This is a genomic window from Flavobacterium pygoscelis, assembly GCF_023162025.1.
GTDB classification, from domain to species: Bacteria; Bacteroidota; Bacteroidia; order Flavobacteriales; family Flavobacteriaceae; genus Flavobacterium; species Flavobacterium pygoscelis.
In genome coordinates, this window is the sequence record NZ_JALNUB010000008.1 from 115,343 (window position 1) to 163,492 (window position 48,150).

At 33.4% G+C, this 48,150-nt stretch carries 40 protein-coding genes and 2 riboswitches (1 of these 42 running past the window's edge); of the genes, 29 read left to right on the forward strand and 11 right to left on the reverse strand.

Going from position 1 to position 48,150, the window contains the following annotated elements:
* The 6 genes from MW871_RS13245 to MW871_RS13270 form a co-directional block, all read right to left on the reverse strand.
* A protein-coding gene (locus tag MW871_RS13245; protein WP_248428971.1) for a dihydrofolate reductase crosses the window boundary here: on the reverse strand, positions 1-33 show its 5' end (the start). Its footprint begins 450 nt before the window's first position; the window shows 33 of its 483 coding nt (coding positions 1-33); the start codon lies at positions 31-33; its stop codon lies off the left edge, out of view.
* 2 nt (positions 34-35) lie between these two features.
* Positions 36-377 (reverse strand): 2TM domain-containing protein, encoded by a 342-nt coding sequence (locus MW871_RS13250; protein ID WP_188051347.1) that lies wholly within the window; start codon positions 375-377, stop codon positions 36-38.
* Positions 378-645: 268 nt separating this feature from the next.
* Entirely contained in the window at positions 646-1,470 is an 825-nt protein-coding gene (locus MW871_RS13255; protein ID WP_248428972.1) for a thymidylate synthase, read from the reverse strand.
* An 88-nt stretch (positions 1,471-1,558) separates the two neighbouring features.
* Positions 1,559-2,188: a bifunctional nuclease family protein gene (locus MW871_RS13260; protein ID WP_248428973.1), complete on the reverse strand. Its 630-nt coding sequence runs from the start codon at positions 2,186-2,188 to the stop codon at positions 1,559-1,561.
* A 121-nt stretch (positions 2,189-2,309) separates the two neighbouring features.
* Positions 2,310-3,275, reverse strand: coding sequence for an electron transfer flavoprotein subunit alpha/FixB family protein (locus MW871_RS13265; protein WP_210646665.1), 966 nt, complete (start codon positions 3,273-3,275; stop codon positions 2,310-2,312).
* Between the two features lie 123 nt (positions 3,276-3,398).
* Entirely contained in the window at positions 3,399-4,145 is a 747-nt protein-coding gene (locus MW871_RS13270) for an electron transfer flavoprotein subunit beta/FixA family protein (RefSeq protein ID WP_210646664.1), read from the reverse strand.
* Positions 4,146-4,485: 340 nt separating this feature from the next.
* On the opposite strand from MW871_RS13270, the gene MW871_RS13275 reads away from it, so the two are divergent.
* From MW871_RS13275 to MW871_RS13295, 5 genes are all read left to right on the forward strand, one after another.
* Positions 4,486-5,466, forward strand: a complete 981-nt coding sequence (locus MW871_RS13275) for a pyruvate dehydrogenase complex E1 component subunit beta (RefSeq protein ID WP_188051342.1) — start codon at positions 4,486-4,488, stop codon at positions 5,464-5,466.
* A gap of 135 nt (positions 5,467-5,601) precedes the next feature.
* Positions 5,602-8,085 carry a DUF5686 family protein gene (locus tag MW871_RS13280; protein WP_248428974.1) on the forward strand — a complete coding sequence of 828 codons (2,484 nt, stop codon included), beginning with the start codon at positions 5,602-5,604 and terminating at the stop codon, positions 8,083-8,085.
* Positions 8,086-8,172: 87 nt separating this feature from the next.
* Positions 8,173-8,775 (forward strand): DNA-3-methyladenine glycosylase family protein, encoded by a 603-nt coding sequence (locus MW871_RS13285; RefSeq protein ID WP_248428975.1) that lies wholly within the window; start codon positions 8,173-8,175, stop codon positions 8,773-8,775.
* A 108-nt stretch (positions 8,776-8,883) separates the two neighbouring features.
* On the forward strand, positions 8,884-9,414 hold the full coding sequence (locus tag MW871_RS13290; protein ID WP_188051339.1) for an inorganic diphosphatase: 531 nt from the start codon (positions 8,884-8,886) through the stop codon (positions 9,412-9,414).
* A gap of 108 nt (positions 9,415-9,522) precedes the next feature.
* Positions 9,523-11,991, forward strand: a complete 2,469-nt coding sequence (locus MW871_RS13295) for a sodium-translocating pyrophosphatase (RefSeq protein WP_248428976.1) — start codon at positions 9,523-9,525, stop codon at positions 11,989-11,991.
* A 152-nt stretch (positions 11,992-12,143) separates the two neighbouring features.
* On the opposite strand, the gene MW871_RS13300 is transcribed toward MW871_RS13295, so the two are convergent.
* Positions 12,144-12,758, reverse strand: coding sequence for a deoxynucleoside kinase (locus MW871_RS13300; RefSeq protein ID WP_248428977.1), 615 nt, complete (start codon positions 12,756-12,758; stop codon positions 12,144-12,146).
* Positions 12,758-13,549 carry a hypothetical protein gene (locus MW871_RS13305; protein ID WP_248428978.1) on the reverse strand — a complete coding sequence of 264 codons (792 nt, stop codon included), beginning with the start codon at positions 13,547-13,549 and terminating at the stop codon, positions 12,758-12,760. The genes MW871_RS13300 and MW871_RS13305 overlap by 1 nt, the downstream gene beginning before the upstream one ends.
* A 359-nt stretch (positions 13,550-13,908) precedes the next feature.
* Between MW871_RS13305 and MW871_RS13310 the strand changes: the two genes are divergently transcribed.
* Positions 13,909-14,424: an outer membrane beta-barrel protein gene (locus tag MW871_RS13310; protein WP_248428979.1), complete on the forward strand. Its 516-nt coding sequence runs from the start codon at positions 13,909-13,911 to the stop codon at positions 14,422-14,424.
* A gap of 230 nt (positions 14,425-14,654) precedes the next feature.
* Here the strand turns inward: MW871_RS13310 and metK are convergent, their stop codons facing one another.
* Positions 14,655-15,905: a methionine adenosyltransferase gene (gene metK, locus MW871_RS13315; RefSeq protein WP_248428980.1), complete on the reverse strand. Its 1,251-nt coding sequence runs from the start codon at positions 15,903-15,905 to the stop codon at positions 14,655-14,657.
* Between the two features lie 566 nt (positions 15,906-16,471).
* Here metK and MW871_RS13320 point away from each other — a divergent pair.
* From MW871_RS13320 to MW871_RS13350, 7 genes are all read left to right on the forward strand, one after another.
* The gene (locus tag MW871_RS13320; protein ID WP_248428981.1) at positions 16,472-17,764 is read left to right on the forward strand and encodes an O-acetylhomoserine aminocarboxypropyltransferase/cysteine synthase family protein; all 1,293 of its coding nucleotides are present in this window, start codon (positions 16,472-16,474) and stop codon (positions 17,762-17,764) included.
* Between the two features lie 374 nt (positions 17,765-18,138).
* The gene (locus tag MW871_RS13325) at positions 18,139-18,432 is read left to right on the forward strand and encodes a hypothetical protein (RefSeq protein WP_188051332.1); all 294 of its coding nucleotides are present in this window, start codon (positions 18,139-18,141) and stop codon (positions 18,430-18,432) included.
* Between the two features lie 492 nt (positions 18,433-18,924).
* Entirely contained in the window at positions 18,925-19,134 is a 210-nt protein-coding gene (locus MW871_RS13330; protein WP_188051456.1) for a hypothetical protein, read from the forward strand.
* Between the two features lie 198 nt (positions 19,135-19,332).
* Positions 19,333-19,455, forward strand: a riboswitch (SAM riboswitch).
* 83 nt (positions 19,456-19,538) lie between these two features.
* The gene (thrA, locus tag MW871_RS13335) at positions 19,539-22,925 is read left to right on the forward strand and encodes a bifunctional aspartate kinase/homoserine dehydrogenase I (protein ID WP_248428982.1); all 3,387 of its coding nucleotides are present in this window, start codon (positions 19,539-19,541) and stop codon (positions 22,923-22,925) included.
* A 109-nt stretch (positions 22,926-23,034) separates the two neighbouring features.
* Positions 23,035-23,487: an OsmC family protein gene (locus MW871_RS13340; protein ID WP_248428983.1), complete on the forward strand. Its 453-nt coding sequence runs from the start codon at positions 23,035-23,037 to the stop codon at positions 23,485-23,487.
* A 90-nt stretch (positions 23,488-23,577) separates the two neighbouring features.
* Positions 23,578-24,750 carry a trans-sulfuration enzyme family protein gene (locus tag MW871_RS13345; protein WP_248428984.1) on the forward strand — a complete coding sequence of 391 codons (1,173 nt, stop codon included), beginning with the start codon at positions 23,578-23,580 and terminating at the stop codon, positions 24,748-24,750.
* A 144-nt stretch (positions 24,751-24,894) separates the two neighbouring features.
* Positions 24,895-25,305 carry an RrF2 family transcriptional regulator gene (locus MW871_RS13350; protein WP_248428985.1) on the forward strand — a complete coding sequence of 137 codons (411 nt, stop codon included), beginning with the start codon at positions 24,895-24,897 and terminating at the stop codon, positions 25,303-25,305.
* Positions 25,306-25,773: 468 nt separating this feature from the next.
* On the opposite strand, the gene MW871_RS13355 is transcribed toward MW871_RS13350, so the two are convergent.
* Entirely contained in the window at positions 25,774-26,556 is a 783-nt protein-coding gene (locus MW871_RS13355; protein WP_210646654.1) for a sulfite exporter TauE/SafE family protein, read from the reverse strand.
* 320 nt (positions 26,557-26,876) lie between these two features.
* Here MW871_RS13355 and MW871_RS13360 point away from each other — a divergent pair, with 320 nt between their 5' ends.
* The 12 genes from MW871_RS13360 to MW871_RS13415 all read left to right on the forward strand — a co-directional run bounded on the left by MW871_RS13360 (position 26,877) and on the right by MW871_RS13415 (position 42,643).
* Positions 26,877-27,578 carry a phosphoadenylyl-sulfate reductase gene (locus MW871_RS13360; protein ID WP_248428986.1) on the forward strand — a complete coding sequence of 234 codons (702 nt, stop codon included), beginning with the start codon at positions 26,877-26,879 and terminating at the stop codon, positions 27,576-27,578.
* Positions 27,579-27,659: 81 nt separating this feature from the next.
* A complete protein-coding gene (gene cysD, locus MW871_RS13365; protein WP_248428987.1) occupies positions 27,660-28,559 on the forward strand; it encodes a sulfate adenylyltransferase subunit CysD in 900 nt (299 codons plus the stop codon).
* 107 nt (positions 28,560-28,666) lie between these two features.
* Complete coding sequence (locus MW871_RS13370) at positions 28,667-29,911, forward strand: sulfate adenylyltransferase subunit 1 (RefSeq protein WP_248428988.1); 1,245 nt, start codon at positions 28,667-28,669, stop codon at positions 29,909-29,911.
* Positions 29,912-30,017: 106 nt separating this feature from the next.
* Positions 30,018-32,111 carry a nitrite reductase gene (locus MW871_RS13375; protein WP_248428989.1) on the forward strand — a complete coding sequence of 698 codons (2,094 nt, stop codon included), beginning with the start codon at positions 30,018-30,020 and terminating at the stop codon, positions 32,109-32,111.
* Positions 32,101-32,877 carry a uroporphyrinogen-III C-methyltransferase gene (gene cobA / locus MW871_RS13380; protein WP_248428990.1) on the forward strand — a complete coding sequence of 259 codons (777 nt, stop codon included), beginning with the start codon at positions 32,101-32,103 and terminating at the stop codon, positions 32,875-32,877. Before MW871_RS13375 ends, cobA begins: the two co-directional genes overlap by 11 nt.
* A 62-nt stretch (positions 32,878-32,939) precedes the next feature.
* Positions 32,940-33,521, forward strand: a complete 582-nt coding sequence (locus MW871_RS13385; protein WP_248429000.1) for a precorrin-2 dehydrogenase/sirohydrochlorin ferrochelatase family protein — start codon at positions 32,940-32,942, stop codon at positions 33,519-33,521.
* A gap of 100 nt (positions 33,522-33,621) precedes the next feature.
* Entirely contained in the window at positions 33,622-34,674 is a 1,053-nt protein-coding gene (locus tag MW871_RS13390) for an NAD(P)/FAD-dependent oxidoreductase (protein WP_210646647.1), read from the forward strand.
* Between the two features lie 92 nt (positions 34,675-34,766).
* Positions 34,767-34,872: riboswitch (SAM riboswitch) on the forward strand.
* A gap of 244 nt (positions 34,873-35,116) precedes the next feature.
* Complete coding sequence (locus MW871_RS13395; protein ID WP_248428991.1) at positions 35,117-36,118, forward strand: homocysteine S-methyltransferase family protein; 1,002 nt, start codon at positions 35,117-35,119, stop codon at positions 36,116-36,118.
* A 450-nt stretch (positions 36,119-36,568) separates the two neighbouring features.
* The gene (metH, locus tag MW871_RS13400; RefSeq protein WP_248428992.1) at positions 36,569-39,250 is read left to right on the forward strand and encodes a methionine synthase; all 2,682 of its coding nucleotides are present in this window, start codon (positions 36,569-36,571) and stop codon (positions 39,248-39,250) included.
* Positions 39,251-39,316: 66 nt separating this feature from the next.
* Positions 39,317-40,273 (forward strand): methylenetetrahydrofolate reductase [NAD(P)H], encoded by a 957-nt coding sequence (metF, locus tag MW871_RS13405; protein WP_188051318.1) that lies wholly within the window; start codon positions 39,317-39,319, stop codon positions 40,271-40,273.
* Positions 40,274-40,486: 213 nt separating this feature from the next.
* The gene (locus MW871_RS13410; RefSeq protein WP_248428993.1) at positions 40,487-41,272 is read left to right on the forward strand and encodes a polysaccharide deacetylase family protein; all 786 of its coding nucleotides are present in this window, start codon (positions 40,487-40,489) and stop codon (positions 41,270-41,272) included.
* A gap of 63 nt (positions 41,273-41,335) precedes the next feature.
* Positions 41,336-42,643, forward strand: a complete 1,308-nt coding sequence (locus MW871_RS13415) for a TIGR00341 family protein (protein WP_248428994.1) — start codon at positions 41,336-41,338, stop codon at positions 42,641-42,643.
* Between the two features lie 4 nt (positions 42,644-42,647).
* On the opposite strand, the gene gldA is transcribed toward MW871_RS13415, so the two are convergent.
* The gene (gene gldA, locus MW871_RS13420; RefSeq protein ID WP_248428995.1) at positions 42,648-43,547 is read right to left on the reverse strand and encodes a gliding motility-associated ABC transporter ATP-binding subunit GldA; all 900 of its coding nucleotides are present in this window, start codon (positions 43,545-43,547) and stop codon (positions 42,648-42,650) included.
* Between the two features lie 180 nt (positions 43,548-43,727).
* On the opposite strand from gldA, the gene MW871_RS13425 reads away from it, so the two are divergent.
* From MW871_RS13425 to MW871_RS13440, 4 genes are all read left to right on the forward strand, one after another.
* The gene (locus MW871_RS13425) at positions 43,728-44,651 is read left to right on the forward strand and encodes a M20/M25/M40 family metallo-hydrolase (RefSeq protein ID WP_248428996.1); all 924 of its coding nucleotides are present in this window, start codon (positions 43,728-43,730) and stop codon (positions 44,649-44,651) included.
* A gap of 363 nt (positions 44,652-45,014) precedes the next feature.
* On the forward strand, positions 45,015-45,842 hold the full coding sequence (locus tag MW871_RS13430) for a prephenate dehydratase (RefSeq protein WP_188051313.1): 828 nt from the start codon (positions 45,015-45,017) through the stop codon (positions 45,840-45,842).
* Positions 45,843-45,887: 45 nt separating this feature from the next.
* Complete coding sequence (locus tag MW871_RS13435) at positions 45,888-47,039, forward strand: aminotransferase class I/II-fold pyridoxal phosphate-dependent enzyme (protein WP_248428997.1); 1,152 nt, start codon at positions 45,888-45,890, stop codon at positions 47,037-47,039.
* A gap of 169 nt (positions 47,040-47,208) precedes the next feature.
* Positions 47,209-48,060 carry a prephenate dehydrogenase gene (locus MW871_RS13440; protein ID WP_248428998.1) on the forward strand — a complete coding sequence of 284 codons (852 nt, stop codon included), beginning with the start codon at positions 47,209-47,211 and terminating at the stop codon, positions 48,058-48,060.
* Positions 48,061-48,150 lie beyond the last annotated feature (90 nt).

A 48,150-nucleotide genomic window follows, 5' to 3' on the forward strand; every position in this document is an offset into this window, starting at 1 on the left:
ATTTTCGCCCGCCGCCGCAATCATTGTAATCATAATTAGATGCTATTATTAGGTTCGTCACTCTCTATTTTTAACTTTAATTGCTCTATTTTCTTTTGTTGTAAAGCTACTAATCTATCAATTTGATCTCTTTCCCAGTTTTTATTCATGAATCGATCAGTTATAAATATTTTTATAAAATGAAGAAGGAATAAAAACAGCCATACAGCAATTATCCATTGGTACCAGTCAGAGACTACATTACTATTTAAGAATTGATGTCCAAGAAATAATAATAAACTTCCTAAAACGAAAACGACAAAATGGAAATATAATCTCTTTTTTTGCTTTATCCTTCTTCGGGCATATTCATATTGTTCATGTACTTCTTTTTCCATCGATTTGATTTTAGTTTATAAAGATAAAATTTATTTTGGGAAGTTGCAGAAATGATTTAAGATTATTTAATTTGGATTGATAAGCCTATAATTGGTTTTAATAGAACTAAGGATTTTATATTTATCAACCAAAAAACTGAATTTTTACTTTATTGCATTACATCATTCTATTTATTTAATAAATAATAGAAACTCATTTTCAAAAATGGATTAAAAATGTTTTGAAAATTCTAAATAATGAAAAGTAAATTTTTGTACAAAAAATACTTTATACGGCTACATTTCCTTTTATAACTGGGTGAGGATCATAACCTTCTAGAGTGAAGTCTTCGAAATCAAAATCGAAAATATTTTTTATCTCTGGGTTCAAAATCATTTTAGGCAATGGTTTTGGCTCACGAGACAATTGCAATTCTAGCTGTTCAAAATGATTGTTGTAAATGTGTGCATCGCCAAAAGTATGAATAAATTCTCCGGGTTGTAAGTCGCAAACCTGAGCGATCATCATAGTTAATAACGCATAAGATGCAATGTTGAAAGGAACTCCTAAAAAAATGTCAGCACTTCGTTGGTATAATTGGCAGGATAATTTTCCTTCAGAAACATAAAATTGAAAAAACGCATGACAAGGAGGTAAAGCTGCTTTGTTATTGGCTACATTTTCTTCAAAAGACTTAGTAGTGTCTGGTAAAACAGAGGGATTCCAAGCTGAAACTAACATTCTACGACTGTTAGGATTGTTTTTTAACTCAGTAATTAAGTCAGAGATTTGATCAATTTCTTCGCTATTCCAATTGCGCCATTGATGACCATAAACTGGACCTAAATCTCCATTGGCATCAGCCCAAGCATCCCAAATTTTCACTCCATTTTCTTGAAGATATTTAATATTGGTATCTCCTTTAAGGAACCAAAGCAATTCATAAATAATAGATTTTAGATGTAATTTTTTAGTGGTAACCATCGGAAAACCTTCGCTCAAGTCAAAACGCATTTGGTAACCAAAAACACTTTTTGTTCCCGTGCCCGTTCGGTCTCCTTTTTGACAACCATTGTCCATTACATGCTGTACTAAATCTAAATATTGTTTCATATTATTGGTAGGTACGTAGTAGTATTTAATTTGATATCTATTGAAAAATCGCTTTATATATTGCTTTTTTTAAACTAAAAAAAAGCCATTAAAGTTCTCTTTTAGAAATTTCGTCTCTAATTTTGGCGGCCTTTTCATAATCCTCATGTGAAACAGCTTGATCCAATAATTCATTCAATTCCTGCAGCGTATGTTTAGAATACGTACGTCCGGATTGATTGCTTTCTTCTTCACGACCAAAAGTGTCTGGATTAGAAAGAACATCATCTAATTCTTGAGTGTCTTTGTTTGGGTCTAAAGGATTAGTTTTTAAGTAAATCCCAGCTTTGTCAAGAATGTTTTTGTAGGTAAAAATAGGAGCGTTAAAGCGTAATGCTAAAGCTATCGCATCGGATGTACGAGCATCAATGATCTCTTCTATTTTATCTCTTTCGCAAATGATACTCGAGTAAAAAACTCCATCAACTAATTTATGAATGATCACTTGTTTTACTACAATATCAAACCGCTCTGCAAAATTTTTAAAAAGATCATGCGTCAGTGGGCGTGGTGGCTTTATCTCTTTTTCTAAGGCAATTGCAATAGATTGTGCTTCAAAAGCGCCGATAACGATTGGTAACTTACGTTCGCCGTCAACTTCATTCAATATCAAAGCATAGGCTCCGTTTTGAGTCTGACTGTAAGAAATTCCTTTTATAGATAATTTAACTAAGCTCATAGATGTTGTAATGGTAATTACCGAATACTTTAAAAAAATAGATTGCAAAAAAAATGCTATCTAAACGCAAAGATACAAATATCTTGTTTTAGATAGCATTAAAACTGTTTTATTGTAACGACTAGTTATGCGCTTTGAAAGCCTTTAATTTTTCAATTAATTGCGGTACGATTTCAAATGCATCTCCTACAATTCCGTAGTCTGCAACTTTAAAGAAAGGCGCTTCTGGGTCGCTATTGATAACAACTTTTACTTTAGAAGAGTTGATTCCTGCAATGTGTTGAATAGCTCCTGAAATACCAATTGCTATATATAAGTTTGCTGCAACAGGCTTTCCTGTTTGTCCTACGTGTTCTCCGTGAGGCCTCCAACCCAAATCAGATACTGGTTTAGAACAGGCTGTTGCTGCTCCAAGAACAGTAGCTAATTCTTCTATCATTCCCCAGTTCTCAGGACCTTTTAATCCACGTCCTGCTGAAACTACAACTTCTGCATCTGCGATAGATACTTTTCCAGTAACTTTTTCAACAGATTCTACTTTTACACCAAAATCATTTTCTCCAATTGTTGGGTTGAAATCTTCTTCTGTCAAAGTAGATGCATTTTCAAAAATCCCATAAGAATTTTTAGCTAATCCAAGAACTTTAACATCAGTTGTGATGTCAGTAATCATAAACGCTTTATTAGAAAAAGCATTTCTTTTTACTTGAAATGGTGAAGTTGATACAGGTAATCCAACAACGTTTGAAGCGTAACCTGCTTCTAGCGCTACGGAAACAAGAGAAGATAAATAAACACTATCAGTTGTTGAAGATAGTAATACTAGCTTTACATTTTCTTTTTGTGCGGCTTGTTTAATTACATCAGCATATGCTTTTGCAGTAAATCCAGATAATTTATCATTGTTTACTTTTAAAACTTTATCCACACCGTATTTTGATAATTCCGAAACATCTCCAGCATTAACAGTTACTGCTGTAACAGTTGTTCCTAATGTTTCAGCTACTTTTTTTGCATATGAGGCCAATTCGAAAGCTACTTTCTTGAATTTTCCTTCTGCATATTCTGCATATATTAATATAGACATGATGATTTTAGATTTTAGATTTTTGAATTGTAATTTTAGATTTCAGGAATTTGAATAAGGAATTTACATTTTTTTTGCCATTAGCAATCAAAAATCGTTTGTCCTAATTCTGTAATCCAATATCTAGATCACTTTTGCTTCGTTGTGTAATAGATTGATTAATTCGTCTAAATTATCAGCAGCAATTAATTTTACCGCAGATTTTGGAGCTGGTTTTTCAAATTTCACCGCTTTAGTATTTACAGTAGCCTCTACTGGCTCAAGTATTGTTAAGGCTTTAGTTCTTGCTGTCATAATTCCTCTCATGTTCGGAATACGCAAGTCTTTTTCCTCTACTAATCCTTTTTGACCACCAATAATTAATGGCAAAGTTGTAGCTACAGTTTCTTTACCACCATCAATTTCACGAACTGCTTTTACGTTAGTTCCGTCAACTGTTAAGTTTGTACATGAATTTAGGAAGTTATATCCAAGAATTCCTGCTATCATACCTGGAACCATTCCTCCATTGTAATCTAAAGATTCTTTTCCTGCAATTACGATGTCATATCCTCCGTTTTTAATTACTTCGGCTAACTGTTTAGCCACAAAAAAACCATCCGTAGGAGTAGCGTTTATACGAATTGCTTCGTTTGCGCCAATTGCTAAAGCTTTTCTTAAAGTTGGTTCAGTGTCTGGTCCTCCTACATTTACAACTGTTACCGTTGCTCCTTGTTGTTCTTGAAACCAAATGGCACGTGTTAATCCAAATTCATCATTAGGATTAATTACATATTGAACTCCATTAGTGTCAAATTCAGAATCACCATTGACAAAGTTAATTTTTGAAGTAGTATCAGGAACGTGACTGATGCAAACTAATATTTTCATAAGTATATATTTAGTTATTCTTTAATTTCTTTTACAAATTTAAAATATTAATTTGAATAATATACTATGCGTGCATAATATTTTTTGTTAACTATTACGTTTTCGGAGCATTAATATTGAAAGAGTCTTTGTAGGCTTATTATTGTATGTTAGACAGTTGGTTATAAAGAGCTAAATGTGCCTCTTAATTTAAGTAGTTTATAGGCTTTATGAGTTTTGAATTGGATCTCAAAAGGAGAACTAATGTTCTAAAATTAATTTAGGATTTTTTATGCATTAAAGTGATATAAAATATTTATTTTTGCTGTTCGAAAAATTTAGACACATACAACATAATAATATGAGAACGATACAATTTAGAGAGGCTATTTGCGAAGCGATGAGTGAGGAAATGCGTCACGATGAGTCCATATACTTAATGGGTGAAGAAGTTGCAGAATATAATGGTGCTTACAAAGCTTCTAAAGGAATGCTTGCTGAATTTGGTGCAAAAAGAGTTATTGATACTCCAATTGCTGAGCTAGGTTTTACCGGTATTGCAGTTGGATCTGCTATGAATGGATGTCGTCCTATCGTAGAATACATGACTTTTAACTTTTGTTTGGTTGGTATTGATCAAATTATTAATAATGCTGCCAAAATGCGTCAAATGACGGGTGGTCAATTTAATGTTCCTATTGTTTTTCGTGGCCCAACTGCTTCTGCAGGACAATTGGGAGCAACACACTCTCAAGCTTTAGAAAATTGGTTTGCCAATACTCCTGGGCTTAAAGTTGTAGTTCCATCTACTGTTTATGATGCTAAAGGATTATTAAAAGCTGCTATTCGCGATAACGATCCAGTAATTTTCATGGAATCGGAACAAATGTATGGTGACAAAGGGGAAGTTCCTGATGGCGAATATACAATTCCTCTAGGAGTTGCTGATATTAAGCGTGAAGGAACAGATGTAACAATCGTTTCTTTTGGAAAAATTATAAAAGAAGCTCATATTGCTGCTGATGAATTGGCTAAAGAAGGAATTTCATGTGAAATAATTGATTTAAGAACGGTTCGTCCTATGGATTATGAAACGATTTTAACATCAGTTAGAAAAACAAATAGATTGGTAGTTCTTGAAGAAGCGTGGCCTTTTGCAAGTGTCGCTTCAGAGATTACTTATATTGTTCAAGAGCGTGCTTTCGACTTTCTTGACGCACCAATACAACGTATCACAACTGCAGATACTCCAGCGCCATATTCTCCAGTATTATTGAAAGAATGGTTGCCTAATTCAGAAGATGTTATAAAAGCAGTTAAGAAAGTAATGTATAAAAAATAACAGCTACTGAAAGATTTGAATTTGATTGAAATTTAATAATTGAAACATTAAATTCTGATTATTTAAGTGCTGTAATTCACTATATTTGAAACTTCATCAATTATTTATTTGATGAAGTTTTTTTTTGGAACGATTATGAAAAAAAATATTGTAATACTGTTGTTTTTATTTGTTTCGGTAAGTGCTGTTTTTGCACAGACCAAAGCTGGTGGCGTTGTTCTAGACAAGATGAATCAGCCCATACCCTTTGCTAATGTAGTATTTAAGAATTCTAGTGAAGGAATTGTTGCTAATGAAGATGGGTTGTTTTATTTAGAATCTCCAAAAACGTATACGGCTTTAATGATTTCCTCTGTAGGTTTTTCTGAAAAGGAAATTGTGTTGCCTAAAGCGGTTAATTATAATATGAGAATTCAGCTCAATGAAGCGGAGAGTTTAAATGAAGTAGTTGTTTTTACTGGTAAAACTTCTAAAAAGAATAATCCTGCTCTTGATATACTGCGAAAAATTTGGGAAAAGAAACGCCAAAACGGATTGTATATGTTCAATCAGTATCAAATGGAGAAGTACGAAAAAATAGAATTTGATATGAATTCTATAGACAGTGCTTTTATGAAAAATAAGCTTTTCAAAGGAATGGAGTTTATTTTTAATCAAATGGATACTTCAAAAGTTACAGGAAAAACCTATTTACCCATTTTTGTAAACGAGGCCTTGTCTGATGTGTATGGAGATTTAAAATTAAAAAAAATAAAAGAAAAACTGAAAGCCAGCAAGACATCAGGTTTTAATGGAAATCAGCAAATTTTAAATTTTGTAAAAGATTTGTATTCTGATTATAATATCTACAATAACTATTTAACTTTTTTTGACAAAAGTTTTACCAGCCCGCTTTCTAAAACAGGTATCGATGTTTATAATTATATCCTAAAAGACAGTACTTATATTGATAACAAATGGTGTTATAATATTATATTTTATCCAAGACGTAAAAATGAATTAACTTTTAAAGGTGATTTTTGGGTAAACGATTCCACTTTTGCGATCAAGAAAATCAATATGGCTGTTACTAAAAGTGCCAATATCAACTGGGTGAAAGATATTTATCTTGAGCAGGAATTTGAGGTTGTTAGTGATTCGGTTTTCTTGTTGACCAAAGATTATTTAATGTCCGACTTTGCTTTAAACAAAAAAGAAAAGTCTAAAGGGATTTACGGAAAAAGAACAACCTATTTCAGAGATCATAAATTCAATAATGTCAAACCAATTGCTTTTTATAAAGAGGAGGTAAATTATAAGGATCCTGAAGTGTATAATAAGTCGGATGAATACTGGGAGGAAAATCGTTTCGAAAATTTAAATAAAGATGAATTAGGGGTCTATAAAATGCTTGATACTTTGCAGACCGTTAAAAAATTCAAACAAATTTACAGTTCTGTTCAAGTACTTGCTAGCGGATTTGTACAATTTGGTAATTTCGATTACGGTCCTATTTTTTCCACATTTGGCTACAATGAAGTAGAAGGAGCAAGATTGCGTGCAGGAGGAAGAACCTATTTTGGAACTAATGACACTTGGCGTATACAAGGATATACGGCTTATGGTTTTAAAGATGATAAATTTAAATACGGATTTTCTGGGAAATGGATGGTCGATAAGAAAAATAGATTTATTTTATCAGGAGGAAATAGACGTGACATCGAGCAAATCGGTGCGAGTTTGACTGCGACTTATGATATTTTGGGTAGGAGCGGTGCTTCTTCCTCTGTATTCTCATCAGGAAATAATGGAAAACTAACCAATATTAATTTAAGTAATATAGCAGTAGAAATGGAGCCTGTGAAAAACTTAACTTTTCAAACAGGTTTTTCATATCGTACCTTGGAGTCTGCTTCTCCTACATTTAGTTTAGATTATTATACCGATAGAGTTAATGGTGTTGTTAAAAGTGATGTAAAACAGTCAGAAGTTAGTTTTCAAATTGAATATACTCCCAAAAGGAGAACCATTGGATACGCGGTAGAACGTGAAATTGTAGATAGTCCTTATAGTCGCTTTTTTGTAAATTACAGTCATGGTTTTAAAGGCTTGCTAGATAGTGACTTTCAATATGATAAATTGCAATTGTATTTTAAACAACCAATTATTATTGGTCCATTAGGACGCTCTAATATTATTATGGAATTGGGTAAAACTTTTGGAACTGTTCCTTTAGGATTAATGAGTGTTATTCCAGGAAATCAAACTTTTTTCAGTATCGAAAATACGTTCAGTAATCTAAATTATTATGAATTTATTTCAGATCAATATGCTACTGTACAATGGAACCACAATTTTGGAGGACGGATTTTTTCTAGAATTCCGTTTATGCGCAAATTGAACTGGAGAGAAATAATTTCGGTAAAAGGAGTATATGGTAGTATTTCTGATGATAATAGAGCCATAAACGCTTCTGGACTATCCTATAATGCACCAGAAAAGGGATATTGGGAATATAGTGCTGGAGTTGGGAATATTTTTAAATTATTCCGAGTTGATTTTTCTTGGCGAGGTAATTATCTCAACACTCCCGATACCAATCGATTTACAGTTAAAGCCTCATTTGGATTTAATTTTTAATAGAGATATTTTTAGCCTTACATCCAAACCTAAAAGAATTGGATGTAAGGCTATTTAAATTTAAGATGATTAAAAAAAAATCAGATTATGCAAGAAGCATTTGATTATCTCGCAGAAAAAGATCGGATTTTCAGGATAATTATTGATCAATTTGGATTGCCTTTAATTCCACAAAGACCGCAAGGATTTGAAACTTTAGTGTTGCTAATTTTAGAGCAACAAGTTTCTATTGATTCGGCCAAAGCTACATTTCTAAAAATAAAAGACAGTCAAAAAACAATAATTCCAGAAGTTTTATCGGTTGTTTCGGATGAAGTTTTTAGGAATTTTGGAGTAAGTCGTCAAAAAACGAGTTATATAAAAGCTTTAGCGTTATCCATTTTAAATAAAGAAATTGATTTAGAAAGTTTGCCAAAAAAAACTGCGCAAGAAGTTCGGCAGGAACTTATAAAAATTAAAGGAATAGGCAATTGGACTATTGATATTTACCTGATGTTTTGTTTGCAAGTGCCTGATTTATTACCATTAGGAGATATTGCGGTTGTAAATACTATAAAAGAATTACTGGATATTCACGATAAAGAGGCTATGGAAAAGTATGCTGAAAAGTGGAGTCCTTATCGCTCCTTTGCGACGTATCTTTTGTGGCATCATTATTTAAAAAAGCGAAATCGAAGAGTTGTTTATTAACGTGCTCACTTTTAAAACACAATCAATTGAAAGTGTATTTATTTTTATTGTAAAAAAGAGTTAGATTCCTTACTTTTGCACCCATAATTATAGATAAGAAAAATTAAAATGACTGCAGACAAATTAACAACTTTCGATGTATTAATCGAAATACCAAGAGGAAGTAGAAATAAATACGAATATGATTTCGAAATAAAAAGAATGCGTTTTGACAGAATGTTATTTTCTTCAATGATGTATCCTGCTGATTACGGATTTATTCCTGAAACTTTAGCTTTAGACGGAGATCCATTAGATGTTTTGGTATTAGTAAATGAGCCAACTTTTCCTGGATGTGTTATGGAAGTAAAACCAATCGGTGTTTTCCATATGGCAGACGATAAAGGACCAGATGAAAAAGTAATTTGCGTTCCTGTTTCAGATCCAATTTGGAATTCATTGAATGATTTATCAGATATGAATCCACACTTATTAAAAGAAATCGAGCACTTTTTTCAAGTATATAAAGATCTTGAAAACAAAAGTGTTGACGTAGGTGGTTGGGGAGATGTTAAGGAAGCTTATTCTATCATCAAACAATGTACAGACCGTTTCAATCAGATTGAAAACAAACCAAAAGGATTATTTAGCATTAAATAATTAATTTGTGATTTTTATAAAAAAAGCAATACTCCGTTAAGAGTATTGCTTTTTTGTTTATTTTCGTTAAGTTACATTGTTAATTTAACCAAAAACCAAACAAAAATTATGGATTCAATAATGATTTATGTGCCAATAATTATGGCAATAGTTGGCCTTCTTTTTATGATGTATAAAAGAGCCTGGGTTTTAAAACAAGATCCAGGAGATGGAAAAATGAAAGAAATTTCAGATTACATCTACGAAGGAGCTTTAGCTTTTTTAAAAGCAGAATATAGGTTGTTGACTTTCTTTGTTATTGGAGCAAGCATTGTTTTAGCCGGAATTACTTTTATTCCAGGTGTAAAAACACATTTGCTAATAGTAGTTGCTTTTATTTTTGGAGCTATATTTTCAGCTTGGGCAGGAAATATGGGAATGAAAATCGCTACTAAAACCAATGTTCGAACCACCCAAGCTGCACGTACGAGTTTGCCACAAGCACTAAAAGTTTCTTTTGGTGGTGGTACTGTTATGGGTTTGGGAGTTGCAGGTCTAGCAGTTTTAGGATTAACAACTTTCTTTATAATTTTATTTCAAATACTTTCTGGAGGGGTTTGGAAAGACACAGAGACAATGACAATTGTACTAGAAACATTGGCTGGTTTCTCGTTAGGAGCTGAATCTATTGCATTATTTGCTCGAGTTGGAGGTGGTATCTATACCAAAGCCGCTGATGTAGGAGCTGATTTAGTTGGTAAGGTTGAAGCGGGTATTCCAGAGGATGATCCACGTAATCCAGCGACTATTGCTGATAATGTTGGGGACAATGTTGGTGATGTTGCGGGCATGGGTGCGGATTTGTTTGGTTCTTATGTTGCTACCGTTTTAGCAGCAATGGTATTAGGAAACTATGTAATCAAAGACATGGGAGGGAATATCGTAGAAAATGGTTTTGGCGGAATTGGTCCAATACTATTACCCATGGCAATTGCTGGTTTCGGAATCTTATTTTCTATCGTTGGAACTCTATTAGTCAAAATTACAGACGATAATGCTAAAGAACCACAAGTTCAAAAAGCACTAAACATTGGAAACTGGGTTTCTATTGTACTTACAGCTATCGCTTGTTTCTTTTTAATTCAGTGGATGTTACCTCAAACTATGAAAATGAATTTCTTTGGCGAAGGCTTACAAGATATTTCTTCAATGAGAGTTTTCTATGCATCACTAATTGGCTTATTTGTTGGTGGTGCTATTTCATCAGTTACAGAATATTATACCGGATTAGGTACAAAACCAGTTATGGCCATTGTACAAAAATCATCAACGGGTGCAGGAACTAATGTAATTGCAGGATTGGCAACTGGAATGATTTCTACTTTTCCGACTGTTTTATTATTTGCAGCAGCTATATGGTCAACCTATGCTTTGGCAGGCTTTTATGGAGTAGCTTTAGCCGCTTCAGCGATGATGGCAACTACGGCAATGCAATTGGCTATTGATGCTTTTGGACCAATATCAGACAATGCAGGTGGAATTGCTGAAATGAGCGAGTTGCCTAAAGAAGTACGCACGAGAACTGATATCTTAGATTCTGTTGGAAATACAACAGCAGCAACTGGAAAGGGATTTGCAATTGCTTCTGCAGCATTAACTTCATTGGCTTTATTTGCAGCCTATGTTACTTTTACAGGAATTGACGGAATTAATATTTTTAAAGCCCCTGTTTTAGCTATGCTATTTGTGGGCGGAATGATTCCTGTAGTTTTCTCTGCTTTGGCAATGAACTCTGTTGGAAAAGCAGCGATGGATATGGTGTACGAAGTACGTCGTCAGTTTAGAGAAATTCCTGGAATTATGGAAGGAACTGGGAAACCAGAATACGCAAAATGTGTTGATATTTCTACGAAAGCAGCACTACGTGAAATGATGTTGCCAGGAATTCTTACTATTGGTTTCCCTATTGCAATTGTACTTTTAGGTAAGTTAGTTTATAGTAGTAATAACCAATTAGTAGCCGAAATGCTCGGTGGTTATATGGCTGGAGTTACTGTTTCGGGTGTGCTTTGGGCAGTTTTTCAAAATAATGCTGGTGGAGCTTGGGATAATGCTAAAAAATCTTTTGAAGCCGGAGTTTTGATAAATGGTGAGATGACTTATAAAGGTTCTGATGCTCATAAAGCAGCGGTAACTGGTGATACTGTTGGAGATCCGTTTAAAGATACATCTGGACCATCGATGAATATTTTAATTAAATTGACTTGTTTGATTGGTTTAGTAATCGCTCCAATTTTAGGCAACGGTAGTCATACTGTTCTGGATAAACCAGCATGTTGCGCTACTTCAGAAATGTGTACTTCAATGTCTAAAGAAGAGTGTTTAGCTAAGGGTTGTACAAGTTCAAGTTGTAAATTTATGAATGAGAAATCAGTCGCTACGCATTTCTCTTCTTCAAAAGAAGTGTCTATCGAAAAGTCAAACATTGATGGAAAAGTAACTGCGACTATAAAAACAACGATAGACGGAAAAGAAGAAATTCAAAAATTTGAAGGAACCGACGCCGAAGTTCAAGCTAAAATAGACGCTTTAAAATAATGATTAAATCATCTTTGTGAAAGTTTAAAAATTTGACAAAGTTTTACAAAAAATGCCTCACTCTAAAAATTAGGAGTGAGGCATTTTTGTATTTAGTTTTTATTAATTTTATTGTTTCTCCCTTTCTTATTGTGAGAATATGGGAGCGTATTTTAGAATAATCCGTTTAGTTCGGCATCGATTCTATTGATAATATTTCCTAAATCTTCCTGACTGTCAACAAAATTAATATTATCAACATCTATGATCATTAATTTTCCTTTATCATAGGTTTGTATCCAACCCTCATAACGTTCATTTAATCGGCTTAAATAATCAATCGAAATAGAATTCTCATACTCTCTTCCTCTTTTGTGAATTTGTCCTACTAGATTCGGAATCGAACTTCTCAAATAGATTAACAAATCTGGTGGTTTCACAGTTGATTCCATTAATTCAAAAAGAGAGGAGTAATTCTGAAAATCACGACTTGTCATTAATCCCATTGCGTAAAGATTGGGAGCAAAAATATGTGCATCTTCATAAATAGTTCGGTCTTGTATGATCTTTTTGCCACTTTCTCTAATTTGCATCACTTGTCGAAAACGGCTGTTGAGAAAATAAATTTGTAAATTAAAAGACCAACGTTCCATTTGATGGTAAAAATCATCTAAGTATGGATTGTCAACTACATCCTCAAAATGGGGTTCCCATTTAAAGTGTTTGGCTAATAAACGCGTTAGAGTAGTTTTTCCTGAACCTATATTTCCTGCTATTGCTATGTGCATTACGGTATTATGATTTTATAATTTGTAATTCCTTCTGATGTAAAAATAGATAAAATTTGGTCCTTGTAATAGAATTTATTAAAGGTTTTTTCGGGAATTTTTATTTCATATTTTTTCTGTTTCTCGGCATCTTCAAGAGTTATAATTCCAGACTTAGCGTACATAATTTGATTTTTATTTATAATCAATGTGTAATCTGAATTTGTCAATATTCCTCTCAAAACTATTTTTCCAAAAATATCGCAACTGTACCAATTGTTTTTTTGATCTATCCAGGAAAAGGAATTAAAGTCGGAATGGTAGTATTTTATAGTGTCAATAAATGGAACTGCGATCGCTCGGTATTCTTTTTTTAAATAATCGTAAAGCCCTATTTGTTGATTCATAGTGTTGTAAATCCAGAACTGATTCTGAGATGCCAGACCAACAGCTGTGACGATAATAGGGGTCTTGCTTTCTGAAAAATTAATGCTTTGAATTTCATTCAATTGATTGTCTAGCAGAATTATTGTATTGAAGTTTTCATAAAACACAATTATTTTAAAAGGGTTTTGTATGTCGATTTTCGTAATTTTTCCAAGACTAATGTTTTTATACTCGAGATTATTTTGATTGTTCTGTTTATGAAAAACATTATTTTTTATAAAATAATAAAAACCCAAATTGTCATATCCCAAAAATTCATCTCCATCAAAAAGAAGCGTATTCGTTTTAGAGCCTATTATTTCAATGTTTTGACTTGAAACAACTGTATAAAAGGGGATAATAAATAAAAATATAATTTTTTTCATGAAGACGAATTTACGATTTAACCATTACAAAAAACGATCGCTTTTTTATTAATTTAAATAACTTGATGAAAAAAATTTTTTACCTAATTAGATTTTCTCAGGAACTTTAATGGTATTGAATAAAACTATATTTTTTTCAAAATTAAAAAGGATCAAGAAATAGAATCTATTAAAAATACCTGAATATGATTTTAATTTTATTCCTACAATAGATTCTAGACCCTTAAGAAATAGAATAATCGTTTGTTTTTTGTAATAAAATCACCAACGAAATTCGGATTTTTTGTTTATTCAATAGAAAAATACTACTTTTACAGATGTTATTTACACAATAATCAAATTAATTTAAAAATTTAAACATGAAAAAAATCGCTCTTTTATTAGCTGTATTCGCTTTTAGTTTTGCAAATGCTCAGGCTCCTTTAGAAGAAGGAGGAGTTCAATTAAATGCTGGAGTTGGAACTTCTGGATGGGGAACACCTGTTTATGTAGGTCTTGATTACGGTATTGCAACAAACTGGACTCTTGGAGCAGAACTTTCTTACCAATCTTACAATGAAAACTATGGTTTTGGAAATGGTAAAGTAAAAAGTTCTATCTTAGGGATTCAAGGAAACGGAAACTATCATTTTAATGAATTGTTGAGTATTCCTAGTGAATGGGATTTTTATGCTGGAGCTAACTTAAATTACTATAGTTGGACTACAAAATATGACGGAGAAAAACTTACTGGTTATAATGGTGCTGAAAATTTTGGTATCGGTCTACAAGTTGGTGGTCGTTATTTCTTCAGTGATAACTTTGGAGTAAATCTTCAGTTAGGTGGTGGTAATGTAGTAAGTGGTGCTAAACTTGGAATTACATACAAATTCTAATTTTACATTACTGAAAATAAAAAAAACCGTCGTTTCTATGAAGCGACGGTTTTTTTATGATTAATTTCTTTTTGATGTACTGTAAATAATATTGTTTGAAAGAATTATTTACAATTTTGCTAAAAGAATTATAATAAAAAAAAACCGCAATTCTTTTTAATTGCGGTTTTTTTGTATGGAAGACCGTTTTTATTCTGTGTCTAATTATAATAATAGATTAATAAAAAGATTTATAGTCCAAATGCTGTTTTAACTTGGTCAACAAAATCTAATTTTTCCCAAGTGAATAATTCTACTTCTACGGTTTTTGTTAAACCTCCGGGAGCTGTAAAAGTCTTTGTAACAGTTTCAGGTGTACGACCCATGTGTCCGTATGCAGCCGTTTCGCTATAAATAGGATTTCTCAATTTTAAACGTTGCTCAATAAAGTAAGGACGCATGTCAAAAATAGCTTCTACTTTCTTGGCAATTTCACCATTGGTCAAGTTTACTTTTGACGTTCCGTAAGTATCAATAAAAATTCCCATTGGCTTTGCAACACCAATTGCGTAAGAAACCTGAACTAAAATTTCATCAGCAATTCCCGCAGCAACTAAGTTTTTAGCGATATGACGCGTTGCATAAGCAGCACTTCTATCTACTTTACTTGGATCTTTTCCAGAAAATGCTCCACCACCGTGAGCCCCTTTTCCACCGTAAGTATCTACAATAATTTTTCTTCCAGTAAGTCCAGTATCTCCGTGTGGTCCTCCAATTACGAATTTCCCTGTTGGATTGATGTGGTATTGGATTGTATCATTAAATAAATGTGCGTGCGTTGGGTTTTTTGCAATAATTCTTGGAATTAATATCTCCACAATATCTTTTTTGATTTTAGCAAGCATAGTAGCTTCTTCATCAAAATCATCGTGTTGTGTAGAGATTACAATTGCATCAATACGAGTTGGTTTATTGTCTTCGCTATATTCTAATGTTACCTGAGATTTTGCATCAGGGCGCAAGTAGGTAATTTCTTTATTCTCTCTTCTTAAAATTGCTAATTCTTGCAATAATTTATGAGATAAGTCAAGCGCCAATGGCATGTAATTTTCTGTTTCGTTAGTTGCGTAACCAAACATCATTCCTTGGTCACCAGCACCTTGCTCTTCAGGATTTGCTCTATCAACACCTTGATTAATATCAGCAGATTGTTCGTGTATAGCAGAAAGAATACCGCAAGAATTAGCTTCGAACATGTATTCGCTTTTCGTATAACCAATTTTTCTGATTACATCACGAGCAATTTGTTGAACGTCTAAATAAGTGTTTGATTTTACTTCACCAGCAAGTATTACTTGACCGGTAGTTACTAAAGTTTCACAAGCTACTTTTGAATCAGCATCAAATGCTAAAAAATTATCGATTAATGCATCTGAAATTTGATCTGCAACTTTGTCTGGGTGTCCCTCGCTTACAGATTCTGACGTAAATAAATAGGCCATAATAATTATTATTTTTAAAATTAAATGAGAAAAAATAATTGCTGAAAAGGACTAAAGGAGCGTTTCTGCTTTAGCATTTTTTCTACTGAAAAATTTTCAGTATTCACAATGAATTTGTTTCATTATGAAGAGGTTGCAATCAGTTCAAATTTTTCCTCTTGTATTAGGGTGCAAATGTATGAAACCATTTTGAATTGTAAATTAATCTTTTGTTTTTTTAATATAATTTAAGACAATTTAATAAAACCTATTAAATCTATAGGATTTGTAAATAATTTATTTTTTATTTGTTTTATTCAAATATAGTTTGCAGATTTGTAAAATAAAATAAAGAAAAATGACAATTAAAACTTTCAATATGTGTGTTATGATGCCGGAGCCTTCCGCAGAGCACGCTATTGTATAGTTTTAAAAATTTAAAATATATAATTAAGACCTCTGCGAAAAGCAGGGGTTTTTTTTTGGAATTAAATTAATAAATCCAGTATATGAGTATTATTTTTTAAGATCAGAAATAAAAAAAAGAAGCAATTAATAACAAACCAACTAATTTAAATTTGAAGATTATGAGTACACAAAAATTTGAGACAAATGCATTACATGCAGGACATGATGTTACTAAAACAGCAGGAACAAGAGCGGTTCCAATTTATCAAACAAGTTCGTATGTTTTTAATAATTCGGAACATGCCGCCAAAGTTTTTGGATTAGAGGAGCCAGGATTTATTTATACACGACTTAATAATCCAACAAACGATATTCTAGAGCAGCGATTGGCTATTCTAGAAAAGGGAATAGGAGCGGTAGTTACAGCCTCTGGTACAGCTGCCATTACTACTGCATTGTTAGTTTTGTTAAAAGCGGGAGATCACATTGTAGCTTCCAATAGTTTATACGGCGGAACTTTCAATTTATTTAATGTGACATTACCAAGACTTGGTATCACCACAACATTTGTAGATCCATCGGATACAAAAAACTTTAAGAACGCTGTTCAAGAAAATACCAGAGCTTTTTTTGTAGAATCCTTGGGGAATCCAAAATTAGACGTTTTAGATTTAAAAGGTATTTCTAAGGAAGCAAGAACCGCAAAAGTCCCTTTTATAGTTGATAATACAGTTGCATCCCCTTATTTGTTGAATCCTATAGATTTTGGAGCGGATATCGTAGTGCATTCTTTAACAAAATACATCACTGGAAACGGAACTTCTCTTGGAGGTGTGATTATTGATGCTGGAAACTTTGATTGGACCAATGGGAAATTTCCTGAATTCACAGAGCCTTCAGCAGGTTATCACGGATTAATTTACAATGAAGCTTTAGGAAAAGCAGCTTTTATTGCTAAGGTTAGAATTGAAGGTCTGCGTGATTTTGGAGCAGCTTTGAGTCCGTTTAATGCCTTCCAGATTATACAAGGATTGGAGACTTTGCCTATTCGTGTACAACGCCACAGTGAAAATGCTTTGGCATTAGCGCAATGGTTAGAAGAGCAACCAGAAGTGGCTTGGGTAAATTATCCAGGGTTGAAATCCAGTAAATACTATGATTTAGCTCAGCAGTATTTGCCAAAAGGTCACAGTGGAGTAGTGACTTTTGGGTTAAAAGGAGGATTTGAAGCAGCAAAAACAGTAGCAGATCAAACTAAATTATTTTCGCTATTAGCTAATATTGGCGACACTAAATCACTAATAATTCATCCTGCTAGTACTACTCATCAGCAATTATCCGATGAACAAAAAGCTGCAGCAGGAGTTCCTAATGACTTAATACGATTGTCTGTAGGATTAGAAGATATTCAGGATTTAATTACCGATTTAAAAGTGGCTTTCAAAAGTATAAAACAATCTGAATTTGTTTAAAGACTATGATTTTAATTAGTTTAAAAAATGATTATAATTCAATAGTAATTTCACAATTAAAGAACTTTAATAAAATTTGGTTTTTTAATTGTGAAAAATTACATATTTCTAACTAAATCTTTTTTTGAAGAATAACGATAGAGTTCTAGTTAGATTTTGGTTTCAAAGAAAAAATTCGAAGTTTCTATAAAGCTTTTATATTTTTTGAAGTGATGATACAAAAAAGTTATATAAGTATTAATCCTTATTGTGTAAGATAAGTAGCAGATAAGCGCAGTAGATTTGCTTCGAGTTAAAAACAAAGAAAAGCAATATGTTGATGTGTTTTTTAGCTGGAAGTAGAAATCAAATTAAAATAAAATAACAATCTCATTATGGAGTCACGAGAAATACTAGTAGCGGAGCAAAAAGCATCGAAAACAAGTAACAAAACAGGAGATTTAAAATGGGATAAATATTTAGATGATTATTGTAATTATTTTAAAGAATATAAAAAGCATTACAAAAAGTCAAACGAGGGGAATATGAATTCATTATCATTATATCCTTATATGCAGCAGAAATGGCAATTTTTTAAAAAGCAAATCAGCAGGGCCTACAAATATAATCGTTTGAATGATCAACAAATTGAAAGACTGATGAATATGAAAACAATAGAAGGTTGTTAACGATTATTTAATATTAGAAATCCAGTCTTTTTATTTGGAAATATGAATTAAAAGTTGCATATTTGATTTTGAAAAAAATAAAGATGAAATATACAATTTACACTATGTTTAAAGTCGGTCAGGATATTTCCTGAGGGTAGTTTATTGCATAATTTTAAATTAAAATTATAAGAAATAAGCTTCCCATGATAGGGAGGCTTTTTTTATGAGCATCCAAAATTAAATTGATTTATAATAGAATCGGAAATAGATGAAAAAACTAATAATCAAGACAATAAATACCGTAAAAGTCACCAATGTAGTTGTGGTGTGTACCATTTTATGCATGCATGACTGTTGATTCCAAAAGTATAAGTTTGATATATAACTTAAAACCCTTTTGGATAGTCATCTAAAAGGGTTTTTGTTTTTTTAGTAGTATTTGAAAACTAAGATAGTATAACAACAATAAGAACAAAAAAGAATTTTATAAACCTAAACAATTATTAAATTATGAGTGCAACTAAGTATTTTGCAAAAACATTTCAGTTATTAAAAAGTATTAATTTCAGAAATAAAACAGTAAAGGGGAACGACTTTATCAATGAACTAATCGATTCGAGATTTGAATTTTCAAAAAATGATGCTTTGCCACAAAATAAAGTGACAGATTCATTACTTTTTTTAATGTATTCAAAAGAGAATGAAGCGTTGTTTATTTAGGAAATGGGAAAGTAATTTCCATTATCTGATGATACAAAAAAATGCAAAGTGTTACTCTGATATAGTATAGTTTTACTTTTAATTTATAAGTTTAACACTTTGCTTTTATTTTTCTTATAAAAATCAAAAGACACGAAAATTTGGTTTTTAAAAATAATAGCAGTTAATTTGCTGCTTTAAGTTCACACTTGTATTGAAATGTTATAAAGAAAGGCAGAGGGATTAGACCCGATGAAGCCTTAGCAACCCTTCGATTTATCGGAGAAGGTGCTGCATTCTACCTTGAACTGAATTTGTTTCAGTTGCTAGGAAAGATAACACTAAGAATTCGTCTAGATACCCAATATTCTAGCTTTCTTTCTAATATTTCCAGACACAAATCAAAAATCCTAAAAGATTTGAAATTGGAAAATAAACCTTCATTAATTACATTACAAGATTTCACCACTCATAACGGTGCTTTCTATGCTACCCTAAATTTAAGCTATCAGATTTTTGGCGCCGATTTGCATTCTGCTCCCATAATTTTAATTAATCATGCTTTAACTGGAAACTCACAAGTTATTGGTGAAGCTGGTTGGTGGAACGAAATAGTAGGCGTTGATAAAACAATTGATACCCGAAAATATACCATCATCGCTTTTGATGTTCCAGGCAATGGTTTTAATTCAGCTACCATCGACAACTACAAGGATTTTATTGCAAGAGATATTGCTAAAATTTTTCTGGAAGGACTTCGTGTGTTAAAAGTTGATCAACTTTTTGCGCTTATCGGTGGATCAATAGGTGGAGGAATAGGTTGGGAAATTTTGGCCTTAGAGCCTAAATTAACTCAAAATTTCATTCCCATTGCTACCGATTGGAAGGCTACCGATTGGTTGATTGCTAACTGTTATTTGCAAGAGCAAATCTTAAATAATTCTAAAAAACCTATAGAAGATGCACGCATTCACGCAATGTTGTGTTATCGAACTCCTGAATCTTTTAAAGAAAAATTTAATCGAGATATCAATGTGCAACTCGAAACTTTTCAAGTGGAGAGTTGGTTGAATTATCACGGAGAAAAATTAGAAAAAAGATTTCAGTTATCGGCCTACAAGATGATGAATCAATTATTAAAAACCATTGATATCACTCGAAATCGAGAATCTTTTGAATCTCTTATTTCTAAAGTTGATGCCAATATTTATATTGTAGGAATCAACTCTGACTTGTTTTTTACGGCAAAGGAGAATAAAGAAACATACAACGATATCAAAAAATTTAAAAACAATGTATTCTATAGTGAGATTGACTCGCAGCACGGACATGATGCTTTCCTGATAGAATATGAACAATTAGACAATTTATTAGAAGTAGTCTTCAAAAATAAAAAACAAATGAAAGTACTGAAATTTGGCGGAAAATCTTTAGCAAATGGTGAAGGGATTAATACGGTTCTAAATATTATTGAAAGTAAAATAAAGCAAGAAGAAAAAGTTACTGTTGTTGTATCCGCAAGAGGAAAAGCCACTGATGAACTTGATGATATTTTAACAATTGCTGTGAAAAATGGTAATTACAAACCACTTTTAGAGAGTTTTAAAAAATATCAAAAAGATGGATTTGAATCAATTGATTTCTCTGTTGAATTTGAAAAATTAGACAAACTTTTTGAAGGAGTGAGTTTGATAGGCGATTACAGTACTAAAATTCAAGATCAAATTTTGGCACAAGGTGAAGTGCTTTCGGCTAAATTACTCGTCTTCTTACTAAACGAAAGAGGTATTCTTGCAAAATTTGCCGATACCCGTGAATTGATAGTTACAGACTCGAATTTTGGCGATGCTCAACCTATAGAAGGGGCATCGAAAAAGAATATCATCCAGATTTTCAAAGAAAATGAAGACGCCGTTTTAGTAATTACAGGTTTTATTGGTGCGAACGCCAAAAATGAAACTACTACTTTAGGTAGAAATGGAAGTAATTACACAGCTTCACTAATAGCAAATTTCATTAATGCGGAAGAACTTCAGAACTTCACACATGTTGACGGAATATACACTGCCAATCCAGATTTAGTACTGGATGCCAAAAAAATAGATCACTTGACTTTTAATGAAGCAAATGAGTTGGCTAATTTTGGCGCAACTATTCTGCATGCTAAAACTATCATTCCTTTATTAGAAAAAAATATTCCGCTTCGTATATTAAATACGTTTAATCACGAAAATAAAGGAACACTCATTACGGCTAATGCTGCAGGAGCGGGAATAAAAACACTTTCCGTTTTAGAGAATGTAGCTTTAGTGAATCTTGAAGGAAGAGGACTGTTAGGAAAAACAGGTGTAGATGCTCGTATTTTTAAAGTAATGGGCGATAATGATATCAGTGTAAGTATCATTTCACAAGGTTCATCAGAAAGAGGAATTGGATTAGTGGTTGCAGCTGATAAAGCCACAAGAGCAATGATCGAATTAGAAAAAGAATTTGAAAATGATTTCTATGCTAAAGATGTGAATAAAATTACGGTGACTGATAATGTTTCGGTAATTTCAATTATTGGCCAAGATTTAAGTACGTTTCATAAACCGTATACTGCTTTAATTAAAAATAAAATTATTCCTATACTTTTTAATAATACGGTTACGGGTAAAAACGTGAGTTTAGTGGTTAAAAAAACCGAACTTTATAAAGCCTTAAATGTCATTCACGGTGAGATTTTTGGAGTTTCAAAAAAAATCAACATTGCTGTTTTTGGACATGGACTAGTGGGAGGAACTTTGATTAATCAAATTTTAGAGTCTGCTGAAGCAATTGATAAAAGAAAACATATTAAACTAAATGTTTTTGCCATTGCCAATTCTAAAAAAATTCTTTTAGATAAAAACGGAGTTTCTTTAGAGTGGAGAAATCAAATTCAAGATCAAGGAATTCCTTATACGATGGAAGACGTTATTGCTTATGCAAACGAACATCATTTAGAAAATTTAATTGCCATCGATAATACAGCGAGTGCTGCATTTGTTGAAAACTATATTCCGCTGGTGGAAAGCAGCTTCGATTTAATTTCTTCAAATAAAGTAGCAAACACATTAAGCTATGGTTTTTATAAAGGCTTAAGAAAATCATTAGCAGATAACCAAAAGAACTATTTGTATGAAACCAATGTTGGAGCTGGTTTGCCATTGATTGATACGATTAAATTACTGCATCTTTCAGGAGAAAATATTACTAAAATTAAAGGGGTTTTCTCTGGAACTTTGAGCTATTTATTCAATAATTTCTCTGCAAAAGATGCGCCTTTTAGCGAAATTCTAAAAGAAGCAATTGACAACGGTTACACGGAGCCAGATCCAAGAGAAGATTTGTGCGGTAATGACGTAGGAAGAAAATTATTGATTTTAGCAAGAGAACTAGATTTGCAAAATGAATTTGAAGAAATTAAGATTCAAAATCTTATTCCAGAACATTTACGTGAAGGTGATGTTGCTGATTTTTTAACAAAGCTTAAGGAATTCGATCCTATTTATGACAAAATAAAAGCAGACCAAAAGCCGAATCATGTGTTAAGATATATAGGAGAATTGTCTGGAGATTTGCAGCATGATAAAGGGATACTAGAGGTGAAATTAGTGTCAGTTCCTTCAGATACTGCGCTAGGAGGATTGAAAGGTTCCGATTCTTTCTTCGAGATTTACACAGAGTCCTACGGAGATCGACCAATAGTAATTCAAGGAGCGGGCGCTGGATCAGCGGTAACAGCAAGAGGAGTTTTTGGAGATATTTTGAGATTGTCGGATAAAGGGTAAAATCCCCCTTACCCCCGAAGGGGGAATAAAGAAAATATAAATAATATAAAAAGGACATACCTCCGGTCTTGGCTCCCTCCCCTTCGGGGAGGGTTGGGGAGGGGATATTATGAAAGTAACATTAAACAGAGTAAACGATAATTTTCATTTCGAATTAAAAAACGAACGTGGACACATAGTAAACGTAGACAGTCGTCCTGAGTTTGGAGGAAATGATATGGGAGCAAGTCCTATGGAACTAGTGTTAATGGGAGTTGCAGGCTGTAGCGCCATTGATATGATTTCGATTCTAAAAAAGCAACGTCAAGAAATTACTTCTTTTAAAGCAGAGGTTGACGGCGAAAGAGTTCAAATAGGAGAGGCAAAACCTTTTAAAGACATTCATGTTGTTTTTTATTTAGAAGGCGAAATTAATCCAGAAAAAGCAGCGAGAGCCGCACAACTTTCTTTTGAGAAGTATTGTTCCGTTTCTAAAACATTAGAGCCAACAGCTACAGTACATTACAAAGTAGTTTTGAATGGAATCCCCCTAACCCCCGAAGGGGGAACAAGCAACTTATAAATAATTGCTGATTTTTTAAATAATAACACTCTAGTCTCGGCTCCCTCTCCGCCGCGGCGGAAGGGCTGGGGTGGGGATAATAGAACTTTTATGAACGATCAAGAATTCGGGTTTGAAACCCAAGCAATACGCAATCAATTAGAAAGAACACAATATTTGGAGCATTCAGTGCCTTTGTATTTAACCTCCAGCTTTGTTTTTGAAGATGCCGAAGATATGAGAGCCTCTTTTGCCGAAGAAAAAGAGAGAAATATTTACAGCCGTTACAGTAACCCAAATACCAACGAATTTGTAGATAAAATTTGTAAAATGGAAGGTGCTGAGGCAGGTTTTGCTTTTGCATCTGGAATGGCAGCGGTATATTCTACTTTTGCAGCTTTGTTAAAATCAGGAGATCATATTGTGTCTGCCAGTAGTGTTTTTGGTGCTACACATTCTCTTTTTATGAAATACTTTCCAAAATGGAATATTGAAACTTCGTATTTTGACATCAATAAACCGGAAACTATCGAGAGTTTTATTAAACCAAATACCAAGATTCTTTTTGCGGAATCGCCTACGAATCCAGCAGTTGATATTATTGATTTGGAATTATTGGGAGCAATTGCTAAAAAACACAATTTGATTTTGATTATCGACAACTGTTTTGCAACCCCTTATATTCAGCAACCTATAAAGTGGGGTGCGCATTTAGTGGTGCATTCTGCTACTAAATTAATTGATGGACAAGGAAGAGTATTAGGAGGAGTTACTGTGGGGAGAGCCGACTTGATGAAAGAAATTTATTTGTTTTCCCGACTTACAGGTCCTGCATTATCCCCATTTAATGCATGGGTTTTGTCTAAAAGTTTAGAAACTTTAGCCGTTCGTGTCGAGAAACATTGCCAAAATGCACTTCAAGTCGCCGAGTTTCTAGAAAATCATCCTAAAGTGAAACAGGTGAAATACCCGTTTTTAAAATCACATCCACAATATGACATTGCTAAAAAACAAATGAGTTTAGGTGGAAATATCGTAGCATTCGAGATCAAAGGCGGATTAGAAGCAGGAAGAACTTTTCTGGATAAAATAAAACTATGTTCTTTGTCTCCTAATTTAGGCGATACAAGAACTATTGTTACGCATCCCGCCTCTACAACTCATAGTAAATTATCCGTAGAGGAACGTTTGGCAGTAAGCATCACGGATGGTTTAGTCCGCGTTTCCGTAGGATTAGAAACCGTAAAGGATGTAATAGCCGATTTAGAGCAAGCATTATCCTAGATTTTAAGGTTGCATTTTTTGAATTTAGATTTGATGATTGTCGTAAAAAAAGATTGTAAATTTGGTGTTCGAATTTAAAACAGTTGATGATTTTTTTAAAATCAAAAATCGTTAATCATCATTCTTAAATCCAAATCGGTAATTATGCTCTCTAAAAAAACAAAATACGGAATAAAAGCAATGACTTTTTTGGCTCGCCAAGCAGACAATACACCAGTACAAATTGCTGAAATAGCGAAGAGTGAAAATATTTCGTTGAAATTTTTAGAAAGTATTTTATTGTTATTGCGAAATTCTGGTTTTTTAGGTGCCAAAAAAGGAAAAGGAGGAGGTTATTACTTAATCAAAGATCCTAAAGAAATCAATATGGCGCATGTTTATCGCATTCTAGAAGGACCTATTGCACTTTTGCCTTGTGCCAGTCACAATTTCTATGAGAAATGTGATGACTGCAAGGAGGAATTAAATTGTGCCGTTCGAAAATTAATGATAGAAGTACGCGATAACACTCTAAAAATATTAGAGAGTAACACCCTTGCAGATATCGCTTTTTAAATTAATTTTTTCAACAATATTTATTTGGGCGTGCACCTTCAGATTGCTCATTCGTTCCTCATCGCAACTTCGGGTCGGGCTTTCCGTTCCCGCTTTTTTTTATTAGGTCTCGTTCTACCAACGAAACCTAATAAAAAAAGAGCTCCACTGCAATCCCTCACGCAAAAAAAACATATCGACTTAAGAATCCATTTTTTTTTATAAAATAGCAGTAACGCTCAATTTTTCATTCCTACGAATGTAGAATATTACCTAACTACACTTATAATTAAAAACTCAACTTATTTATAATCAAAAATACAGGTAAAAATTACTCCTGTAGCTAAAAACCTCTAATCATTAACATCATCTTTAAAAGACGACGGTTATTAACACCACATGCTTATATTTTCTTAAATGTCTTATATGGTTTAAGAAAATAAATTACTTACTTCATAATTAAAATACCGCATCGCAATACCTAAAAAACTAGAAAATTAATTTATAACCCACTATAAAAAGCATAATTGCGATAGCATTTCTAAGAAATAAATCGGGAACTTTTCCGCTCAACATGCTTCCAATATAAATTCCAGGTAGAGAACCAAGTAATAATTGCCCCAACAATCCTAAATCTAAATTTCCCATTGATGCGTGTCCTAATCCAGCTACAAGCGTTAACGGTACAGCATGCGCAATTTCGGTCCCCACTAATCTTGGAGTTGCTAAAAGGGGATACAAGAAAAATAAGGTAACCGTTCCCAATGCACCGGCTCCAATAGAAGTTAAGGTAACAGTTGCACCTAATAAAAGACCAATAGCTACAGTTAGTAGGTTTTGAGTTTTACTTTCATTATGAAATTTATTTCCAGACTTTTTCTGAGAAACTACTAACAGTTTCTTTTTGAATAAAACCGCTATCGAAGTTAATATAAGCGCCCAGCCTAAGCCATATTTTATAATAGCGTTAAGAGAAGCTACTTCTGTTTTTATACTATGCAATATCCATAAGGTTAATAAAGCTGCGGGAACACTTCCTAATGAAAGCCAACCTGTTATAGACCAATTGATGTTTTTTTTCTTGTGATGTACATAAACTCCTCCCATTTTAGTAAAAGCAGCATATAATAAGTCTGTGCCAACAGCAGTTGTAGGTGGAATTCCAAACCATAATAAAATAGGTGTCATTAAAGATCCCCCTCCTACACCTGTCATCCCAACTATAAAACCTACCGTTAAACCTGCTATTACTAAACCTAATTGGAAATCCATAAAAAAAATTTTGACAAAAATAATAATTATTTATAACTATCCTATCGGCAAAGTAGGTTAATTATTTTATTTGTCAAGAAATAAACTATAATCAATTTTAAATTGCTTTTTTTATAGATATGATAAAACAGAACCGACTGATAAAGAAATCAATAATTATTGCGTTCGTAATTTATAAAATGCTTATTTACAAGGCTTAGCGATGGTTTTGAAATAAAATAAAAATTATGCAATTATTTTGTTATTTAAAAATAAATAGTACTTTTGCAATTCAATCTACTAATCCTATAGGGTAATAGATTAATTAAATAAGATTAAAAATGAGTTCAACAATTGCACAAGCATTAATAGAAAAGACAAAAAACTTCTCAATCGAAGAGACCTTAGCTTTTTTGGCTAATGAATATCAAAATAAAGTAGTTTTTTCAACTTCTTTTGGACAAGAAGACCAAGTGATTACAGCGCTCATTGCTTCAAAGGATTTACCAATTGCCATTTTTACTTTAGATACAGGTCGGCTGTTTCAAGAAACGTATGATGTTTTTCATAAAACAATTAAAAAGTATAAAATAGAAATTAAAACCCATTTCCCAGAAGCAGCATCTGTTGAAGATTTACTAAACAAAAAAGGCCCAAATAGTTTTTACGAATCTGTAGGAAATAGAAAAGAATGCTGTTTTATTCGAAAAGTAGCTCCGTTAAGTAAGGCCTTAAATGGAAATGAAATTTGGATTACAGGTTTAAGAGCAGAGCAGTCTGAGAATAGAAATGATTTACCTTTTTTTGAATATGATGCGCACTTTAATATCATCAAATTTAATCCTTTGTTAAAATGGACATTAGAAGAAGTTCAAAGTTATATAGAGGATAATAATGTACCACAAAATGCATTGCACAAACAAGGTTTTGTAAGTATTGGTTGTGCACCATGTACTAGAGCAATTTTGCCTGGCGAGGATATTAGAGCAGGAAGATGGTGGTGGGAATCCAGTCATAAAGAATGCGGTTTGCACCAAAAGTAATAAGTTAAAATAAAAATAATAATTTCAAGTTGTGGCTTCCTTCATTTTGTGTAGGGCCAGAGATGGGATAAAAAATAAGTTATGAGCACAATATTAAAAACGAATGCTTTAGAAAGCGAAGCGATATACATTTTCAGAGAAGTTATTTCTCAATTTGACAAACCAGTTTTACTTTTCTCTGGTGGAAAAGATTCTATTACATTAGTACGTTTGGCACAAAAAGCTTTTTTTCCAGCCAAAATTCCTTTTCCATTGTTGCACGTAGATACTGGACATAATTTTCCTGAAACTATTGCTTTTAGAGATAAATTAGTTAAAGAATTAGGCTTAGAATTAATCGTTCGTAATGTGCAAGATGCTATCGATTCTGGTAAAGTACAAGAGGAATCTGGTAAATATTCAAGCAGAAATAGTTTGCAAACGACTACACTTCTTGATGCCATCGAAGAATTTAAATTTGATGCTTGTATTGGTGGCGCACGTCGAGATGAAGAAAAAGCAAGAGCTAAAGAACGTATTTTTTCGGTACGGGATGATTTTGGGCAATGGGATGAAAAAAACCAGCGTCCAGAATTATTTGATTTACTAAACGGAAAAATTGAAAATGGTCAAAATGTTCGTGTTTTCCCAATTTCAAACTGGACTGAACTAGATGTCTGGAGTTATATTGAACAAGAAAAAATTGAAATTCCATCTATTTACTTTTCACATAAACGTAAAGTTTTTATGAGAGATGGACTCATTTGGTCACATTCTCCATTTGTTTACCAAGAAGAAGACGAAGAAATCGAAGAGAGAATTGTTCGTTTTAGAACAGTTGGAGATATGAGTTGTACGGCTGCAGTAGATTCTTATGCTGCAACAATTGCTGAGGTTGTTGGCGAAATCAGAACATCAACAATATCTGAGAGAGGAGCCAGAATTGATGATAAACGTTCAGAAGCCGCGATGGAGAAAAGAAAACAACAAGGATATTTTTAATCCCCCTAACCCCCAAAGGGGGAATAAAGGACTTATAAAAAACATATTTAATAATTTAAAATCAAAACCTGGCTCCCTCCCTTTTGGGGAGGGCTGGGGTGGGGCCTATGGAAGTTTTAAAAATAGCAACAGCAGGAAGTGTAGATGATGGGAAAAGTACTTTAATCGGGAGATTATTGTATGATACAAAATCACTAACTACAGATAAATTAGAAGCAATTGAGAAAAGCAGCAAGCAAAAAGGATATGACTATCTTGATTTTTCGTTGGCTACTGACGGATTAGTGGCCGAGAGAGAACAAGGAATTACAATAGATGTAGCGCATATTTATTTTTCGACAGCCAAGAAAAGTTACATCATTGCCGATACGCCAGGTCACGTAGAATATACTAGAAACATGGTAACGGGAGCTTCGACTTCGCAAGTTTCAATTATTTTGATAGATGCCAGAAAAGGCGTTATTGAGCAAACCTATCGTCACTTTTTCATCAATAATTTATTGCGAGTAAAAGAGGTGATTGTTGCAGTAAACAAGATGGATTTAGTTGATTATTCTGAGGAAGTATTTAATAAAATCAAAACCGATTTTCAAGAATTAAACAGGAAGAGTTCATTCAAGGAACAAAATGTGAGCTACATTCCTCTCAGTGCAATAAATGGAGGAAACGTAGCTGATCGATCAGAAAATATGCCATGGTATAAAGGGCAAACGGTTTTACAACATCTAGAAGAATTACAACCTGCTGATGTTTACGAAAAAGGGAAAGCACGTTTTCCTGTTCAAACCGTAATTAGACCTAAAACAGAGGAATACCATGATTTTAGAGGATATGCGGGTAAGTTATATGGCAACAATATCAAAGTTGGAGATTCCGTAACAGTGCTTCCTTCTTTAACAGAGTCTAAAGTAAAACACATTCATTTTTTTGACAAACAATTTGATGAGGCTAGTGCTGGTTCTTCCATTACAATCGAATTAGAAAATGATATCAATGTCACTAGAGGAGACATGATTGTAAAATCAGATGAAATTCCAAGAATAGAAAAAGATATTACAACAACCGTTTGTTGGATGGACAGCAAAAAATTAGTTGCAGGAGCTAAATATTATGTACAGCATAATACCAATAGAGTTTTAGCAAAAATTGATAATGTAAAAAATGTAATTGCAACTGATTATTCTGGAACAACAGCAGCTTCTCAATTGTCTATTAATGAAATTGGTGAAGTCACAATCAAATTAAGCAAACCACTGTATTTTGATTCTTATAATGAAAATAAAACCAACGGTGCCTTTATCTTAATTGATGTTGCTACAAATACCACTGCTGGTGTTGGTTTCATAAAGTAGCGCCTTCAAACTCTCCGATGTGGGGAACAATATATATACATTAATAATTTCCCATCAAGTTTCCCCCTCCTTCGGAGGGGGTCAGGGGGAGGAATATACTCAGGAAATGCAAAGTTTTAGAACAGAATTAGAAAATCCAATCGTACAAAAAGAAATAATTGATTTAGAAAAAAAAATTCATGCTTTTCGTGGGGGAACAATTGATGGAGAACGATTTCGCAGTCTTCGTTTAGCACGTGGAATTTACGGGCAACGTCAGGAAGGAGTCCAAATGATTCGTATTAAATTGCCTTTCGGAAAAGTAACTAGCGAACAATTAGTTCGTATTACAAAAGTTTCTGACGAATATTCTACAGGTCGTTTGCATATTACCACACGTCAAGATATTCAGATTCACTATGTGAGTTTGGATAGAACACCTGAACTTTGGGCAAATTTAGCTAAAGATGATATCACACTACGTGAAGCTTGTGGAAATACGGTTCGTAATATTACAGCAAGCGAATTAGCAGGCGTAGATGTCAACGAGCCTTTTGACGTTTCGCCTTACGCTCACGGAATGTTTCAATATTTATTGCGAAATCCTATTTGCCAAGAAATGGGGCGTAAATTCAAAATTTCATTTTCTTCTTCTGATGAGGATACTGCTTTGAGCTATTTACACGATTTAGGATTTATTCCCAAAATTGTAAATGGTGAAAGAGGATTCAAAGTGATGCTTGGTGGTGGATTAGGTTCGCAACCCATTCACGCGGAATTATTAAGCGAATTTATTCCCGCAAATCAAATAGTGCCAACGGCTGAAGGTATCATTCGGGTTTTTGATAGACATGGAGAGCGCAATAAAAGAATGAAAGCGCGTATGAAATTTCTAATCAAAGACATTGGGAAAGAAGCTTTCTTAGAATTGGTTGAAAAAGAGAAAAAAGCAATCGCTTTTGAGACATACGAAATCGACATTGCAGGATTTGATGAAACTATTCCAGAAACTTTATTAAAAGTACCAGAAATTACTATTACTGATATTGTCGCTTATGAAACTTGGAAAGCTTCATCTGTAATTCCGCAAAAACAAAAAGGATATGTTGCTATAGGTATTAAAGTGCTTTTAGGTGATTTTTATACCGATAAAGCCAGAGTTTTAGCAGACTTGATTAAAAATTATGCAGCTAATGAATTGCGTTTTTCATTGCGTCAGAATATTGTGATTCGCAATGTAAAAGAAGAAAATCTGCCTTTCTTTTATCAAGAATTAGCGAAATTAGATATGGTCACTTTGGGATACAATTCTATGGCTGATATCACTGCTTGCCCAGGAACTGATACTTGTAACCTCGGAATTGCCAGTAGTACAGGAATTGCCGAAGAATTGGAGAAAGTAATCGAAGCAGAATATCCACAATATAAAAACAACAAAGAGATTGAAATAAAAATTAGTGGATGTATGAACGCTTGCGGTCAACACAATATGTCAGCGATTGGTTTTCAAGGAATGTCAATCAACTCTGGTAAATTAGTTGCTCCAGCCTTGCAAGTTTTATTGGGAGGTGGAAATCTAGGAAATGGAAGTGGTCGTTTTGCTGATAAAGTTATAAAAATTCCAAGCCGTAGAGGACCTGAAGCGTTGCGATATATCTTAAATGATTTTGATGAAAATGGGAATGGAACTTCATTTGTGAATTATTATACAGAAAAAGGCGAGAAATATTTCTACGAAATATTAAAACCTTTAGCCGATATAACCAACCTTACAGAAGCTGATTTTGTTGATTGGGGAAATGCGGATAATTACGTAAAAGCCGTTGGAGTAGGAGAATGTGCTGGCGTTGTGATTGATTTAGTGGCCACGCTTTTATTGGAAGCCAAAGATAAATTGACATTTGCTCAAGAAGCTTTCGATGAAAATAAATGGTCAGATGCTATTTATCATGCGTATTCTGGTTTTGTAAATGGTGCCAAAGCTTTACTGCTTTCGGAAAACCAAAAAACAAATCATCAGGCCGGAATTATAGATTTATTTGATACTGTTTTTGTACAAACCAATAAAATTTCATTTAAAACTTCTTTCAGAGATTTAGTTTTCCAAATCAATCAAAACGAACCTACTGAAGCTTTCGCCAAAAAATATATACAACAAGCAATCCATTTTTTCGATACAATCGAAGCATTCAGAGCTAAAGACTTAGAAGATGAAAAATAGAATTAAACCTCAAGTTACATTAGTAGGCGCTGGTCCAGGAGATCAAGATTTACTTACTATCAAAGGTGCAAAAGCCTTGGCGGAAGCTAATGTAGTTTTGTACGATGCTTTGTCAAATGATGAATTGTTGTCTTATGCGCCTAAAAAAGCACTGAAAATATTTGTTGGAAAAAGAAAGGGCTATCATGCTTATACGCAAGATGAAATCAACCAATTGATTGTTGATAATGCATTGACTTATGGTCATGTGGTTCGGTTGAAAGGTGGCGATCCATTTATTTTTGGAAGAGGAAGCGAAGAAATTGAATTCGTAGAAAGTTTTGGAATTCCAACTTTTGTAATCCCCGGAATTTCCTCATCAATAGCAGTTCCCGCTTCGCAAGGAATTTCGTTGACAAAAAGAGGTGTTTCTGAGAGTTTTTGGGTAATTACGGGAACCACTTCTACCCGAAAATTATCTACCGATGTAGCTTTGGCGGCTCAATCAACAGCAACCGTAGTGATCTTAATGGGAATGAGCAAACTGGATGAAATTGTAGCTTTATTCCAAAAAGAATCTAAAGGTCAAATTCCGGTTGCAATTATTCAAAACGGAACAACTCTAGAAGAAAAGGTTGGAATTGGAACCATAGATAACATCCAAAAAGTAGTTGCCAAAAATAATTTAAGTTCCCCAGCAATTATTGTAATTGGTGAAGTAGTTAAAGAAAGTAATAAACTAAAAGGCTTTTACGAAGAGTTTGTGTCTTCTGAAATACGACTATAATGAAAGAAAAAGAATCATACTCCAATAGTCACGACTCGGCTTCCATCTCCTTAGGAGAGGATTTGGGAGAGAGGAATCAGCTTTACCCCATTTTTTTAAAAGTGCATCAACTGAACGTGCTTATTGTTGGTGGCGGAAATGTAGGATTAGAGAAATTATCTTTTTTATTAAAATCCAGCCCCAATGCAATTGTCGAAGTTGTTGCTCCACGATTTTTACCAGAACTAGTCGATTTAGTACATCAATACGATTCTGTAAAATTAACCATGAAGAAATTCAAAAAAAAAATGCTTAAAAAAAGACATTTGGTTATTGCCTGTACTGATGATTTAGAGATAAATAAAAAAATTTACGACTTGTCTCGAAAAAGATTTTTGATTTGTAATATAGCTGATACGCCTGATTTATGCGATTATTATTTGGGTGGTATTGTTACAAAAGGGAATGTGAAAATTGCTATATCAACTAACGGAAAATCCCCAACTACGGCCAAAAGACTACGTGAGTTTTTTGAAGAAGTACTTCCAGATGATATTAATAAAATGGTATTGAACTTAAATGAATATCGGAAAACTTTGAAAGGAAACTTTGAAGAAAAAGTCGAAAAAATGAATAAGATTACCGAAACGTTAAAAAATATATAAAAAGTTCTTTTAAATTTAAAGGAATGATAAAAATCATAAAAAGGAGAAACAAATATTCGTTTCTTTGTAAACTCATAAAATGACTATAAATAGTAACATAATGATTAAAACTGATATTCTTATAATAGGAGCTGGTCCAACAGGTTTATTTGCTGTTTTTGAAGCCGGTTTGTTAAAATTAAAATGCCATATATTAGATGCTTTACCACAAGCAGGAGGGCAACTTTCAGAGTTGTACCCTAAAAAACCAATATACGATATCCCAGGATTTCCAGAAGTTTTAGCGGGAGATTTAGTTGATAATTTAATGGAACAAATCAAGCAATTTGAACCAGGATTTACGCTAGGAGAACGAGCAGAAACAATAGATAAGCAAGAGGACGGAACTTTTATAGTTACCTCTAATAAAGGAACACAATTTCATGCTCCTGTTATTGCAATTGCAGGCGGATTAGGAAGTTTTGAGCCAAGAAAACCTCTTATTGATGGAATTGATTTTTATGAAGACAAAGGAATCAAGTATTTTATCAAAAATCCAGAAAAATTCAGAGACAAGAAAGTTGTAATTGCTGGTGGTGGAGATTCTGCATTAGACTGGAGTATTTTCTTATCTAATATAGCTTCAGAGGTAACTTTAGTGCACAGAAGAAATGAATTTAGAGGAGCATTAGATTCTGTTGATAAAGTACAGGAGTTAAAAACAGCAGGAAAAATTAGATTAATTACTCCAGCTGAGGTTATTGGTATCAATGGCGCAGAGCGCATAGAATCAATTGTGCTCGAAGAAAATGGTGCGACAAGAACCATCGAAACAGATTATTTTATTCCTCTTTTTGGTCTTACGCCCAAATTAGGTCCTATTGGAGATTGGGGATTAGAAATAGAAAAAAATGCGATTAAAGTAAATAATGCGTTAGATTATCAAACCAATATTCCTGGTATTTTTGCCATTGGTGACGTAAATACCTATCCAGGAAAACTCAAATTAATCCTTTGTGGTTTTCATGAAGCTACTTTAATGTGTCAAGCTGCTTACCAAATCATTAATCCAGGTAAGAAATATGTGCTAAAATACACTACCGTTAGCGGTGTTGACGGATTTGATGGTACTCGTAAGGAAGCGCCAAAAGCTGTGGTAAAAGCAATAGTTTAACAATTTACCAAAAAATAGTTAAAAAATATAGCGTTATTACTTGCAAGTAGTAACGCTATGTCTTTACTTTGCAGTGTTCCTATATTTATTGAAAGTTATCACGAAAGGCGGAGGGAAAGACCCAATGAAACCTTAGCAACCCTTTATTTTATAAAGAAGGTGCTACATTCTACCACAAAATATGTGGATAGATAACACACGAATACACACTTAGTATTTCCCCAACCTTTTCTTGACAACATTTTAATATCCTTTTTGAGCGGATTATTGGTGCTTTTTTTGCCAATATTCTTCCTGCTGTACGCTATATCTTTTATTCTGAACCCCAGAATAAAAGGATACCGCTTCCATCAGGGCTAAAAAGCCATTATAGTGAACTTTTGTAAATATTAATCAAAAGTAAAAATCTCCTAAAAAAAGATTTTCAAGAACTGAAACTATTATGTCAAACATTCAAACGGCAATAAAAGAGAGAATTCTTATTTTAGATGGAGCCATGGGAACCATGTTGCAACGTTATAATTTCTCCGAAGAAGATTTTCGTGGAGTGCGTTTCAAAGATTTTCCACATTCACTAAAAGGAAATAATGATTTACTGTCGCTAACCCAACCCAAAGCGATTAGAGAAGTTCATGCTAAATACTTTGAAGCAGGAGCCGATATTATTGAAACCAATACCTTCTCGAGTACCACAATCGGAATGGCCGATTACCATCTCGAAGATTTGGTTTACGAAATGAATTTTCAATCTGCAAAAATTGCTCGAGAAGTAGCTGACGAATTCACGGCAAAAAATCCAGAAAAACCGCGTTTTGTAGCCGGTTCTATAGGGCCAACCAACAGAACAGCAAGCATGTCACCAGATGTAAATGATCCTGGATATAGAGCCGTAACTTTTGATGATTTGCGCGTGGCATACAAACAACAAGTAGAAGCTTTGATGGATGGCGGTTGCGATTTATTATTAGTCGAAACTATTTTTGATACTTTAAATGCTAAAGCGGCGCTTTTCGCTATCGAAGAAGTGAAAGACGAACGCAATATTGATATTCCTATCATGGTTTCTGGAACCATTACCGATGCTTCCGGAAGAACACTTTCTGGGCAAACGGTCGAAGCTTTCTTAGTTTCAGTTTCACACATTCCATTGTTAAGTGTAGGTTTTAATTGTGCCCTTGGTGCCGATTTGTTAAAGCCTTATTTAAAAACCCTTTCACACAATACTTCATTTAATGTTTCGGCACATCCTAATGCAGGATTGCCAAATGCTTTTGGAGAATACGATGAAACGCCAGAGGAAATGCAAGCGCAAATCAAAACCTATTTAGACGATAATTTAGTAAACATCATAGGTGGTTGTTGCGGAACAACCCCAGCCCACATCAAGTTAATCGCAGATATTGCAAAGAATTATAAGCCAAGAGTTTCGACGGCGGTGATGTAAAATGTCATTGCCAGAAACGAAGCAATCACATAATGAAGATTTCTCTTTTGTTTAAAACTCAAAAAGTATTGAGCTGATCCTGCAAGGTTTTTTAAACCTTGTAGGTATAAAACAGAGCTTATCCTACAAATTTTTTTAAAGCTTGTAGTTAAAATAGAGCTGATCCTGCAAGATTTTTTAAACCTCGTAGGTATAAAACATAAGTAGACTTAATAAACCAATACCTACAAGGTTATATAAACCTTGCAGGAATGAACAACAGAATGCGGTATTCACACAAAACCGCGTGAGGGATAGCAGTGAAAAGCCCACAGTGAACTGCAGCGATAGCGCAACTAAGCGAGGACTTGAAACGATAGCCCGACCCTTTTTGGGTCACGCCCAAAACATGAAAAATAAAGATTAAATCTATTTCATTTTCAAAATGATTTAGAATTAAAAATAAATAAAATGGCAGAAAAAGAAACAAGAAAAAACCTTGTATTATCAGGATTAGAGCCTTTAACAATAACTCCAGAGAGTTTGTTTATCAATGTTGGAGAACGAACAAACGTTACAGGTTCTAGAAAATTCCTTCGATTAATCAAGGAAGAAAAATACGAAGAAGCACTTAGTATTGCCAAAGAGCAAGTAGAAGGTGGCGCCCAAATCATCGATATTAATATGGATGAAGGGATGCTTGATGGTGTTTATGCAATGACAAAATTCCTGAATTTAATCGCTGCCGAGCCTGATATTTCGCGTGTGCCAATCATGATTGATAGCTCGAAATGGGAAATTATAGAAGCGGGTTTGAAAGTAGTTCAAGGGAAAAGTGTCGTGAATTCTATTTCTTTGAAGGAAGGTGAAGAAGCATTTATTCATCATGCTAAATTAATCAAGCGTTACGGAGCTGCAGTAATTGTTATGGCTTTTGATGAGGTAGGGCAAGCTGATAATTACGAAAGACGAGTAGAAATTTGTCAGCGTTCGTATGATATTTTGGTAAATAAAGTGGGTTTTCAAGCTCAAGATATAATCTTTGATTTAAATATATTTCCAGTAGCAACAGGAATGGATGAGCATCGCCTGAATGCTTTAGATTTCTTTAGAGGAACAAAATGGGTTCGGGAAAACTTGCCGCATGCCCATATTAGTGGCGGAGTGAGCAATGTTTCGTTTTCGTTTAGAGGAAACGATACAGTTCGTGAAGCAATGCATTCAGTGTTTTTGTATCATGCCATTCAAAACGGAATGACGATGGGGATTGTAAACCCAGAAATGCTTTCTATTTACGATGAAATCCCAAAAGATTTATTAGAGCATGTAGAAGATGTAATTTTAAATAGACGTGATGATGCAACAGAACGCTTATTGGATTTTGCCGAAAATGTAAAAGGTGATGTAAAAGGAAATGAGAAAGCAATTCAAGAATGGCGTTCGGGAACCGTACAAGAAAGAATTACACATTCTCTTGTAAAAGGTGTCGATCAATATATTGAAGAAGATGTTGAGGAAGCGCGATTATCAGCCGCAAAGCCAATTGAAGTGATCGAAATTAATTTAATGACAGGAATGAATGTCGTGGGTGATTTATTTGGATCAGGAAAAATGTTTTTGCCACAAGTGGTAAAATCAGCACGTGTAATGAAAAAAGCGGTAGCTTATTTATTGCCATTTATTGAAGCCTCAAAACAAGCTGGAGACAAGCAAGGGAACGGAAAAATCTTGATGGCTACTGTAAAAGGTGATGTACACGATATTGGAAAAAACATTGTTTCGGTCGTTTTAGCCTGTAATAATTATGAAATCGTCGATTTAGGTGTAATGGTTGCGCCAGAGAAAATTATTGCAGCCGCGATAGAGCATAACGTAGATATTATTGGTCTTAGCGGATTGATTACGCCTTCGCTTGACGAAATGGTTTATCTGGCTAAAGAATTAGATAAACAAGACATCAAAATCCCGATTATGATTGGTGGAGCGACTACTTCGAGAGCGCACACAGCTGTAAAAATTGCTCCACAATACCGGCAAACCGTAGTTCATGTCAACGATGCTTCTAGAGCGGTAACAGTTGCGGGAAGTTTGCTAAATAGTGATAAAAAAATATATATGGCTTCGATTCGCGAAGAATACGATGCTTTTAGAGAGACTTTCTTGAGCCGATCTCGCGATAAAAACTTCTTAACAATAGAACAGGCAAGAAAAAATAAATTGCAATTGGATTGGGCAAATTACAAACCAGTGAAACCCAATTTTATTGGTGTAAAAGTTATTGAAGTCGATATAGATGTTTTGGTTCCTTACATTGACTGGACACCATTTTTTAGAACTTGGGAATTGCACGGAAAATATCCAGAGATTCTTACCGATGAGGTAGTGGGAGAACAAGCAACTGCTGTTTTTGCGGATGCCAAAGCGATGTTAAAAGTCATTTTAAAAGAAAAGAAACTAACAGCCAAAGGAATTTACGGCATTTTTCCAGCCAACCAAGTCAATGATGATGATATTGAATTGAGTGATGAAAACGGAAAAGTACTAGAGAAATTCTTGACTTTGCGCCAGCAATCTCAAAAAACAAAAGGCGCTCCAAATATGGCTTTATCTGATTTTATTGCGCCAAAAGATAGTGGTATAACAGATTATATGGGCTGTTTCTGTGTAACAACGGGTTTTGGTGTCGATGAATGGGCAGAAGAATTTGTAAAAGATTTAGATGATTATAATGCGATCATGGTCAAAGCAATGGCAGATCGTTTGGCTGAAGCTTTTGCAGAATACCTTCATGAAAAAGTACGTAAAGAAATTTGGGGATACTCGGCTGATGAAGCTTTGACAACCGAAGATATGATTGCGGAAACTTACAAAGGAATTCGTCCCGCACCAGGTTATCCTGCTTGTCCAGACCATTTAGAAAAACCTACTATATGGAAATTGTTAAATGTTGAGGAAGAAATAGGAGTTGTTTTAACCGAAAGTATGGCCATGTGGCCTGCTTCTGCTGTTTCAGGATATTATTTTGGAAATCCAGAAAGTAAGTATTTTGGACTCGGAAAAATAAAGGAAGATCAAGTGATTGATTATGCAAAACGAAGAAGTATTCCAACGGAAGTAGCCATGAAATGGTTAAACCCCAATATAGCAGACTAAAAAAATAGTCATAAAGTCCAAAGGATATGACTTTAGACTTTAGACATTCAAACTTTAAGACTTAAAATGAAAGTAACACAACATATAGAAGGCGCAAAAGGAGAGACATTATTTTCTTTTGAAATTATTCCGCCTCAAAAAGGCAAAAGTATTCAAGATTTGTATGACAATATAGATCCTTTGATGGAGTTTAAGCCACCGTTTATTGATGTAACAACTTCTCGTGAAGAATTTATTTATGTTAAAAAAGACAACGGCTTATTGGATAAAAAATTAACTAGAATGCGCCCTGGAACCTTAGGGATTTGTGCCTCAATAAAACATAAATACGATGTTGATACAATTCCTCATGTACTTTGTGGTGGTTTTACAAAAGAGGAAACAGAGTATTTGCTAGTAGATTGCCATTATTTGGGAATCAATAATGTAATGGCGCTTCGTGGTGATGCCATGAAAGAGGAGCAGTCTTTTAAAGCGCAATATGGTGGGAATAATTACGCTGTTGATCTAGTAAAACAAATTGATCAATTGAATCAAGGTAAATATCTTCATGATGTAATGCATACGGATAATAAGTCTGATTTTTGTATTGGCGTTGCTGGTTATCCTGAAAAACATTTAGAATCGCCCTCTTTACTTTCTGATTTAAAACGATTGAAAGAAAAAGTAGATGCAGGTGCAGATTATGTAGTGACACAAATGTTTTTTGATAATGCTAAATATTTTCAATTTGTTGCCAAAGCAAGAGAAATGGGAATTATGGTTCCAATAATACCGGGGATTAAACCACTTGCAGTACAACGACATTTACAAATATTACCCCAAATTTTTCGTATCGATTTACCGGAGGATTTAATTCAAGCAGTAGAGGAATGTAAAGATAATGCAGGGATTAGACAAGTTGGAATTGAGTGGGCAATTCAACAATCATTGGAGTTAAAAGCTGCTGGGGTTCCTGTTTTGCATTATTATTCTATGGGAAAATCAGAGAACATTAGGCAAATAGCAAGTCAGGTATTTTAATGTTGAGGAATTTATTTACTTTCAAAAATAATTCTCACTATTTTTTTTATCAAAAAATATTAAAAAAAGTAATTGGCTTTCGTGTTGATTTGTATCTTTCCCGTATAAATAAATATTTTGTCTTTAATAAGAACGGTTGTTCAAATTATAGGTACAAGTGTAGTATTCTACTTCGATATTTCTTTTGCTTCAATTACTGATAAATATTAAATAATGAAATTAAAAATTGGCGTTCTATTAATGAGTATTGTTTTTTTATTTTCTTGTAGTAAAAGTGAAGATAATGTTGCTTCGCCAATTGAAAAAAAACTACAAGCTGGTGTTGCAATTACTTTTGATGATAATTATGTTGATGAATGGTATAACGCCGATAAATTATTGGAAAGATACAATTGGAAAGCTACTTTTTTTATATCTCAATTCAACACGCTTCCCGTTTCTCAATTAAATAAATTGAAAATTTTAAAAAGTAAAGGAAACGAAATTGGAGGACATGGTTGGATGCACGTTAAAGCGGCACCTTATCAAACCAAGAATGGTGACATACAGTACTTAAATAAAGAAATTTTTCCAATGATGCAATCGATGAATGAAAATGCAATGCCCATTCACTCTTTTGCTTATCCTTATGGATCTAGAGATGCAAAAACAGATACTCTTTTGCTCAAAGAATTTAATATTATTAGAGCAACAACTTATGGTAAAGTAGCACCTAATCAGCAAAAATGTTATTTTAATTATAACAGAGTTTTATATGGATTAGGAATTGATAATAGCTATCCACAATACAGTATTCCCTATTTTCTATCTTTGTTAGAGTATGCAAAAAAAAATAATAGAGTGGTGATCTTTTATGCACATAAGCCAGTTTATAAGTCGGATGCGCAATACGAAACCGAATACAAAACTTTGATAGCAATATGCAAATATATCAAGTCAAATGACATGAAATTTTACACGATATCTGATCTCTATTCCAAAGAAAGAAATAAAAAATAAATTGCGTAGTGTAATCAAAAATAAATATGTAATTTCATCTTTTACGGTAGCAAACACACATTTATGAAAGACATTATCCATAAAATTATAAATTTTATTAACCTGCATTCTGGTGAAGAAGACCGGTTAAAAGTATTAGAAAATGTAAAAGCCAATATTTCTTTTAGAGGATCTAATTTTTGGATTTTAGCCTGTGCAATTGTGGTAGCGTCAGTTGGTTTAAATGTAAATTCTACGGCGGTAGTAATTGGTGCGATGCTAATTTCTCCTTTAATGGGTCCAATAGTTGGAGCTGGATTTGGTTTAGGAATTTATGATTTTAATCTTTTGAAAAAAGCATTAAAAAACCTTCTTATTGCCACAATTGTTGGATTGGTAGTCTCTACTATTTATTTTTATTTAAGTCCTTTTAAGGAAACACAATCTGAATTATTATCCAGAACTTCACCTAATATTTATGATATTTTCATTGCCTTTTTTGGAGGATTAGTTGGAGTTATAGCCATAACTAGAGTCGAAAAAGGAAATCCTATTCCGGGTGTCGCTATTGCAACAGCATTGATGCCTCCTTTGTGTACTGCAGGTTACGGATTAGCAATAGGCAATATGGGTTTCTTTTTTGGTGCTATTTACCTGTACATTATAAATTGTGTTTTTATATGTATTGCAACTTTTTTGATTGTTAAATACCTGAAATACCCGTCGGTGAAACAAATTGATGAAGGTCGCGAAAAAAAGGTGCGATACGCTATGACTTCATTAATTTTGGTGATGATTATTCCTAGCGTTTATTTTGCTTACATCTTAATTCAAGAAAAAAAGTACAATCAAAAAATTGAACTTTTTATAACAGATGAATTTACCAATAAAGGATATACTATTCTTTATAAAAAAATAAAAACTAATGTGATTCCCAAAAAAATAGAACTTGTTTTTCTTGCCAAAAAAACAACGAATGAAGAATTACAAATCCTGAATAAAAGATTGAAAAATTACGGTATTGAAAATACAGAATTAAAAATAAGACAAGATACAACTGACATCAAAAAGTATATTTCCAACCAAATTAACTTGGAGAAATCAATTTTAAACAAAAAGGATTTAACTATTTTGCAATTAGAAAAACAAATTAAGCAAAACACTTATAATAATGCTGTAGTATTAGCCGAAGCTAAAATCATTTTTCCAGAAATTGAAAATCTTGCAATCTCAAATCATACCTATGACGAAAACACAGAAAAGTCTAAAGTAGTTCCAGTAATGATTTACGAGAGTAAAAGTGAGCTTTCAAAAAGTTCAAAACAAAAACTAATTTTGTGGTTGGAACAACGACTTTCAAGAGAGAAAGTTGAAATCTACAGACAGCAATAAGAAGTTATTTTTTAGTTATTTCTCTAAATACAGCTTCTAGGTTTTTATTTTTTTGATTCAGTTGAAGCGTTTTTAATCCATTGGCAGTAGCAAAATCAAAAACTACTGAACGCATGTCTTTGTCGGCAAGGAAAGTTAATTCCCAAATCATGTCATGCGTATTTTTATAGGAAGTAAGATTCTCAATTTTAGAGATCGCTTGTTCTTCTATTTTATAGTCAAATTCAACTTCAATTACTTGCTCTTTATCAGCAGAAATAAGTTTGTCTAATTTTTTATCTGCAACAATTTTACCATTATTTATAATGATAACGCGGTCGCAAATAGCTTCTACTTCTTGCATAATATGAGTAGAAAGGAAAACAGTTTTGTTTTTCCCCGCATTCTTTATCACATTTCTAATTTCGATTAATTGATTTGGGTCTAAACCAGTCGTTGGTTCATCCAAAATCAAAACATCGGGATTGTGCAATAAAGCGTTTGCAAGTCCTACACGTTGACGATAACCTTTAGAGAGTTGTCCAATTTTTTTATGACTTTCTGTAGCTAATCCGGTGAGTAAAATTACCTCTTCAATTCGGGATTTAGCCACTTTATAAACAGCAGCATTAAAAGCCAGATATTCTCTCACATAAAGATCTAAGTAAAGCGGATTGTGTTCTGGCAAATAACCAATAGAAAGCTGTACTGCTTTTTGATCCGTGTTTACATCATGTCCATTTACCATCGCAGAACCTTGATCTGCATTGATGTAAGTAGTTAATATTTTCATTAAAGTAGATTTACCAGCTCCGTTTGGACCTAAAAAACCAACGATTTCACCTTTATTTACAGAAAAGGAGATGTTGTCTAAGGCGCATTGTGCACCATAACTTTTGGATATATTATTTACTTCTATTGACATGACGTATTATTTGTTGCAAAAGTAATCAGAAAAAGATGGATTTGTTGTTTCTTTGAATGTCAAATAAGTAATTTTAAAAAAAATTAGTTATTTATTATTAAAAAGAGCGTTTTAAGACTGAAGTATGGTTTTCGATAGCACTTTTTAAAACGTATAATCAAATAAATAAGCAGTATCATTATGAAAAACAAAATTATTTTAGTCTTCCTTTTTCTTGGATTTTTAGTTCAAGCTCAGAAAAAAGTAGTAATTGATAAGAAAGAAGTAATCCGAATTGAGACGGAGCTCGCATCTGATAAAATGGAAGGAAGAGCCACATTCTCAGCAGGTAGTGAACTGGCTTCTGCTTTTATTGAAAACGAATTCAAGAAAATTAACCTTTCCTACTATGATAATTTGACCAATTACCGTCAAGAATTTGATGTTAAAGGGAAACAGGCAAACAATGTAATCGGAGTTTTACCTGGAAAATCTAAACCAGAAGAATTTGTTATCTTTTCTGCACATTATGACCATTTAGGAATGGAAAAAGAAGGTGAAGACAAGATTTATAATGGCGCAAATGATGATGCATCTGGAACGACAGCTGTAATTGCATTGGCAAAATATTTTAAAGATTTAGGTCAAAATGAACGTACGATTATTTTTGTTGCCTTTACAGGAGAGGAAATGGGCGGTTTTGGATCAAAATTCTTCTCTGCTAAGATGGATCCAGCAAAAGTAGTGGCAATGTTTAATATCGAAATGATTGGTACCGAAAGCAAGTGGGGTAAAAACTCAGCTTACATTACTGGTTTTGAAAAAACAGATTTCGGAACTATTTTGCAAAATAATTTAAAAGGTACAAGTTTTAATTTCTATCAAGATCCATATCCTACAGAGCAACTTTTTTATCGTTCAGATAATGCAAGATTGGCCGCACAAGGAGTTCCTGCACATACCATTTCAACTTCTAAAATGGATGTAGAAGCCAATTATCATAAATTGAGTGATGAACTAGCAACATTAGATTTAGATAATATGACCAAAATTATTGAGGCAATTGCTATTAGTTCTCAGAGTATTATAACGGGCAAAGACACACCAACACGAGTAAAAAAATAATAACTATTTGTTTTAAAACTTACTTGATTTGAAAACCCAGTTATTTATAAATCATTTAATTCGCTTTTTTTTAATGATTGTATAATTTTGGACTAACTTTACAGCTAATTCTTTTTTTGTTCTAAAAAAGAGCGCTTTTTTTTTGGTGCCCCCAAAATTATTTATACATTCGCAAAGAGTTTAATAGAAAACCACACAACACAATGTTCAATAACCGATTTTATTTTAGCAATTCTTTTTATTTCTGGAAACAGGAGAGGGATTGTTGTATGGTTATTTAATTAAAAATTAAATTGATAATTATAAAATATACAATCCCGATGTGAATCGGGATTTTTTTTTGCCTAAATTTTAAAAAATAAGATGAATAATAAAATTGCAATACAAGGAATAAAAGGCTCTTTTCACCATCAAGTGGCGCAAGAATACTTTCAGGATAACGTACTAGTCGATGAGTGTTTGTCTTTTGAGGAATTGGTAACTAGTTTACTTTTAGGCAATTCTGAACAAGCGGTTATGGCCATCGAAAATTCTATTGCAGGACCTATTATTCCAAATTATGCATTAATAGATAAAAATAATTTACACATAATAGGAGAGCATTACCTAAATATAAATCAAAATTTAATGGCTTTAAAAGGTCAAAAAATCGAAGATATTACTGAAGTACATTCTCATCCGATGGCTATTTTGCAATGTATGGATTTCTTAAAAAAATATCCAAATATAAAATTAGTAGAAGATAAAGATACCGCTGAAACGGCTCGAAGAATTCAGCAAAAAAAACTAAAAGGCATTGCGGCAATTGCAAGTGAAACGGCAGCAGAGATGTATGAATTAGAAATATTAGCACCTAAAATTCAGACGATAAAAAATAACATGACTCGTTTTGTTATTTTAAAGAAGGAAAATTCTTTTGTTCCAGAAAAGGAGATTAAAAGAGCCTCTTTAAAATTTGAATTGGATCATAAACGAGGAAGTTTAGCAGCAGTTTTAAATGTAATGAGTGATTGCAAAATGAATTTAACTAAGATTCAATCGCTACCAAAAATCGAAACACCTTGGAAATATTCCTTTTTTGTAGATATCACTTTTGATAAATATGAAGATTATGCCAAAGCAAAATCGCTATTAATTATTATGGCGGAATATTTTAAAGTTTTGGGAGAATATAAAAACACAAAAGAATAAGTTCGAAAAGAAATTAAGAAGAGAGAAAGATTTTAAAATGAAATCATGATTACAACAGCGAAACGTTTAGACACAATTGAAGAGTACTATTTTTCCTCAAAATTGAGAGAAGTGAGACAATTGGCTTCAGAGGGGAAACCAATTATCAATATGGGAATTGGAAGCCCTGATTTACTGCCGTCAAAAGCAGTAGTTGATGCTATGATTGCAGCAATGCTGGAGGATGCAGCACATCAATATCAAAGTTATCAAGGCTTGCCAGAATTGCGTCAGGGAATGGCTGATTTTTATAAAAATAATTATAATGTCACTTTAAATCCAAATACAGAAATTTTGCCTTTGATGGGTTCTAAAGAAGGGATTATGCATATTTCATTGGCTTTCTTGAATGAGGGAGACCATGTTTTGATTCCGAATCCGGGATATCCAACGTACACTTCGGTGACCAATTTAGTGGGAGCAATTCCTGTTTATTATGATCTAAAAGAAAACACGAATTGGGAGCCTGATTTTGAAGCTTTAGAAAAATTAGAGCTATCGAAAGTAAAACTCATGTGGATTGGTTATCCACACATGCCAACGGGAGCGAGAGGAAATTTGGAATTGTTTGAAAAGTTAGTAGTTTTTGCCAAAAAGCATCAAATAGTACTAGTAAATGACAATCCGTATAGTTTTGTTTTGAATGACAATCCGATGAGTTTGCTGCAGGTTGCAGGTGCCAAAGAAGTGGCTTTAGAACTAAACTCTTTGAGTAAAACTTTTAATATGGCAGGTTGGAGAGTCGGAATGGTTTTAGGAAATGCCGCTTGTATTGATGCTATTTTGAAAGTAAAAAGTAATATGGACAGCGGAATGTTTTTTGGAATTCAAAAAGGAGCCATTGAAGCTTTGAAAAGTGATGCTTCTTGGTTTGAAGAAATGAATGCGATTTATAAAAAAAGAAGAATTCTTACGGAACAATTGGCTGAGAAACTAGGATGCAAAGTATATAAGGAAGGAGTTGGATTATTTGTTTGGGCAAAATTACCACAAGGAATAACTTCAGCAGAAAATTTTATTGATCAGATTTTATACGAGAAATCGATATTCATCACACCAGGAACTATTTTTGGTAGTAATGGCGAAGGATATATTCGGTTTTCATTGTGTGTGAAAGAGGATAAAGTACAGGAAGCAATAGAAAGATTCACACTGTAGAGACGCAATGAATCGCGTCTCTAACGGAATAACGATAGATTATTGAAAGGAAGAATGTTGTGATTGAAAAAAGTCACCCTAGCCCTGATAGAAGCGGCATCCTTTTTTTGGCTTTTCGGCCAAAAAAAGATACAGCGGATAGCAGGATTGGCTTCAAAAAAAACAAAAAATGAAAGTATACGTAATAGGAATAGGACTGATAGGCGGTTCGATGGCATTAGACATCAAAGCGTTGCAACCGAATTCCACGATTTTTGGTATTGATGCTAATGAAAAGCATTTACAAGAAGCAATTGATTTAGGCGTTATAGATTTGGCTGGAAAAATAGAAGATTTAGCATCGGCAGATTTTGTAATTGTGTCTGTTCCCGTAGATGTGGCGATGGTAGTTTTGCCAACTGTATTAGACGCAATTGGAGATGATACAATAGTTTTTGAAGTTGGTTCGACTAAAATGCCTATTTGTGAAGCAGTTGCCAATCATCCAAAAAGAAGAAATTTTATTGCTACACATCCTATAGCAGGAACTGAATTTTCTGGACCATCAGCCGCCATACACGGTTTGTTTGAAGGGAAAACCAATATTATTTGTGAGGTAGAAAAGACAGCTTTTAAACTTCAGGAAAAGGCATTGGAATTATTTAGAGATTTGGGAATGAGAATTCGTTATATGGAACCCAAATCGCATGATAAACACATTGCTTACGTTTCGCATTTATCACATATTAGTTCGTTTATGCTTGGAAAGACAGTAATTAATAAAGAAAAACACGAGCAGGATATATTTGACATGGCGGGTTCTGGTTTTGAAAGTACTGTTCGATTAGCTAAAAGTTCACCAGCCATGTGGACACCAATTTTTAAACAAAACAGAAAGCAAGTTATAAAAACACTAGAAGAGTATATTTCTAATTTGACTCAGTTTAAAGATTTACTAATAAACGAAGATTATAACGCCATTTTTGAGGAAATGGAAAGTGTGAATAGAATAAAAGAAATTTTGAACGGAATGAAAAAGTAGTCAGTCATAGTCTGAAGTTAAAAACAAAACATAATAAAATAATTAACAACAATCCTATTTTGGTTCCTTCCGCTTCGGGGAGGGTTAGGG

Bases quoted from the DNA above. Each gene is read 5' to 3' on its own strand.
- MW871_RS13290 (WP_188051339.1), top strand. From the start codon at position 8,884: ATGACTGCAGACAAATTAACAACTTTCGATGTATTAATCGAAATACCA.
- MW871_RS13410 (WP_248428993.1), top strand. From the start codon at position 40,487: ATGAAATTAAAAATTGGCGTTCTATTAATGAGTATTGTTTTTTTATTT.
- MW871_RS13310 (WP_248428979.1), top strand. From the start codon at position 13,909: ATGAAAAAAATCGCTCTTTTATTAGCTGTATTCGCTTTTAGTTTTGCA.
- MW871_RS13305 (WP_248428978.1), bottom strand. From the start codon at position 13,549: ATGAAAAAAATTATATTTTTATTTATTATCCCCTTTTATACAGTTGTT.
- MW871_RS13300 (WP_248428977.1), bottom strand. From the start codon at position 12,758: ATGCACATAGCAATAGCAGGAAATATAGGTTCAGGAAAAACTACTCTA.
- metK (WP_248428980.1), bottom strand. From the start codon at position 15,905: ATGGCCTATTTATTTACGTCAGAATCTGTAAGCGAGGGACACCCAGAC.
- MW871_RS13345 (WP_248428984.1), top strand. From the start codon at position 23,578: ATGAACGATCAAGAATTCGGGTTTGAAACCCAAGCAATACGCAATCAA.
- MW871_RS13255 (WP_248428972.1), bottom strand. From the start codon at position 1,470: ATGAAACAATATTTAGATTTAGTACAGCATGTAATGGACAATGGTTGT.
- MW871_RS13350 (WP_248428985.1), top strand. From the start codon at position 24,895: ATGCTCTCTAAAAAAACAAAATACGGAATAAAAGCAATGACTTTTTTG.
- MW871_RS13340 (WP_248428983.1), top strand. From the start codon at position 23,035: ATGAAAGTAACATTAAACAGAGTAAACGATAATTTTCATTTCGAATTA.
- MW871_RS13260 (WP_248428973.1), bottom strand. From the start codon at position 2,188: ATGAGCTTAGTTAAATTATCTATAAAAGGAATTTCTTACAGTCAGACT.
- cobA (WP_248428990.1), top strand. From the start codon at position 32,101: ATGAAAAATAGAATTAAACCTCAAGTTACATTAGTAGGCGCTGGTCCA.
- metH (WP_248428992.1), top strand. From the start codon at position 36,569: ATGGCAGAAAAAGAAACAAGAAAAAACCTTGTATTATCAGGATTAGAG.
- MW871_RS13395 (WP_248428991.1), top strand. From the start codon at position 35,117: ATGTCAAACATTCAAACGGCAATAAAAGAGAGAATTCTTATTTTAGAT.
- MW871_RS13280 (WP_248428974.1), top strand. From the start codon at position 5,602: ATGAAAAAAAATATTGTAATACTGTTGTTTTTATTTGTTTCGGTAAGT.
- MW871_RS13425 (WP_248428996.1), top strand. From the start codon at position 43,728: ATGAAAAACAAAATTATTTTAGTCTTCCTTTTTCTTGGATTTTTAGTT.
- MW871_RS13370 (WP_248428988.1), top strand. From the start codon at position 28,667: ATGGAAGTTTTAAAAATAGCAACAGCAGGAAGTGTAGATGATGGGAAA.
- gldA (WP_248428995.1), bottom strand. From the start codon at position 43,547: ATGTCAATAGAAGTAAATAATATATCCAAAAGTTATGGTGCACAATGC.
- MW871_RS13330 (WP_188051456.1), top strand. From the start codon at position 18,925: ATGAGTGCAACTAAGTATTTTGCAAAAACATTTCAGTTATTAAAAAGT.
- MW871_RS13355 (WP_210646654.1), bottom strand. From the start codon at position 26,556: ATGGATTTCCAATTAGGTTTAGTAATAGCAGGTTTAACGGTAGGTTTT.
- MW871_RS13435 (WP_248428997.1), top strand. From the start codon at position 45,888: ATGATTACAACAGCGAAACGTTTAGACACAATTGAAGAGTACTATTTT.
- MW871_RS13320 (WP_248428981.1), top strand. From the start codon at position 16,472: ATGAGTACACAAAAATTTGAGACAAATGCATTACATGCAGGACATGAT.
- metF (WP_188051318.1), top strand. From the start codon at position 39,317: ATGAAAGTAACACAACATATAGAAGGCGCAAAAGGAGAGACATTATTT.
- MW871_RS13285 (WP_248428975.1), top strand. From the start codon at position 8,173: ATGCAAGAAGCATTTGATTATCTCGCAGAAAAAGATCGGATTTTCAGG.
- MW871_RS13295 (WP_248428976.1), top strand. From the start codon at position 9,523: ATGGATTCAATAATGATTTATGTGCCAATAATTATGGCAATAGTTGGC.
- MW871_RS13265 (WP_210646665.1), bottom strand. From the start codon at position 3,275: ATGTCTATATTAATATATGCAGAATATGCAGAAGGAAAATTCAAGAAA.
- MW871_RS13415 (WP_248428994.1), top strand. From the start codon at position 41,336: ATGAAAGACATTATCCATAAAATTATAAATTTTATTAACCTGCATTCT.
- cysD (WP_248428987.1), top strand. From the start codon at position 27,660: ATGAGCACAATATTAAAAACGAATGCTTTAGAAAGCGAAGCGATATAC.
- MW871_RS13325 (WP_188051332.1), top strand. From the start codon at position 18,139: ATGGAGTCACGAGAAATACTAGTAGCGGAGCAAAAAGCATCGAAAACA.
- MW871_RS13270 (WP_210646664.1), bottom strand. From the start codon at position 4,145: ATGAAAATATTAGTTTGCATCAGTCACGTTCCTGATACTACTTCAAAA.
- MW871_RS13375 (WP_248428989.1), top strand. From the start codon at position 30,018: ATGCAAAGTTTTAGAACAGAATTAGAAAATCCAATCGTACAAAAAGAA.
- MW871_RS13440 (WP_248428998.1), top strand. From the start codon at position 47,209: ATGAAAGTATACGTAATAGGAATAGGACTGATAGGCGGTTCGATGGCA.
- MW871_RS13430 (WP_188051313.1), top strand. From the start codon at position 45,015: ATGAATAATAAAATTGCAATACAAGGAATAAAAGGCTCTTTTCACCAT.
- MW871_RS13360 (WP_248428986.1), top strand. From the start codon at position 26,877: ATGAGTTCAACAATTGCACAAGCATTAATAGAAAAGACAAAAAACTTC.
- MW871_RS13250 (WP_188051347.1), bottom strand. From the start codon at position 377: ATGGAAAAAGAAGTACATGAACAATATGAATATGCCCGAAGAAGGATA.
- MW871_RS13275 (WP_188051342.1), top strand. From the start codon at position 4,486: ATGAGAACGATACAATTTAGAGAGGCTATTTGCGAAGCGATGAGTGAG.
- MW871_RS13390 (WP_210646647.1), top strand. From the start codon at position 33,622: ATGATTAAAACTGATATTCTTATAATAGGAGCTGGTCCAACAGGTTTA.